Source organism: Nonomuraea pusilla, assembly GCF_900109355.1.
Lineage (GTDB): Bacteria > Actinomycetota > Actinomycetes > Streptosporangiales > Streptosporangiaceae > Nonomuraea > Nonomuraea pusilla.
The window spans coordinates 1-48525 of record NZ_FOBF01000036.1 but is presented as its reverse complement, the minus strand read 5'-3'; the positions used below and the strand labels follow the sequence as shown (position 1 = coordinate 48525).

General features: G+C 72.0%; 39 protein-coding genes and 2 pseudogenes. 22 read left to right on the top strand and 19 right to left on the bottom strand.

Features of this window, described 5'->3' with window-relative positions; genetic code table 11:
* From BMX74_RS43615 to BMX74_RS43605, 9 genes and pseudogenes are all read left to right on the top strand, one after another.
* On the top strand, nucleotides 1-1308 hold a 1308-nt coding region (locus tag BMX74_RS43615; RefSeq protein ID WP_218154245.1), incomplete at its 5' end, for a NucA/NucB deoxyribonuclease domain-containing protein.
* A gap of 93 nt (nucleotides 1309-1401) precedes the next feature.
* Complete coding sequence (locus BMX74_RS43610; RefSeq protein ID WP_143078953.1) at nucleotides 1402-1938, top strand: hypothetical protein; 537 nt, start codon at nucleotides 1402-1404, stop codon at nucleotides 1936-1938.
* A 386-nt stretch (nucleotides 1939-2324) separates the two neighbouring features.
* Nucleotides 2325-2681 (top strand): annotated as a pseudogene (locus BMX74_RS46210) (IS5/IS1182 family transposase); the annotation flags it as partial.
* A 484-nt stretch (nucleotides 2682-3165) separates the two neighbouring features.
* On the top strand, nucleotides 3166-4329 hold the full coding sequence (locus BMX74_RS41290; RefSeq protein WP_091105879.1) for a sensor histidine kinase: 1164 nt from the start codon (nucleotides 3166-3168) through the stop codon (nucleotides 4327-4329).
* A gap of 72 nt (nucleotides 4330-4401) precedes the next feature.
* Nucleotides 4402-5067 (top strand): response regulator, encoded by a 666-nt coding sequence (locus BMX74_RS41285; RefSeq protein WP_055506792.1) that lies wholly within the window; start codon nucleotides 4402-4404, stop codon nucleotides 5065-5067.
* Nucleotides 5068-5163: 96 nt separating this feature from the next.
* The gene (locus tag BMX74_RS41280) at nucleotides 5164-6600 is read left to right on the top strand and encodes an alpha/beta hydrolase (protein ID WP_143078952.1); all 1437 of its coding nucleotides are present in this window, start codon (nucleotides 5164-5166) and stop codon (nucleotides 6598-6600) included.
* Nucleotides 6601-6653: 53 nt separating this feature from the next.
* The gene (locus BMX74_RS41275; protein ID WP_091105876.1) at nucleotides 6654-7424 is read left to right on the top strand and encodes a DUF4386 family protein; all 771 of its coding nucleotides are present in this window, start codon (nucleotides 6654-6656) and stop codon (nucleotides 7422-7424) included.
* Between the two features lie 204 nt (nucleotides 7425-7628).
* Nucleotides 7629-7781, top strand: coding sequence for a hypothetical protein (locus BMX74_RS44685; RefSeq protein ID WP_177227714.1), 153 nt, complete (start codon nucleotides 7629-7631; stop codon nucleotides 7779-7781).
* 53 nt (nucleotides 7782-7834) lie between these two features.
* Nucleotides 7835-8380: a HEAT repeat domain-containing protein gene (locus BMX74_RS43605; protein ID WP_143078951.1), complete on the top strand. Its 546-nt coding sequence runs from the start codon at nucleotides 7835-7837 to the stop codon at nucleotides 8378-8380.
* 153 nt (nucleotides 8381-8533) lie between these two features.
* Here BMX74_RS43605 and BMX74_RS41265 read toward each other — a convergent pair whose 3' ends face one another.
* The 4 genes from BMX74_RS41265 to BMX74_RS41250 are packed head-to-tail and all read right to left on the bottom strand — an operon-like array spanning nucleotide 8534 to nucleotide 13251.
* The gene (locus BMX74_RS41265) at nucleotides 8534-9331 is read right to left on the bottom strand and encodes an ABC transporter permease (RefSeq protein ID WP_055506788.1); all 798 of its coding nucleotides are present in this window, start codon (nucleotides 9329-9331) and stop codon (nucleotides 8534-8536) included.
* Nucleotides 9324-10079 carry an ABC transporter permease gene (locus BMX74_RS41260; RefSeq protein ID WP_091105873.1) on the bottom strand — a complete coding sequence of 252 codons (756 nt, stop codon included), beginning with the start codon at nucleotides 10077-10079 and terminating at the stop codon, nucleotides 9324-9326. Before BMX74_RS41260 ends, BMX74_RS41265 begins: the two co-directional genes overlap by 8 nt.
* Nucleotides 10076-11014 carry an ABC transporter ATP-binding protein gene (locus tag BMX74_RS41255; protein WP_055506786.1) on the bottom strand — a complete coding sequence of 313 codons (939 nt, stop codon included), beginning with the start codon at nucleotides 11012-11014 and terminating at the stop codon, nucleotides 10076-10078. The genes BMX74_RS41260 and BMX74_RS41255 overlap by 4 nt, the downstream gene beginning before the upstream one ends.
* A 53-nt stretch (nucleotides 11015-11067) precedes the next feature.
* Nucleotides 11068-13251, bottom strand: coding sequence for a hypothetical protein (locus BMX74_RS41250; protein WP_091105871.1), 2184 nt, complete (start codon nucleotides 13249-13251; stop codon nucleotides 11068-11070).
* A gap of 227 nt (nucleotides 13252-13478) precedes the next feature.
* Between BMX74_RS41250 and BMX74_RS41245 the strand changes: the two genes are divergently transcribed.
* Both BMX74_RS41245 and BMX74_RS41240 read left to right on the top strand, forming a co-directional pair.
* Nucleotides 13479-14039, top strand: a complete 561-nt coding sequence (locus BMX74_RS41245; protein ID WP_091105869.1) for a hypothetical protein — start codon at nucleotides 13479-13481, stop codon at nucleotides 14037-14039.
* A 158-nt stretch (nucleotides 14040-14197) separates the two neighbouring features.
* Nucleotides 14198-15151 carry a helix-turn-helix domain-containing protein gene (locus BMX74_RS41240; RefSeq protein WP_091105868.1) on the top strand — a complete coding sequence of 318 codons (954 nt, stop codon included), beginning with the start codon at nucleotides 14198-14200 and terminating at the stop codon, nucleotides 15149-15151.
* 72 nt (nucleotides 15152-15223) lie between these two features.
* On the opposite strand, the gene BMX74_RS41235 is transcribed toward BMX74_RS41240, so the two are convergent.
* The 4 genes from BMX74_RS41235 to BMX74_RS41220 all read right to left on the bottom strand — a co-directional run bounded on the left by BMX74_RS41235 (nucleotide 15224) and on the right by BMX74_RS41220 (nucleotide 21253).
* Nucleotides 15224-18991 (bottom strand): S8 family serine peptidase, encoded by a 3768-nt coding sequence (locus BMX74_RS41235; protein ID WP_091105866.1) that lies wholly within the window; start codon nucleotides 18989-18991, stop codon nucleotides 15224-15226.
* 151 nt (nucleotides 18992-19142) lie between these two features.
* Nucleotides 19143-20192 (bottom strand): hypothetical protein, encoded by a 1050-nt coding sequence (locus tag BMX74_RS41230; RefSeq protein ID WP_091105864.1) that lies wholly within the window; start codon nucleotides 20190-20192, stop codon nucleotides 19143-19145.
* Nucleotides 20193-20248: 56 nt separating this feature from the next.
* A complete protein-coding gene (locus BMX74_RS41225) occupies nucleotides 20249-20617 on the bottom strand; it encodes a hypothetical protein (RefSeq protein ID WP_091105862.1) in 369 nt (122 codons plus the stop codon).
* A gap of 33 nt (nucleotides 20618-20650) precedes the next feature.
* A complete protein-coding gene (locus tag BMX74_RS41220; protein ID WP_091105860.1) occupies nucleotides 20651-21253 on the bottom strand; it encodes a TetR/AcrR family transcriptional regulator in 603 nt (200 codons plus the stop codon).
* Nucleotides 21254-21368: 115 nt separating this feature from the next.
* On the opposite strand from BMX74_RS41220, the gene BMX74_RS41215 reads away from it, so the two are divergent.
* The 4 genes from BMX74_RS41215 (at nucleotide 21369) to BMX74_RS41200 (ending at nucleotide 26285) form a co-directional block, all read left to right on the top strand.
* Complete coding sequence (locus BMX74_RS41215) at nucleotides 21369-22070, top strand: SDR family oxidoreductase (RefSeq protein ID WP_055506778.1); 702 nt, start codon at nucleotides 21369-21371, stop codon at nucleotides 22068-22070.
* 31 nt (nucleotides 22071-22101) lie between these two features.
* Nucleotides 22102-22524, top strand: a complete 423-nt coding sequence (locus tag BMX74_RS41210) for a tautomerase family protein (RefSeq protein ID WP_055506777.1) — start codon at nucleotides 22102-22104, stop codon at nucleotides 22522-22524.
* A gap of 140 nt (nucleotides 22525-22664) precedes the next feature.
* Entirely contained in the window at nucleotides 22665-24515 is a 1851-nt protein-coding gene (locus tag BMX74_RS41205; protein ID WP_091105859.1) for a serine hydrolase domain-containing protein, read from the top strand.
* 96 nt (nucleotides 24516-24611) lie between these two features.
* The gene (locus BMX74_RS41200; RefSeq protein WP_091105858.1) at nucleotides 24612-26285 is read left to right on the top strand and encodes an FAD-binding dehydrogenase; all 1674 of its coding nucleotides are present in this window, start codon (nucleotides 24612-24614) and stop codon (nucleotides 26283-26285) included.
* A gap of 18 nt (nucleotides 26286-26303) precedes the next feature.
* Here BMX74_RS41200 and BMX74_RS41195 read toward each other — a convergent pair whose 3' ends face one another.
* Complete coding sequence (locus BMX74_RS41195; protein WP_055506774.1) at nucleotides 26304-26897, bottom strand: ankyrin repeat domain-containing protein; 594 nt, start codon at nucleotides 26895-26897, stop codon at nucleotides 26304-26306.
* An 81-nt stretch (nucleotides 26898-26978) separates the two neighbouring features.
* A complete protein-coding gene (locus tag BMX74_RS41190) occupies nucleotides 26979-27527 on the bottom strand; it encodes a GlcG/HbpS family heme-binding protein (RefSeq protein WP_091105856.1) in 549 nt (182 codons plus the stop codon).
* 206 nt (nucleotides 27528-27733) lie between these two features.
* Between BMX74_RS41190 and BMX74_RS41185 the strand changes: the two genes are divergently transcribed.
* The 5 genes from BMX74_RS41185 (at nucleotide 27734) to BMX74_RS44680 (ending at nucleotide 33822) form a co-directional block, all read left to right on the top strand.
* Nucleotides 27734-28921 (top strand): sensor histidine kinase, encoded by a 1188-nt coding sequence (locus BMX74_RS41185; RefSeq protein WP_091105854.1) that lies wholly within the window; start codon nucleotides 27734-27736, stop codon nucleotides 28919-28921.
* Nucleotides 28918-29541, top strand: coding sequence for a response regulator (locus BMX74_RS41180; protein WP_091105853.1), 624 nt, complete (start codon nucleotides 28918-28920; stop codon nucleotides 29539-29541). The genes BMX74_RS41185 and BMX74_RS41180 overlap by 4 nt, the downstream gene beginning before the upstream one ends.
* A 66-nt stretch (nucleotides 29542-29607) precedes the next feature.
* A complete protein-coding gene (locus BMX74_RS41175) occupies nucleotides 29608-30147 on the top strand; it encodes a hypothetical protein (RefSeq protein WP_091105851.1) in 540 nt (179 codons plus the stop codon).
* An 85-nt stretch (nucleotides 30148-30232) separates the two neighbouring features.
* Complete coding sequence (locus BMX74_RS41170; protein ID WP_256257605.1) at nucleotides 30233-31849, top strand: MFS transporter; 1617 nt, start codon at nucleotides 30233-30235, stop codon at nucleotides 31847-31849.
* A 116-nt stretch (nucleotides 31850-31965) separates the two neighbouring features.
* The gene (locus BMX74_RS44680; protein ID WP_177227712.1) at nucleotides 31966-33822 is read left to right on the top strand and encodes a hypothetical protein; all 1857 of its coding nucleotides are present in this window, start codon (nucleotides 31966-31968) and stop codon (nucleotides 33820-33822) included.
* 153 nt (nucleotides 33823-33975) lie between these two features.
* Here the strand turns inward: BMX74_RS44680 and BMX74_RS41160 are convergent, their stop codons facing one another.
* From BMX74_RS41160 to BMX74_RS41135, 6 genes are all read right to left on the bottom strand, one after another.
* Entirely contained in the window at nucleotides 33976-34761 is a 786-nt protein-coding gene (locus tag BMX74_RS41160) for an alpha/beta fold hydrolase (RefSeq protein ID WP_063792261.1), read from the bottom strand.
* Between the two features lie 171 nt (nucleotides 34762-34932).
* Complete coding sequence (locus BMX74_RS41155) at nucleotides 34933-36447, bottom strand: Ig domain-containing protein (protein ID WP_091105848.1); 1515 nt, start codon at nucleotides 36445-36447, stop codon at nucleotides 34933-34935.
* Between the two features lie 6 nt (nucleotides 36448-36453).
* A complete protein-coding gene (locus BMX74_RS41150; protein ID WP_055506767.1) occupies nucleotides 36454-37350 on the bottom strand; it encodes a carbohydrate ABC transporter permease in 897 nt (298 codons plus the stop codon).
* Complete coding sequence (locus BMX74_RS41145) at nucleotides 37347-38246, bottom strand: carbohydrate ABC transporter permease (protein WP_055506766.1); 900 nt, start codon at nucleotides 38244-38246, stop codon at nucleotides 37347-37349. Before BMX74_RS41145 ends, BMX74_RS41150 begins: the two co-directional genes overlap by 4 nt.
* 4 nt (nucleotides 38247-38250) lie before the next feature.
* On the bottom strand, nucleotides 38251-39624 hold the full coding sequence (locus tag BMX74_RS41140) for an extracellular solute-binding protein (RefSeq protein ID WP_091105846.1): 1374 nt from the start codon (nucleotides 39622-39624) through the stop codon (nucleotides 38251-38253).
* A 12-nt stretch (nucleotides 39625-39636) separates the two neighbouring features.
* Nucleotides 39637-41421 carry a glycoside hydrolase family 127 protein gene (locus tag BMX74_RS41135; RefSeq protein WP_218154243.1) on the bottom strand — a complete coding sequence of 595 codons (1785 nt, stop codon included), beginning with the start codon at nucleotides 41419-41421 and terminating at the stop codon, nucleotides 39637-39639.
* A 222-nt stretch (nucleotides 41422-41643) separates the two neighbouring features.
* Between BMX74_RS41135 and BMX74_RS41130 the strand changes: the two genes are divergently transcribed.
* Complete coding sequence (locus BMX74_RS41130) at nucleotides 41644-42669, top strand: LacI family DNA-binding transcriptional regulator (protein WP_055506764.1); 1026 nt, start codon at nucleotides 41644-41646, stop codon at nucleotides 42667-42669.
* On the opposite strand, the gene BMX74_RS44675 is transcribed toward BMX74_RS41130, so the two are convergent.
* The 3 genes from BMX74_RS44675 to BMX74_RS41115 all read right to left on the bottom strand — a co-directional run bounded on the left by BMX74_RS44675 (nucleotide 42666) and on the right by BMX74_RS41115 (nucleotide 48150).
* Nucleotides 42666-43949, bottom strand: a complete 1284-nt coding sequence (locus BMX74_RS44675; protein ID WP_218154242.1) for a hypothetical protein — start codon at nucleotides 43947-43949, stop codon at nucleotides 42666-42668. The genes BMX74_RS41130 and BMX74_RS44675 overlap by 4 nt on opposite strands.
* Entirely contained in the window at nucleotides 43946-47440 is a 3495-nt protein-coding gene (locus BMX74_RS41120) for an outer membrane protein assembly factor BamB family protein (protein WP_218154241.1), read from the bottom strand. The genes BMX74_RS44675 and BMX74_RS41120 overlap by 4 nt, the downstream gene beginning before the upstream one ends.
* 311 nt (nucleotides 47441-47751) lie before the next feature.
* A complete protein-coding gene (locus tag BMX74_RS41115; protein WP_055506763.1) occupies nucleotides 47752-48150 on the bottom strand; it encodes a DUF6223 family protein in 399 nt (132 codons plus the stop codon).
* A 245-nt stretch (nucleotides 48151-48395) separates the two neighbouring features.
* On the opposite strand from BMX74_RS41115, the pseudogene BMX74_RS41110 reads away from it, so the two are divergent.
* Nucleotides 48396-48525, top strand: a pseudogene (locus tag BMX74_RS41110) (IS481 family transposase); the annotation flags it as partial.

Sequence of the window (48525 nt, the reverse complement as noted above, 5' to 3'; positions counted from 1 at the left end):
TTCTTCCACGGAACCATAGACGAAGTCCGCATCTACAATCTGGCCCAGACCGCCGACCAGATCAAGAACGACCTCAACACCCCCATCACAAACACCGCCACTCTGCAGCAGGTATTGCCGCTAACTACTCAGGGCGTCCAGACTGCGGGAACCAAATTTCCGTACGGCCGCTTTAAGCAGGTGGACTGCCAGGGGACCCGGCCACAGAGATATCCAACATGGCGATGGATCAAAAATTCATTCAATGTCTGCTATACGGGCAGAATTGGAGAAGAGCTGATTGTAAATAATGTACCTACGGGCCAGAAGTGGTCTGCTCGCATCAGCATAGTTGTGCACACGTACGTTGGACACGATAAAGGAAACACTGCAGCGCGAGGTGAGTCGAATACCGATAGCCGTCAGATCAAGGTCTGGATCAGAGTCGATTCCTTCAATCCAGGCCTTTTCGGCTCGGACGCATCCTCTCGCCCGGTATCGGTACACGTAAATAACTCCAACACCTGCATCTCGGACAAGCCAAACGGAATCGAAGACTCCATCTATCAGTGGACTGTAGGCGGCGACCGAGTAATAACGCTGACATCGCCAAAAACGAACTTTTCGGCTCCAGACTATTTCGGTTACTGCGGAATCCAGCCATCAGTCTTCTACCCCAAAACCACTGACCCGGAGAAGAGGATAGGCCGTCTAGACACCGAACGAGTGGAGTTTCGCTGCGATAGTTCACCAGACATCAAGTACTACTCCGGTGGATGCGTCGTTTGGAGTTCCCGGCCGACTTGGTCGCTCAACGGTAATGAACAGGAGTCGGAACAGACTGCAGCACACATCTGGACGGCTCTCTATGATTCACAGAACACCGATCCCAAGTTTCCTGGCCAAACCAAGAAGATCCCAGGCGTACTAAATCCTGCGGATCGAGGTTGCCAAAGCCGGACGGGATGCCTTACGAGAAGCATGAGTAACCGAAGAGTTAAGGATAGTGTCGCAAACCTTAACTATCGTGCAGCCGTCAGAGAATGCAAGAAGCTCAGCAAAGCTGGCTTCACTAAGCCTTCCTGCGATGAGTATCCATTTGCCTCAACGCATGAGGGATCCGCTTTTGCGGGTATCAATTTCTCCGTCGCAATTGTGGAGAAGGGGGACAACTGCAGCGGCGGGTCGAAGCTCAAGAACTGGTATCTGTATAATAGGATTCTCGAGAAAGATCCCTTCTGGGTGCACGTAACCAAGAAGGGGCAGAAACCCCCGGACGATATCACACTTCCTGACGAAACCGACCCCGCCACTGAGTGCGATATGTAAGACATGCCTCTGTGCCGTCCGCCGATCGGCTTGAGTTCGGCGGACGGCGCTTCAGAATACAAACGTCACGCAAAACAGAAAGAGTACGAAACGATGGCCGACGCGGAGTATCTTGCGTGGTTCAACGAGAAGTTCGACTATGCCGACACCCTCATCTGGTGTCCCGCGGCATCGCCAGACGACGTACTGGCAGCGTATGAGCTGGAGGCAAACCAGGCGCAGTTGGCTACAATCGACGAACTCGTCGACTTCCGCTTGGTGGTCGGACGCCTCGGTTCCGGAAGTTTCGTTATTCAGCCAAACGGATGCCCTGGCGACAGTACTTTGCTGGCTCTCGCTCAGCATGGCCCATGCCTGAGTGTTCAGTGGAGCGACACTGCACCACCGGGAATCGCCTACCTCTCAGACAGACGGCTTGTCGCGTCATTCGACCCATTCGAACCGGAGCTTGATCCTAAGCCAGATATCGACCATGTCGAAAGCTGGATTTCAGCTACTCCTGCTGGCAGCAAAATTTGGGAGGAAGACTGGGCCCTAGCGGTCCTCATAACTGCCGAGGCGCTCTCTAGTGAAGTCATTGACGAGGAATGGGTTCACGCGTCGCATTTCGGCGTTCTTGCATCGAGCTAAGATCAAGGCGAAGCTGTGCCAAGTCCTAAAGAGCTGCTTTCGTGATGGTCAGGGCAAGCGCACACCTGGCGGGACGACTATTAGCCAGGCTTGATGGCTGGGGTTACGGGGTCAAAAGTCCAGGCCCGTCTTGACGCGGAAGCCGGTGACGAGGGCGGGGCGGTAGTGTATCCGTTTGAGCAGCTCGACGGCCTCGGGCGGCGGTCCGGTTCTTCACCAAGGCAAGCAGCTGATCGACGGCGCGCATGGCACGGTTGGCCAGGCTCTTCTTCAAGTGGAGGTGTGGCTGTCGAGGTTGTCCCAGGCCACCACGATCTGGCCACCGCGCTGCTGGTGGGCGGCATCGAACAGCGCTCCGTAGTCGGCCTCGGCGTTCGCCCTTGCGCCTGCTGTCTCACCCTGCCGCGATTCCGCTGTCCGGCCGCACCCTTGCCCGACCGGCCGACCCGATCCGCGCTCACCGCGTCCGATGGCGCTCCCGCTGGCGACCTCTCGGCCCCCCGGGCACCAAGCCCTCCTGGTGCTGGCCCATCTGCGCAACGGTGACACCTACTCCCGGCCGGCGGGTTCGTCATCGGCACCCCACTGCAGGCGCTACGTGCGCGAGGCGATCGACCTGGTTGCCGCCCTGGTCGACGACGTGCACACCGCCGCTCGGGAAGGCCTCCCGCCTGGCCTATGTCGTCCTCGACGGCACGCTCGTCCCGATCGACAGGCTGGCCGACGATGCGTCGTACTACTCCGCAAACACCGCCACAAGGCACTTGATTGTGGACCCACGATGGACCAACACCCGGAATCGCATGCCTCTTAGAGGCATACGCGCAGGTCAGAGCGCCCTTGGATAAAGAATGTGCAGCCCTCTCCGGAGCCGGGCGCGCAGGTTCGAATCCTGCAGGGGGCACTCACGATCTACATCGGCATTTGCACCTGGACCTGCGGCAACGCAGGTCCTTCGCGTTTCCGGGTGTGCCACCGGATGCCACCCGAAGCAACGGTGTGCCCATGATCACGTACCACCCACGTACCGGTCTCCAAGGTTTCCGCGGCCGTCGATCGCCATCGGCTCACCCGGCTCATCAACCCAGCAGCAGCCCGAACCATGGGAACAACGGAGAAGGCTGCTCACCATGTCAACGCCCGGAGCGGCGGTGGCGAGGGCGTGGACGTTGGTGGGGTGTCGTCCGGGGGTAGAGGGGTGCGGGGTCGGGTGCGTACGGTGGGCGCATGGTCGAGGTGCGGCCCGCTGTGCGGCGCTGGGTGATCGACGCTGCCGTGGTGGTCGTGGTGCTGGCGGCGGCGGAGATCGCCATCGCCACCGGCAGGGAGGCGCACTCCGTTTCCCGCGACTGGTTGGCGTACGTGCTCGGGGTCGCGATGGCCGCGCCGTTGCTGCTGCGGCGGTGGAGTCCCGCTGCGGCGCTGTACGGCGTCTCGGCGGCGCTGCTGCTGTTCTACGCGCTGGGTTATCCGGGCTTCCCGCCGTCGGTGGTGCTGGCTGTGCCGCTGTACGACGCCGTGCTGGCGGGCCACCTGTGGCGGGCGCTGCCGGTGCCTGTCGCGTTTCTGTCCATGGGATACGTCGTGGCGGTGCGGGACGGCATGCCGCCGCTCGACGCGGTCGCGGTGTTCCTGCCGTCGATGGCGTTGGCGGTGGTCGCGATGCTGCTGGGCGCGCTCGTGCGCAGCCGGCGCGCGTACGCGGCGGAGGTGCGCGGGCGGCTTCGTCTGGCGGAGGAGCAGCGCCGGCGCGACGCCGAGCGCCGGGTGGCCGAGGAGCGGCTGCGCATCGCCAGGGAGTTGCATGACACGGTGGCGCACGCGATCGCCACCATCACGGTGCAGTCCGGCGCCGCGCTGCACCTGATCGACCAGGATCCGGAGCGGGTGCGGGACGCGCTGAGGGCCATCCGGCTGACCGGCAAGGCGGCGTTGGGTGAGATGCGCACGACGCTGGGCGTGTTGCGGGCCGACGGGGAGCCCGCCGTGGTGACCGGTGGCGATGTCGGCCTCGACCGGTTGCCGGATCTTCTGGCCGCCGTGCGGGCCGCGGGTCTGGAGGTGCGATTCGACGGCGACACGGCGGGCCGGCGGCTGGCAGGACCGGTCGATCGGGCGGCGTACCGGATCTTGCAGGAGTCGCTGACCAACGTGCTGCGCCATGCCGGGTCGGCGGCGCGCGCCCGGGTCTGTCTGGCGTGGGAGCCGGAGTGGATCGCGATCGAGGTGACCGACGACGGTGTGGGCCCCGAGGCGGAGACGTCGGGGGGCGGGCATGGTCTGGCGGGGATGCGGGAGCGCGCTGAAGGGCTGGGCGGGCGGTTCGAGGCGGGGCCGCTGCGCGGGCGCGGCTTCCGGGTGTCGGCACGGCTGCCGCTGGAGGCGGCGTGATCCGGGTGTCGGCACGGCTGCCGCTGGAGGCGGCGTGATCAGGGTGTGGGCACGGCTGCTGTTGGAGGCGGCGTGATCAGGGTGGTGCTGGCCGATGACCAGGCGCTGGTGCGGGCCGGCTTCCGTTCGCTGCTGGACAGCGCCGCCGACATCGAGGTGGTGGGCGAGGCGGCCAACGGTGGGCAGGCGATCGCGTTGGTGCGCGAGCTGCGGCCTGACGTCGTGCTGATGGACATCCGGATGCCGGAAGTGGACGGCGTGACCGCGACCCGGAGGATCACGGACGATCCGGGGCTGGGCGGCGTACGCGTGGTCGTGCTCACCACGTTCGCGGAGGAGGCGAATGTCTTCGCCGCGCTCCGTTCCGGCGCGAGCGGTTTCCTGGTGAAGGACATCGAGCCTGATGAGCTGCTGCACGCGGTGCGGATCGTGGCGCGCGGCGACGCGCTGCTGTCGCCCAGCGTGACGCGGGCGGTGATCGCCCGGTCTCTCGGCGCTGTCCAGGAGTCCAGGCCACGGCCGGAGCCGCCGGAGCTGGCCCTGCTGACCGGCCGGGAGCGCGAGGTGGTCAGGCTGGTGGCGGCCGGGCTGTCCAACGACGAGATCGCGGCGCACTTGGTGGTCAGCCCGTTGACCGCCAAGACGCATGTGTCACGAGCCATGATCAAGGTGGGCGCGAGGGACCGGGCCCAGCTCGTGGTGTTCGCTTACCGGACGGGGCTGGTCACGCCCGGTTGATACTCCCGCTGGAGTACGCCGGCGCAGTAGGCGGGGCTGGAAGGTGTCTGCGCACGGCGGACGCGCCGCCCGCTCGCGGTCGCGACCATTGCGGGCATGTCTGATGCCGCACTGTGCACCACCGGGGCGTTCCCCGGCCCGACGCGGAGCGCTGAGCCCACCGCCGTGAGGAGAGGGCCGCTGCTGATCACCGCGCTGTGGGCGGCCGCGGGAGGCGCTGCGATCTGTCTGGCTCCGCTCGCCGCGGTGTGGCGCATGTCCTGGCCGTACGGGCTGCTGTTCCTCGCACTCGGAGCGACGCAACTGGGCACCGGCGCCGCTGCGCTGGCGCGGCCGGCGCCGCGCCGGTTGCTGCTCGCCGCGACGGCCGCGCTGGTCGTGGTCACCTTCTGGGCGCTGACCCGGCTTGCCGGGGTCCTTCCCGGGCCGGATCCGTGGATGCCGGGAAACTCCGTGATCGGGTTCACCGACTACGTCTGCGCCGCGCTGGAGGGCATCGCGGCGGCCGGTCTCGCCGGGGCGGCGGTGCTCCGGCGGCGCCCCCGGCGGCGCGCGCGGAGGGCGATGGCCGCCGTCGCGATCGCGCCGCTGACGCTGGTCGTCCTGCTGGGCAGCTTCCTGGGAGTCGCCGCGGCCGGCGACGGACTGGCCGGCGCCGGGCTTCCCGCCGACGCGGCGAAGCCCTCGAACCTGCCCGCCGGGCGGCGCAGCACGGTGGAGTACTGCCGCCCCGACGGGGTGCCCCTGGCCATGGACCTCTACATGCCCTCCACGGCGGCGCGGACCGGCCGGCCGATGCCGGTGGCGCTGTACGTCCACGGTGGCGGGACCATCCTCGGCGACCGCAAGACCACCGGGCTCGGCGCGGCACTCGCCAATCACGAGGGCGCCCTGTTCACCCCGCTACGACACCGGTTGAACGCCCGCGGATTCGTGGTCGCCTCGATCGACTACCGGATGCCGCCCGGAGCTCCATGGCCCGCGTCGATCCAGGACGCCAAATGCGCCGTCCGTTTCCTGCGCGCCCATGCCGTCGCCCTGGGCATCGACGCCGGCAGGATCGGAGCCTGGGGCAGTAGCGGCGGAGGGCAGCTCGCGTCCCTGCTCGGACTCGCGGGGCCGGGAGCGGGGTTCGACGCCGGTCAGTACCTCGACGAGTCCAGCGCCGTCCAGGCCGTGGTGGACATGTTCGGCCCCGCCGACCTGAACGACTTCGACGACGCCCCGCCGTTCATCCGCTTGTGCCTGGCGATCGGCGTCGGCGACTCCGCCGGGACCCGCCGCGCCATGAGCCCCGACACGTACGTCAGCGCCGGCGCCCCGCCGTTCCTCGTGCTCCACGGCGACCGCGACGAGGACGTCTTCCCCCGCCACTCCTTCGGCCTCGTCGCGCGCCTGCGCGCAGCCGGCGTGCCCGCCACCCTGATCGAGGTCCACGGCACCGGGCACACGCTCGACACCCCCGGTCAGACACCGTCCCCCCGGCAACTCACCGACACGGTGACCGCCTTCTTCGTCAACGCACTGGGCTGAGCGGCCCGAGCCCGACCACATCGATCACGCGCATCCACCTGGGAGACCCCATCATGACGCTGCCTCACACGGCCGGACTCTCGGCCGGTCAGCCATCGGAAACCGCCCGCGACCTGAAGATCGGCGGTGTGTGCGCCGTCCTCGGCGCCGTCGTCTTCACCACGGCCCGTCTCCTGCACGGCGACACTCCCGCCGCCGACCCCCGTGCCGCACTGGACTTCGTCGCGTCACGACCGACCTACGCCGCGGTGCACCTGATCGCCGTGTTCGCCGCGTTGATCGCGATGGCCGGACTGATCTCGCTGATCAGGTCGCTCGCCCACCCCACGGCCCGGCTGCTGGGCCGGGCGGGGCTCGCGAGCCACGCCGTCGGACTCGCCGTGTTCAGCGTCGACAGCACCAGCGAGGGCCTGGCCCTGCCCGAGCTGGCCGAGGCGGCCGCGCACGCCGCTCCCGGCGAGCGGGCCGAACTGGTGCGTGCCGCGCACGCGGTGGCGATGACGACGCACGGCCCCTCCCTGGCCGCGATGGCGCTGCTGTACGGCGTGCCACTGCTGCTTCTCGGAGTCGCGACGGCCCTGGACGGCTACCCTGCCTGGCTCGGCTGGGCCGGGACCGTCGTCGGCGCCGCGACCCTGCTCGCCGCGACGGGCCTGTTCCTGTCGCCGCCCCTGTTCCCCGGCGCGCTGTTGTACGGCGTCCTCGGCTCCATGATCGTGCAGCTGTGGTTGGTCGCCGTGGGCGTGACGATGCTGCGCCGCGCGGCGGCCTCCGCCCGCGCCACCGCCGAACCCGACCCCGTCCAGCGCCGCCGCTCCTCCTGACGTCGACACAGCGATCGGTCGCTCACACCCCCTCCACCTACAGAAAGCGGCTGCCTGCGGTACGGCAATACGCGAGCGGGAAGCCGGTGGACCTGCAACCGACTCCTGCACGGCCGAGCACAATTGACTGCCGGAAATTCGCCGATGATCGCGCCCAGCATGGACTCCATGATCGATCGGCCGCCTTGCTGCTAGCGTGGCCGGATGAAGTTCAGTGAGCGAGTGGAGGGCGTGCTGCGGGCGGCCGGTTGGGAACAAAAGCGATCCGTCGATGTGCCGGAATGGCGGTCGCGCTTCGGGGAGGGCGATCCCATCTCAGGCAGTCATCCAGAAAGGCCGGACGCTTACACCGGTTGAATGACGGACCCTCGCCTGACGATCAGTGACTTCACGAGAGTGGATGATCGGCCGTGAATCCCGGCGCAGGAGACAGTGCCATCGACCGGGTCGACGCACTGATAGACGGCTACATCTCGCCGGAGCGTGCCCAGGAGATCTCGAAAAGATATCCAGCCGTCTCGAATGTCGTGGTGGGATGGATAAGAGAATCAGCGGCGCAGCGCAACTGGCGTCGTGTCGAAAGGTTCGCGAATCTCGCCGCCGCACTCAAGGTGGCCGGCCTCGGCGGCGTCGTCGTCGAACTCGTGGACTCAGATGTCGAGGGGCTCAACTACGAGGACCTCATAGACATTCTCGGGGAGATCAGGGAGGAGGCCGCGGCGAACAGCATGTTCCGGCTCGCGGAACGCTCACGCGAGCACGACGCGCCGGCGTTCTGGCTCTGCCAGAAAGTGATTCTCTCGCTCAGTGAACTGGACACGGACGAGGCGAGGGACAGATTGCGGATGATGACCACGGCAGCCTGGCCGTCAGCAGTTCGATGGCACGCCGCCGTTGCTCTCGGCATGGAGGAGCAGCTCGGCTTCGACGAGGATCACATGCTTGGACACTCGTAGAACCGTCCGAACAGGCTGAGCCGTTGGGACGGCGGTGGTCCACTCCTCGAGATCCCCCGGGTCCGGCCAAGGCCCCGGGGGATCTCGAGTTCTGACGCGGTGCGGCGGCGGTCAGCCCGCCGGCCCGCGCGGTCGTCGGTGAAGGGCACGGGGTCAGTGGCCGACGCTCTGGTAGTGGGCGAGTTGGCGGCGCCAGACGAGGTAGGCCAGTGAGATCAGGGCCACGCCCAGCAGCGGCGCGGCCGGCGCCCAGGGGCTGTCGAGCTTGCCCAGCACGACGCTCGAAGGCACGTACGCCACGAAGGCGACCGGCAGCACGAAGGTGAGCAGCCACTCCACCGTGCCGCCGAAGATCTTCATCGGGTACGAGCCGAACTTGCTGAAGACGTCGTCGATGAAGACCCGCAAGGCGAAGGTGTCGACCATGCGCAGCGACAGCGAGCAGAGCGCGAGGAAGAAGGCCGCCTCGATGAGGGCGCCCCCGACGATCGCGGCGGCGCAGAAGGCGACCAGCCAGACGTCCCACTGGACCTGCGCGTTCCGGCCGGCGACGGCGAGCAGCGCCACGCCCGCCAGCAGGTCGCCGAACTGGGCGATGCCCATCCTGTTGCCCATGAGCTGGACGAGGGGGTTCAGCGGACGCAGCAGGAACCGGTCGAACTCGCCGTTGCGTACGATCCACTGGACGTCGTTCACGCTCATCAGGGGGATCATCGCCAGGGCGTGAGCCGTCAGGCGCAGGCCGTACAGGAAGGCGATCTCCGCCAGCCCCCAGCCCGCGAGCGAGGGGAAGGTGTGCATCACCACCCAGACGAAGGCGAACCCGGTGCCCTGCCAGATGGCGCCGCTGATGACGCCGATGACGGTGTTCAGGCGGTACTGCATGGCGCCGCGGGCGGAGGCGCGCTGGAGCAGGAAGTACAGGCGCAGGGAGCGCAGGATCTCAGCCACCCTGGATCACGACCCTCCGACAGGCCCGCGACCACGTCAGCGCGAGCAGGCACCACAGCCCCGCGATCCAGGCGAGCTCGACCGTCACAGGCCCCGAGACATCGGAGATGTGCCCGACGTAGACCGCCGCGGGCACGTAGCCCGTGTACTGGAAGGGCAGGATCTCGGCCAGCGCGCCCAGGAACCCGGGGAAGAAGGCGAGCGGCACCATCGTCCCGGCGAAGAACTGGCTGACGAGCCGGTAGAGCAGGTGGATCGCCCCGGTCTCCATCAGCCAGAAGCCGATCAGGCTGATCAGCAGCGCCAGCTGCACGGCGATCACGTACCCGAGCACCAGGGTGATCACATAGCCGGGGCCGTTGACCGGCACGGTGATCGAGCCGACCAGCAGCACCACCGGGACGACCGGTGCGAGCAGCAGCAGCCCGCCCAGGGTGTTCCCGACCTGGAAGGCGGCCATCTGCCTCAGGTAGCCGACCGGCCTGGCCAGGTCGAAGAAGACCGTGCCGGTGCGGATGCGATGGTGGATGGTGCGGGAGACAAGGGTCTGGGTGGCGAACGACTGGAGGTTGGCCAGGGTGAGGTAGGCCAGCAGCGCGTCCAGCGTGAGGCCGGCCGCGGCGGGGCGCGAACCGTACACCGAGGTCCAGATCATGCGCAGCAGGAACACCTGGGCGACCAGCGACACGCAGGTCATGATGATGTCGCCGCGGTAGGCCAGGGCGAGGCGGAAGCCGATGCGCGTCACCGGGTGTAGATCCCTTTGATCACGCTCTCCAGGTCGGGTTCCTCGATCGACAGGTCCCGGATGGGGTGTTCGGCGGCGATCGAGGCGATCATGCCCGGCAGGTCGCCGTGGATGTCGAAGACGTAGCGCCCGTCGGCGTCGCGGCGCACCCCGCGCACGTCCTCGGGCTGGGACTCCAGCGTGACCACCAGCCGCCGGGGCTTGTCCACCAGGGCGTCGATCGCTCCGTCGAAGATGACCTTGCCACGGTCGATGAGGATGATCCGCTTGCAGAGGGCTTCGACGTCGGCCAGGTCGTGCGTCGTCAGGATGACGGTGGTGCGGCCGGCGCGGTTGGTCTCGACGATGAACTCGCGCACGGCCTCCTTGGCCAGCACGTCCAGCCCGACCGTGGGCTCGTCGAGGTAGAGGAGCGGTGGTTCGTACAGCACGGCGGCGGCCAGGTCGCCGCGCATTCGCTGCCCGAGGCTGAGCTGGCGTACCGGTGTGTCGAGGAAGTCGTCGAGCCCGAGCAGGTCACGCAGTTTCCTCAGGGACGTCTCGAAGCGCGCGGCGGGAACGTCGTAGAGGGAGCCGACCAGTCGTAACGACTCGATCAGCGGCAGGTCCCACCACAGTTGGCTGCGCTGACCGAAGACCACGCCGACATTGCGCGCGTTGGCGGAGCGGTCGCTCCAGGGAACCAGGCCGTTGACCTCCACGGTGCCGCTCGTCGGCGTGAGAATTCCGGTGAGGATTTTGATGGTGGTGGACTTTCCGGCGCCGTTCGGCCCGAGATAACCGATGACCTCGCCCTCACCGATCTCGAAACTCAGGTCGTCGACGGCGGTCCTCTCCTCGTACTGGCGCGTGACCAGCGTGCGTAACGCGCCGAAAGGGCCGGAGAAGGTCCGCGGCCGGCGGAACACTTTGGTCAACCCCTCGACCCGGATCATGCAGAAAGTCTTTCTGCGCGACATTCAGGGTGCAAGTTCTTTTCATGACGGATTCAGCCCGCCACGGCGTCGCGCCCGCCGATCGCGTTCAGCGCCGCGCGGCATCGGGCGAGCAGGTCCTCGTCGTCGGTGACCTGCGCCGTGCTGTACCCGTCCTCGCCGGCGTTGTGGCGGCGCACCCTGCCCAGTTCGGCGGTCAGCAGCCGGTACGAGTCCGCCGCGGCCGGGCCGAGCTCGGCCCAGAGCGACGCGACCTTGCGCCGGGCGTGGACGTTCGTCGTCCACACCCGTTCCAGCACCGGCAGCACGGCATCGGGGTCGCCGGTGATCCGCCACAGCGCGTGGGCGGCCGACAGCGACAGCCAGCCGTACCGGTCCTTGCGGCGCGCCAGGCGGCGCAGCCGCGCGATCTGGGGCCCGGTGGCCTGCCCCAGCCAGGCCAGTACGTCGGCGGCCTCGCGCCAGGCGTACTCGCTGTCGTCGTCGAGACACCGGCCGGCGACCGTGAGCGCCGCGTCGGCGTCCCTGGCGAGCTGCCACAGCGCTCGCGCGGCCGGCACCGCCAGCCGGCGGTCCTGCGCGGCGGCGACCCGGCGGAGGACGGGCAGGCAGTCCCCCGCGCCTGACCCGATCGCCGCGAGCGCCACCGGCACGGGCGGGGTCATGGGTCCGCCGAGCAGGTCAGGCAGGGCCGGGGCGGCGGCCGGGCCGATGGCGGCGAGCACGTGGATCACGCCGTCGCGGCGCTGGTCGCCGGCGGGCAGGCCGGGCAGGCGGCGGAGCAGCAGCGGCAGCAGCGGCGCGGCCCGCGGCCCGAACCGGATCACGCACGAGGCGGCGTCGTACGGCATCGGCTCACGGTCGAGCGCCCAGGCCAGCATCGGCAGCGCGCGTGCGTCGCCCGTGCCGCTGAGCGCCCGCAGCGCGGGAGAGACGGTCGGCGGTTCGTGAGACCGCTCGATCACCCACGGCAGGTGCCCGCCGTCCGCCTCGGTGTGCGGCAGAGCGCGCCCCGTCGTCGCCTCCAGTGCCGACGCCAGGGCGTCCGCGGCGGGAGCGGCCAGATCGCCCAGGTGCTCCAGGACGCCGGCGGCCCGCGAGCGCGTGAGCGGATGCCCGTCGCGGACCCGCTCGCCGACCAGGCCGATCAGGTCGCCGTGGTCGCCGCGCCAGCCGTCGACCAGGGCGCCCGCGGGCGTCAAGGCGTCCAGGCGACGCTCCGGGTCAGGCGATCGCAGCAGGCCCGTCAGCAGGCGTGTCCGCTCGTTCACCCGATCGCCGAAGGACGCGCTCAGGCCGCGCACGAGCGCGGCGGTTCCCGGCGAGCGCCGCCCTGCTTCGTCCTGTTCGCGTAACCGGCGGACGGCGCCGACGAGGGTGCCGGTCTCGAAACCAGCGGGCACGGCGAGGGTGCCGGTCTCGAAACCAGCGGGCACGGCGAGGGTGCCGGTCTCGAAACCAGCGGGCACGGCGAGGGTGTCCGTCTCACAACCGGCAGGCGCGGTGGCGGCCGTGGCCGGCTCGTAGGCGGCCGCCAGCATCTCCAGCGCGTCGTCGACGTCCGCCACCGGCGGCACGTCCGGCGCGCCGGGCAGCGAGGTCAGCTCGGTCAGCGCCACCAGCCGAAGTCGCGGGTCGGACTCCGTCGTGACGAGCCGCGCCAGCCAGTCGCGCGGCGCGGGGTCGTCGGCGTCCTCGCGCCGGGCCAGCGTGCCGACCGTACGCACGATCGCGCCGCGCGCGGCCTCGTCGTCCTCGCCCGCCAGGCGGCCGGTCAGGCATGCGAGCGCCGCGCGCCTCTGGCGCGCGCAGGCGGGCAGCACGCCGGCCACCGCCTCACGCACGCGCGGGTCCGCGTCCTCCAGCAGCCGTTCCCACAGCGGGTACGCGGCCGCGACCGCCTCGTTGGCCTTCCGGTACTGCCCGGACAGCGCCGTGGGATCCTCGGCGGAACCGATGCCGGCCAGCAGGCGCACGACCTCGGGACGGCCGGGCAGGTCCGGGCGCTCGGCGACGCGCAGCAGGTACGGGATCGCCGCGACGGTGCACGGATAGACGTCGCCCTGATGGTGCACGGCGGCGTACATGCCGTCGAGCGCGCTCTCGCGGACGGCGGGGTCGGGGTCGATCAAGCCGCGCAGCAGACCCGGGACGTCGGCGGCGGACCCGTAGGCGTGGCGCATGCGGGCCCAGCGGATCTCGTCCAGACCGGCGAACAGGTCCGCGTCGACTGCCATGAGCCGACATCTTGTCAGACGAACGCACCCGGGAGGGTCCGCGCCGGACGGGGCTTGGTCTTGGTGAATGACAACCGGTCAGGTTCGCCGTCTGGACGATTCGGTTGGTGGGGTGTATGCCTGAGTGGCAGAGCAGCGGCGCCACCGCCCTCTTGGCGAGCCGGTCCGCCGTTCTGTGTCATCGGGGGGCCCAGTGAAGGCGTAGTCCACAGACCGAGGTGCCCGCTGTGTTCACCGAGATCCTGGAAATAGTCAAGAGCGTCCGAGATTTCCTGGGTCAGCTCGTGAAGGGCATCAAGGAGAGCCCGAAATGGGTGCGCACCTCGCTCGTGCTCGTTCTCGCGCTTTCTCTCTTCGGGGGCGGCATCTTCTGGGGATTCAAGCTCGCCCACACCCCGGAGCGCGTCGGCGGGGTGGACGTGTCCGCGTTCTGCACCTTCTACAAGTACGGAACGCTGGAGCAGGAGACCTGCTCTTCCCCGCTGGACCTGAAGGACGCCTGCGAGTGGCAGTACCAGAGAAGCGGTCTCACCTACGAGTTCAGCTCTCCCAGCGCGTACAGCGCCACCTGCTACGCCCCCGGCCGCCAGCCGCTCGGCGGGATCAGTGACCTGCAGGGTTACTGCGGGTGGAAGTATCATTCCGCCTCCGCCGTCACCGCGAAGCTCGTGGGGAACGCCTGGACGTGCCGGGTGAAGATCGACATGCAGCTCGCCTGCCAGCTGGCGCACCAGCTCCCTGATGTGGAGGCCCGCAAGGAGGACGGCGAGTGGTCCTGCTACGCGTGACCTGACCCACGGCAAGAGGCCGTCCGGTTTCCCGCCGCCGCGTCCGCCCAGCGGGGTGGGCGCGGCGGCGGGTCTGTGTGCCGCGGCGTCGGGACGGGCACGATGCAGCTGTCAGAAGCGGGACGGAAGTTGCGAATGCGGTCGGAAAGTGATGAAGGATGCTGGATGGGCTGGGGATCAGCGAGCAGGAGGAGGCCGTCTACGTCGAGCTGCTGCGGCGCCGGCAGGTGACGGTCTCCGACGCGGCCGACGCGCTGGGCATGCCGGCGCCGGTCGCGGCGCTCGCCCTGGACCGGCTGGTCGCGCTCGGCCTGGCCACCCGGGACGACGGCGGAGCGCACACGGTCGTGCCGCCCGAGGTCGGGCTCGGCACGCTGATCGCGCACCGGCAGGCCACGTTGCAGCAGGTCCAGGGCAGGCTGGCGGAGCTGGTGGAGGTCTACAGGACGGGCGCCGCCGCCACCGCGGGCGAGATCGAGGCGCTCACCACGCCCGAGCAGCTCGCCACCTGGCTCGACAACATGGAGCGCGGCGCCAGGCAGGAGGTGCTGGCCTTCTTCAAGCCGCCGTACGTCCTGGACGTCAACCTGGACGACTCCACCAACGCGCGGGCCACCTACCGCTACGTGTACGAACGGGCCGCGCTCGACGGCCCGCGGGCGCCCGCCGAGATCGCCAGGTTCCTCAAGAGCGGGTACGAGATCAGGATCGCCGCCGAGCTGCCGAGCAAAATGATCATCGTGGACCGGGAGGCGGTGCTGCTGCCGGCGCTGCCCGACCAGGTGAGCGTCCATCCCGGGTTCCTCCTGGTACGGGGCAAGTCGCTGGTCCACCTGCTGGTGGCGCTGTTCGAGCGGGTCTGGCAGGCGGCGACCCCGCTGCGGCTCACCGCCACGAGCGTCACCGAGGGGGTCCCCGCCTGGGACGACGTGGACGTGACGCTGCTGACGTACCTGCTGTCCGGCATGCCGGACAAGACGGTGGCCAGCCGGCTCGGCACCAGCGAGCGCACGGTGCAGCGCAGGATCCGCCGGCTGATGAAGCTGGCCGGCACCGACAGCCGGATGCAGCTCGCCTGGTACGCCGCCCAGTCCGGCATGATCCCGCTGTGACGGAGCGCCGAGGGGGCGCCCCCGCCCGCCGCGCGGACGGAGACGCCCCTCGAACCCGCTGGGCCCGCCGGGTTACGGCCGCAGCTGGTAGGCGCGGGTCACGGTCTGCAGGACGGTGTTGCCGCCCGCGTCGGTGGCCTGCACCCGCAGGGAGACGAACCCGCCGGCCCGCGCCGACGCCGGGTTCTCGACGGCGCCGGTGAAGGCCGCGTCGCCGGCGGCGGTGAGCGGCACCGGCTGCCAGGTGGCGCCGTCGTCGTACGAGGCCCACAGCTTCGCCTCGGTGACGCGCGGCCCGGCCATGCCCTTCGGATAGCGCAGTCCGAGCCCGACGCGGAGCGCGGAGCCCACCGGGGCGCTGTTGGCCTGGTCGACGTCGAGGTCGTAGTCGACCGACAGGACCGGCAGCGGGGAGGTCCCCCCGGCTTGCTCGGAGTGGAACGTCCAGTCGGTGTTCACCTTGGTGGAGGTGGTCCACCAGGGCTGGTCGCGCCGCACGTCCATCACCACGCGGTACTCGGCGCGCTCCGGCACCACGGGGAAGGCGACGGCCGCCGAGGGCGCGGTGCCGAGCAGCTCGCCGTTCCTGTACACCGTGGCCTGTTCCTTGTCGGTGAACGCCCGGTTGGAATACCACTGGTGGGGCGCGGTGTCCGACAGCCCGGTGGCGTACACCACCCCGAGCCCGTCATGCCGGGCGGCCGACCCGTCCATCTCGGGGGCGAGCGCCGTGCGGACGACCGCCTTGTTCCACTCGCGGGTCACCCGCTCACCGGGCTTGAGCACCGCCGGCAAGGTCTGCTGCGTGGCCTGGCCGGCCTCCCAGACCGTGCCGACCTGCACGGCCTCCCAGGTCCGCACGCCGGCTGTGACGTACTCGGTGAGCGTCCTCGGCATGACGTTCCGGTCGGACATCATGAACGCCATGGTCTGCATCGGCGAGGTCATCAGCCGGAAGTACCCGCCCTCGGTGCGGGGAGCCGCCGCGTGGAACGCCATCTCGACGGTGGCGAGCTCGTCGGCCCGCACCCGGTACCGCTGGTCGGCGGGGACGCCGCCCTGGTGGTACTTGAGCAGTTCGTACGAGTACGGGCTCACCGCCGTGCCGTGGAACAGGACCTTGACCGGGCCGCGGCCGGCCAGCGCCGCCAGCCTGGCCCCCTGCTCGCCCGTCATGGTCATCGCCGGGATCGCGGTCTCCTCGGTGCTCCAGTTGTCGGCGCCCCAGTTCCCGGGGGTGTCGTTGTAGATGACGACGGCGTCCGCTCCGGCCTGCGCCGCGTTGCCGATCTGCTGCGAGGGCGTCAGGTCGGCGCTGCGCTTCACCAGGGCCAGCCGGCCCCGGACGGTCGTGCCCGCGTAGTCCTCGGCCCGGCCGGTGCCGGCGTCCACCACGCGCAGCACCTTGGTGCCGTCGATGCGGGCCGAGCCCGCCCTGCCCCGCACGTACACCGGCTCGATCGGCCCGCCGCCGGGGCCGGCGATCCGCGCCTCCAGTTCCGGCGCGCGCAGCGACCAGCCGACGCGCGACTCGAAGTGGCCGCTCGTCACCTGCGACGGGATGGAGTACACCTGGGTCTCGCCGCTCGCCCACTGCTCGATGCCGAAGCTGTTGGCGCCCGTCGAGTCCTGCATGGCCACACCGACGCGGGTCCTGATCGGCCGGCTCGGCTTCGGGGTCCTCACGGTGACCGGGCCGGCCTTGCTGCCGTCGAACGTGATCGTCCGGTCGGAGTCGATCATCGTGCCGGGCGCCGCGCCGTAGGTGTGCTCCCAGAGGCGGTTCCAGTCGGAGCTGTAGTGGAAGATCTGGGCCAGGAACGCGTGCTCGCCGCGGGGCAGCCGGGCCACCACGGTGCCGTCCTCGCCGGGGACGTACACCTCGGGCAGCGTCAGCTTCTGCAGGTCGACGTCCCAGACGGCGGTGACTCCGGTCGACGGCTTGCCGTCGCGGTCGAGCACCTTGAAGGTGACGTCGAAGCGCTCCACGTCCTTGACGAAGCCGACCGCCGTCGTCACCACCGTCTGGCCGTCGCCCGAGGCGGCGGTGACGTGCGCGCCGTGGCTCCCGGTGGCGGCGACGGCCGGGTCGAGGGTGACGGGCACGGCGGCGGTGCCGTGCGCGGGAACGGTCACGGTCTCGGCCCCGAGGGCCAGCATTCCGCCCGGCAGGTCCTCGCCCGCGCCCTTGACGGCCAGCGTGAGCGTGACCGGCTGGTCGCCGTCGTTGGCGTACTCGATCTCCTTGCGGACCGGGTGCCCGGCGGAGTCCCAGTCCATCAGGCCGAAGTCGAGCACGCCCGGCCCGGCGACCGGCTGCCGGACGGCGCGCGCCACGTCGACGCGTCCGGCGCCCTGGGCGTGCACCGGCGTGCCGGCCGTGGTCCTGGCCGTGCTGACGAGCTGGCTCTTCAGCCGCGCCGCGGTCCAGTCGGGGTGCTCCTGGGCGAGGATCGCGGCGGCGCCGGCCACGTGCGGCGTGGCCATGGAGGTGCCGCTCGCGGTGGTGTACCGCTCGTCCACCGGGGTGCCCATCCCGGTGCCCGCCTCGCGCGCGGCGACGATCTTGAAGCCGGGGGCGGTGATCTCCGGCTTGAGCGCGCCGTCGCCGCCGCGCGGGCCGCGGCTGGAGAAGTCGGTGACGGCGTCGGCGGAGTCCACGGCGCCGACGGTCAGCGCGGCGGAGGCGGCGCCGGGCGAGCCCACGGTGGTGGCCGCCGGCCCGCTGTTGCCCGCGGCGATGGTGAACAGCACGCCCGTCTCGGCGGTCAGCTCGTTGACCGCGGTGGACAGCGGATCGGTGCCGTCGCCGCCCTCCTGCCCGCCGATGCTCATCGAGACGACCCTCGCGCCCGAGTGGGCGGCCCAGTCCATCCCCTCGAGGATCCAGGACTCCATGCCGACGCCCTTGTCCGAGAGCACCTTGCCCACGAGGAGCCGGGCCCCGGGCGCCACGCCCTTGTACTTCCCGCCGGAGGCCGCGCCCGAGCCGGCGATCGTCGAGGCGACGTGGGTGCCGTGGCCGTGGCCGTCCGCCACCGTCTCCTGGGGGACGAAGCTCTGGCTCTGCACGATCCTGTCGGCCAGGTCGGGATGCTTCAGGTCCACGCCGGTGTCCAGCACGGCGACCTTGACGCCGGTGCCGTCGTACCCGGCGGCCCACGCCTCGGGCGCGCCGATCTGCGGCACGCTCCTGTCGAGCAGCGCCCGCGCCCTGCCGTCCAGCCAGAGCCGCTGGACGCCGCCCGACAGCCGGGCCTTGGAGGTTCCGGCCTTGGCGCTGTCGTCGTCCACGGCCTCCCAGAACGCGTCGCCCCGCTTCTTGTCCGCGGCGACGGCCGCTCCCCGGACACCGGGCAGGGCCCGCGTGACCCGGCCCCCTTCCGGCGCGATCGGCGTGGCGGCGCGCGCCGCGGCCTTGCCCGAGTAGCGGACGATGGTCGGGATCGAGTCGCTGTGCGCGTCGTCGTAGCCCTGGGCGATGAGCTGCGTGACGTTGAACAGCCGCCTGTCCACCTGGCCGGAGCCGACGAGCGCCGCGGCCTCCCTGGGCATGACGTACACGTCGGCGCCGACCGTGAAGGTCTGCAGGTCGGCGGCCGGTCGCCGGTAGGGGGTCACGTCGACCGAGACCGTCCTGCCCGCCTGGGTAGTGACGGCGACCTGGTCACCGGTGATCAGTGTGACCCGGGCGACGGTGGCCGGCGCGTCCGGCACGGCCTCGGTGACGGGTCCCGTGGCGGGAGCCGGTGACTCGCCGTACGCGGGGCCGGTGGCGGCCACGGCCAGCGTGGCGGCGAGGGCGATGCTGAGCAGCGCCGCACTACGTCTGATGGGCATGGGCGGTGGCTCTCCTTCTGCCGGCAGGGGGGTTCGGTGCCGGCAGAGCAAAGCTTCGCCAAGGAGAGCAACCGGACGCTACGACCGCGCCTGGCGGACAGTGGACATGTCAGGTCGCCGCCACCCTCGCCCGCCGTGCGGCTCCGTCGGCTCAGAAGTACGGGAGCCCGTAGCGGCGCTCCCGTACGAGGTCGTGGATCGCGCGCAGCCACGGCTCGCGGACCTCGGGGAGCCGCGCCAGCATGTGGAGGAAGACATCCACGTCGGGCCGGAACGGCCCGGTCGGCAGCAGCGGCGGCGGATCGTCGCGGCGGACCTCCTCCGGCATCCCCGCCGCCGCCGGGACGAGCCGCCGGTCGTCGGTGAAGGCCATGGACGCCCACACGCCAGCGGCCAGCGGCACCGCCGCCATACCCGACGGCCACACCTCACCGGTCTGGGGGTGCCGCGGCACCAGGGCGATGTCCCCGGCCACGGCGGGCAGGCCGGGCCCGGCCAGGACGAGCCTCAGCTCCGGCGGCCCCGGCGGGAGCAGCGCGTCGACGACGCCGCGGAACGCCTCGGCGACGGGTCCGTCGGGCACGGCCACCCGCCTGCCGCCCGACGCCGCCAGCAGGTGGGCCAGCGCCACGCCGACCGCCGCCGTCCACTGGGGGCTCCACCAGCCGAGCGGCTCCAGGGGAGGCGTCCGCCGGTGCTCCTCCCGCAGGCCGTCCCACTCGTCGGCCCGGCAGGCGGGACCCTCGACGGCGACCGGACGTACGGCCCGCGGGTCCAGCCACACCACTCCCCAGAGGGAGCAGTCGTCGACGCGGGTGGCCACCGGGCTCCGGCACTCCGCGCACGCCAGGTTGGGTCCGTCGCGGCCGTCGAGGCCGCAGCAGTAGCCGTCGCACCGGTCGCGGATGACGACGGTCCCGCGCACGTCGCCCGGCGCGAGGGCGATCTGGCCGGTGGGGCCGTAGGACAGGGAGTAGACGGGGGCGTACACGCCGCGGGCCTCCGCCTCCTCGGCGCCGACCTCGTCCCATCGCGGCCACGGCGGCCCGGACGGTTCGGGGTTCACCGCGTACGTCCCGGGCTCCAGGAGCACGGGCAGCAGGTCATGGCCGTGGCTCTGGTGGGCGTGGTCGGGAAGCGCGACCCGCGTCACCCGTGCGGTCAGCGGGACGCCGCACCCCGCGCAGACGAAAACGACCAACCGTCCTCCCGCGCCTCGACTACTGGATCATGGTGCCATCCCGCGGCGGGGCGGGGTCAGGAGACGGTGAAGCCGGCGGTCGCGGCGTGGCAGAAGTCGCGGAAGCGGGCCAGCCAGGAGGACGTCGCGGAGTAGTTGCGGCCGAGGTCGTCGCGGTGGAGTTCGAAGGTGTCGGGTTCGGTGGTGACGGATCCGTCGAGGAGCACGCGGCCGGTGTCCGGGACGCCGGCCAGGTAGGCGTCCAGGAAGGCGGCGATGCGCCGGGCCTGCTCGCCGGTGACGTCCGTCTCGATGTTGTGGCCGAGCAGCGCGGCCGTGTCGGGGTCGAGGAGGCCGTGGCGTTCCAGCAGTTCGAGGGTCGGCCGCCAGTTCCAGGCGTTGACGCGCAGCGAGTCGCCGGCGGGGGTGTCGAGCGTCCAGGACATCGCCCCAACCCTATCGGCGCCCTCCGGTCTCGGTCAGGCTCCGGCGCGGAGGTGCTCCTTGGCCGCCGCGAGGATCTCGTCCGACAGGTCGTCGCCGGCGCAGGCGCGGGCGAGCAGCAGGGCGCCGACCATCGTGGAGAGCTCGGCGAGGACGCGCCGCCCGCCGCCTTCCGCCGGGGAGCCGCCCTCCTCGCGGGGGTCGAGGTCGGCCAGCTTGCCGGCCATCTGGCGCAGGCCCTCGACGTAGGCGTGGCGCAGCGGCCCGTCGGGCTCGGCGCGGGCGACGTCGCCGGCGAGGGCCGCGATGGCGCAGCCCAGCCCCGGATCGTCGCGGTGGACGGTGGACAGGTAGTGCCCGAGGACGGCGTTCCAGGCGGACCGTCCCTCGGCGGACGCGGACGCGGCGACGGCGTCAAGGTCGGCCAGCCGTCCGGCGAGGGCGGCCGAGCACGCCTGGGCCACCAGGTCGTCCTTGGACGAGAAGCGCCGGTAGAACCCGCCGTGGGTCAGCCCGACGGCCGCCATGACCTCGGGGACGCTGACCCGGTCGGCCCCCTTCTCCCGCACGAGCTTGGACGCGGCCTCGATCACCTGCTGGTGGTGCAGCTCGGCCTGCGCCCTCGATGTACGCGGCATCGCTCCCGCCTCCTGCCTGGTCGTCCGGGGGCGTTGCGACCCCCTTTAGATGATGGTAGTAATCTATAACGAAATTTAGATGATGAGCATCATCTAAAGCGGAAGGAGAACGTCCATGACCGCCATCCAAGGCTCCGTCGCGCTCGTGACCGGCGGGCAGCGCGGCATCGGCAAGGCCCTCGTCGAGGAGCTGCTGCGGCGCGGCGCCGCCAAGGTGTACGCCACCGCCAGGCGGCCCGCCCCCAGCGCGGACCCCCGCGTCGAGGCGGTCGCGCTCGACGTCACCGACCCCGCGTCCGTCGAGGCGCTGGCCGCGCGGGCCGGCGACGTCACCCTCGTCGTCAACAACGCCGGCGTCCTGTACCCGTCGGGCCTGCTGACGGGCGACCTGGCCGACATCGTGGCGACCTTCGAGACCAACGTCTTCGGCGCGTTGCGCGTCGCCCGCGCGTTCGCCCCGATCCTGGCGGCCAACGGCGGCGGCGCGCTCGTGGACATGCACTCGCTGCTGTCGTGGGGCGCGGGAGCCGGGGCGTACGGCGCGTCCAAGGCGGCGCTGTGGTCGGTGACGAACTCGCTGCGCGTCGAACTCGCCCCCCAGGGGACGCAGGTCGTCGGCGTGCACCTCGGCTTCGCCGACACGGAGATGGTCGCCGCGATCCCCACCGGCAAGATCGCGCCCGCGCTCGTCGCCGCGGCCGTGGCGGACGGCGTCGAGAAGGGCGACAGCGAGGTGCTCGTGGACGAGGCGAGCAGGCGCATGAAGGCGGCCCTGGCCGGGCCCGTCGAGGGTCTCACCGTGGCCGTCGGCCGCTGACCCGGACAGAGCGGAAAGAGGAGGAGATCGCATGCCGCTGTGGCAGGTGTACCACCCGGTGGGCTCGTACACGCCGGAGGACAAGCAGCAGTTCGCGGCCGACGTCACGGGCTTCTACCAGCGGATCGGGCTGCCGAGGTTCTACGTCGTGACCCTGTTCCACGAGGTGGAGGGCGCGTCGTGCTTCGTCGGAGGGGAGCCGTCCGAGGGCACGGTGCGGGTCGTCATCGAGCACATCGCCCGGCACTCCCGGCACCCGGCCGAGCGCAGGCAGGCGAGTGAGGCCATCAGCCGGCTGGTGGCCCCGTACACGCGGGACCGGGGGCTGTACTGCGAGTTCCACGTCGACGAGACGCCGCAGGACCTGTGGATGACGGACGGCATCGCGCCCCCGCCGTCGGGCAGCGACGCCGAGCGGCTCTGGGTGCGGGAGAACCGTCCGGTGCCCTACTGACGTCGCGGCTCGACGCCCTGACGGACGGGTTTACAGGCCTGTGGTGATCTGTCTCACAGAGCGGCCGGTCCGGTGCTGCCGCCCGGCCGGGCGGCTCTAGGATCATCGGCGCCCCGAAACCCGTCCCGAGGAGTGACCGCATGGAACGCAGGCGTTTTCTCGCCCTGGCCGGAGCCGCGAGCGTGGGCGCCGGGCTCGCCGTCACCGGGGCCGGCACGCCGGCGTTCGCCGCCACGTACCCGTTCTACGACGGCGGCGTCCCCGCGGAGGCGCACACGAAGACGGCCGAGCTCGCGCCGTACGGCCTGACGGTGTTCGCGTTCACGCCGTCGGGCGGCTGGGTCGTCGTGACGCAGGACGGGCGCTACTTCGCCCGCGGCATCCCCGACGCCTGCTTCACCGAGCTGGGGGCCCTGGCCCGCGCCGGCAGGCGGATCCACTGCGTGGCCTTCCCGCCGGAGGGCGGCGACCGCTGGGTGATCACGACCGACAAGGGCATGTCGGCGCGCGGCATCCCCGAGGCGTGCCGGCAGCGGGTGGCGGCGTACTACTCGGCGGGCCAGCAGGTGGTGGACGTCGCCTTCCCGCCCGCGGGCGGCGACCGCTGGACGGTGGCCGCCACGGACGGCTTCCAGGCCAAGGGCGTGGACGACGAGTGCTTCCAGATGATGCGCAACCTGACGCAGGGCGGACGCCGCATCACCCGGGTCGCCTTCCCCAAGGCCGGCGGCTGGGCGGTCGTGGCGCAGGACGAGTTCCACGCGCGGGGCGTCCCCGACGACTGCTTCCAGCGGATGAACACCCTGTCCGCCGACGGCTGGCAGCTGCACAACGTGGCGTTCTCGCCGGGCGGCGGCTGGTCGCTGTCCACCCGCGGCAAGGTGCCCGCCCTCCCCGCCGACCGGGTGCGCCAGGTCGAGAACGCGGTGGGCGGCTCGACCATCTGGCAGCGGATGAGCGCCTGGAAGACGCCGGGCGTGGCGGTCGCGGTGGTGACCGGCAACAAGATCGCCTGGTCCACCGGCTACGGCTGGCTGGAGGCGGGCAGCGGGGCGGCCGCCCACCCGGAGACCGCCTTCCAGGCCGCCTCCATCAGCAAGGCCGTCGCCTCCGTCGGGGTGCTGCGGCTGCTGCAGACGCGCGGGCTCTCCCTGTCCGCCGACGTCCGGCCGTACCTCGGCTGGACGCTGCCGCGCCGCGACTGCGTGCCGGAGACGGCGGCGCCGACGATCGACCGGCTGCTGACCCACCGCGGCGGCGTCGTCGGCCGCGGGTCCACCACTCCGGCCGACGCCTGCTCGGGCTTCGACGCCGGGGGCGGCGGCTTCGCCGGGTACGGCCCGACGGCCACCGTTCCGACGCTGCTGCAGGTGATGAACGGCGAGGGCAACTCGCCGAAGATCGAGCTGACGACGACGCCCGGGGCCGAGTACCACTACTCGGGCGCCGGCTTCGTGCTGCTGCAGCGCATGGTGGAGCAGCAGACCGGCCTGTCCCTCGCCCGCTACATGGACGACGAGGTGTTCACGCCCCTCGGCATGACGTCCAGCTCGTACGACCTGGCGCCCGCCTTCGAGCTGGCCGCCGGGCACACCACGACCGGCGCCGTGATCCCGGGCAGGCGCAACCGCTACCCCGAGTCGGCCGCCGCGGGGCTGTACACGAACGTGCTCGACCTGTGCCGCCTGGTGTCGTACCTCAACCGGGCCTGGTCCGCCTCGTCCGACATCGCGGGCCCGCTCAGCAGGGCGTCGGTGCGGACGCTGCTCACCCCCGGCCCGCAGCCCGACATGGGGCGCGGCCTGTTCGTGTCGGGCGCGGGCACGGACGGCTTCTCCTACACCCACGACGGGTCGAACTACGGCTTCAGGTCGGTGTTCAAGGGGTACCCGAAGCTCGGCGCGGGCTACGCCGTCCTCGCCAACGGCAGCAACGCGGCCCTGGTCACGGAGGTCGCGGCGGCCGTCAGGAAGGTCTACGGCTGGCCCTGATCCCAGGGGCCGCGCCCTTGCGCGGGTCACCCCGGGCCCACACCATGGGACGGACGCCGGCCCGGTGCCCGGCCCTACCCGAGGAGTGACAGACCCATGGACGCCGACGTCATCGTGGTCGGAGCCGGTCTCGCCGGACTGGTCGCCGCCCACGAGCTCACCAGCAGGGGCAGGAAGGTGGCGCTGGTCGACCAGGAGAACGCCGCCAACCTCGGCGGGCAGGCCTTCTGGTCGTTCGGCGGGCTGTTCCTGGTGGACTCCCCCGAGCAGCGGCGGCTCGGCGTGAAGGACCACGTCGAGCTGGCCTGGAGCGACTGGCGGGGCAGCGCCGGCTTCGATCGGCTCGACGACGAGGACGCCTGGGCGGTCAGGTGGGCGCGGGCGTACGTGGAGTTCGCCGCCGGGGAGAAGCGTTCCTGGCTGCGCTCCCACGGCATCTCGTTCCTGCCGACGGTGGGGTGGGCCGAGCGCGGGAGCCTGCGCGCGGGCGGCCACGGCAACTCGGTGCCGCGCTTCCACGTCGCCTGGGGCACCGGAACCGGCGTGGTCGCGCCGTTCGCGGCCTCCGCGCGGCGCGCCGCCGCGGCCGGCCTGCTCTCCTTCCACCACCGTCACCGCGTGGACGAGCTGGTGGTCACCGGCGGCACCGTGACGGGGGTGCGGGGCACGGTCCTCGCCGACGACCGGTCGCCGCGGGGCGTGGCCTCCAACCGCGACGCGGCAGGCGAGTTCGAGCTCGCCGCGCAGGCCGTCGTCGTCACGACCGGCGGCATCGGCGGCGACCACGACCTGGTGCGCCGCCACTGGCCGGAACGCCTCGGCACCCCGCCCGCGAACATGATCACCGGCGTGCCCGCGTACGTGGACGGGCGCATGCTCGACATCAGCGCCGCCGCCGGCGCCCGCCTGGTCAACAGGGACCGGATGTGGCACTACACCGAGGGCGTGCGCAACTGGGACCCGGTCTGGCCGGGCCACGCCATCCGCATCCTGCCGGGCCCGTCCTCGATGTGGTTCGACGCCCTCGGGCGGCGCCTGCCCGAGCCGTGCCTGCCGGGCTACGACACGCTGGGCACGCTCAGGTACCTGCGCACCACCCCCGACCTCGCGCCGTACGACCACTCGTGGTTCATCCTCACCCAGCGGATCATCGAGAAGGAGTTCGCGCTGTCGGGCTCCGAGCAGAACCCCGACATCACCGCCCGCGACCGGCGGGCGTTCATGCGGGAGCGGCTGCTGAGCAAGGGCGCCCCCGCGCCGGTCGAGGCGTTCAAGCGGAACGGGGCCGACTTCGTCGTGGCCGCCGACCTGGAGGAGCTCGTCGCCCGCATGAACAAGCTCACCGACGAGCCGCTGCTGGACGCCGCCGCCGTGCGCGCCCAGATCCGGGCCCGCGACCTGCAGCTCGCCAACCCGTACAGCAAGGACGCGCAGATCCAGGGCATCCACAACGCGCGCCGCTACCTGGGCGACCGGCTCGGCCGGGTCGCCACCCCGCACCGCATCCTCGACCCCTTGAACGGCCCGCTCATCGGCGTCAAGCTGCACGTCCTCACGCGCAAGACCCTCGGCGGCATCCAGACGGACTTGCGGTCGCGGGCGCTCGGCCCCGACGGCGAGCCGGTCGGCGGCCTGTACGCCGCCGGCGAGGTGGCGGGCTTCGGCGGCGGAGGCGTCCACGGGTACAACGCGCTGGAGGGCACGTTCCTGGGCGGCTGCCTGTTCTCCGGCCGCGCGGCGGGCCGCGACCTGGCCCAGGCGCTGGGCTGAGGGTGGACCCGGTGCGGGTCAGCGGGCTCCGGCGGCGCGGAGCAGGGCGGCCACCCGCGTCTGGCCCTTCGCCACCGCGTGGGCGAGCGGGGTGACGCCCTCGCGGTCGGCCAGGTTCACGTCGGCGCCCGCCTCCACGAGCAGGCGGACGATCTCCTGGTACGGAGCGCCGCCGTCGCCGAGGATGACCGCCTCCAGCAGGCCGGTCCAGCCGAGGTCGTTGACGTGGTCGACGTCGATGCCGGTCTTCAGCACCTCGCGGACGTAGTCCACGTGCCCGCGCTCGCAGGCGGGGATGAGGGACACGCCGCCGTAGCGGTTGCGCAGCGTCAGGTCGGGGCCTGCGGGGAGGAGCGTCCTCAGCATGGCGACGCTGCCCGTCACGCCGGTGACCAGCCAGGGCGAGTCGCGCCTGGCGTCCTGCGCGTCCGGGTCGGCGCCGGCCGCCACCAGCATCTCGGCCACCTCCACGTGGTCGCCGGCGACGGCGAGCAGCAGGGCCGTGCGGCCGGTGGCGTCGCGGGCCTCGACGTCGGCGCCGGCCGCGAGCAGGTCGCGGACCCCGGCGACGTCGCCGCGGGCGGCGCGGGCGAGCAACTGGTCATCGAGCATGCCTCCCCCTTCCCAGGTCACCTGATATCACACCAGACCAGCACAGACCCCACCGAAGCGGCCCCAGCTTGCCAGGCCGTCTCAGCCGAGCTGCCCGGCGACCGCCTTGAGCCCCGCCTGCGCGATGGCCTCGTCGATGTCGCCGCTGGGCGCCCCGCCCACGCCGATGCCCGCGACCGGAGCGCCGCCCGACACGACGGGGACGCCGCCCGCGAGGAACAGGGTGCCGGGGATGTCGGCGATCGACGGACCCGTACCGGTGAGGCCCTTGCCCAGCTCGCCGGTCGTCCTGCCGAAGGAGACCGCCGTGAACGCCTTCCGCCTGGCCGACTCCTCCGTCTGCGGGCCCGCGCCGTCGCCCTTCAGCACCAGCCGGGTCGCACCCGACCTGTCGACGACCACGACGGTGACCCGCTGCTTCTGCTTGACGGCCTCCTTCATGGCGGCGTCGGCGATCTTCAGGGCGGCGTCGGCGGAGAGCGCGGAGGTCTGCACGACGGCCTGCGCGGCGGGCTCCTTCCTGTCCGGCGCGGCCTGGGCGGCGGGCGCGGCGACGGCGAACGTCCCGGCCAGGAGGGCGAACCCGGCGACAGGGCCGGCGAACAGGCGGGCGCGAGCGGTACCGATCATGGTTTCTCCAGTTCAGCGTGGGGTCGAACCGTGCACGTCCAGCGTGGCGCGGGCGCCGTCCCCTGCCATCGGGAGCGCGGGCGATCCGCCGCCGCCGAGCGGTCGAGCCAGGGGTCAACCGATCGGTTGATGCGCCGCCCCGGGCGTCCGGGCCAGGCTCGACCAGCCGGTACGGTCGGGGAGCAGGTCCGCTGGGGAGGAGGGCGATGAGGGAGCGCGTCTGGCTCAACTGGGCCATGCATGCCGGGTTCTACCTGCTGCTCCTGGCCTCCGCCCTGCGGCTGGTGTCGCGGCACGACCTGGTCCCGCGCACCGTCGCGGCGCTCGCGGTCGCCGGGCTGCTCGCCCTGGCCTACGCGGCCGGCATCGCCCTCTGGAGCCGTCTCGGGCTCCGGCGGCTCGTCTGGCTGGGCGGGGTCTCCGCGGTGTGGCTGGCGCTGGTGGTCCTCGCGCCGTCGTTCAGCTGGTGCGCCGTCCCCCTGCTGTTCGTGTGCCTGCGGCTGCTGAACGCGCGCGGGTTCGCCGTCGCCGCGGCGGCGCTCACGCTCGTGGTGATCGCGGCGCAGTTGGAGATCGCGCGGGAGGTGGACGTCAGCCTGATCCTCGCACCCATCGGCGTGGCCACCATGACCGCGGTCGTGTTCTGGGAGCTCCAGCGCGAGAGCTCGGCCCGGCAGCTCCTCATCGACGACCTCGTCCGCACGCGCGGCACGCTGGCCGGCTCCAGGCACCGTACCGGAGTGCTGGAGGAGCGCGAGCGGCTCGCCAGGGAGATCCACGACACGCTGGCGCAGGGGCTGACCAGCATGGGCATCCTCCTCCAGGCCGCCGACCGCATGTGGGCGTCCGACCCCGAGCTCGCCCGCGCGCACGTACGCCGCGCCGCCGCGGCCGCCGCGGAGAACCTCGACGAGGCCCGGCGGTTCGTCCGCGACCTCCAGCCGCCCGGCCTGGTGGACGGCTCGCTGCCCGAGGCGCTGGCCCGGCTGTGCGCGCACTCCGCCGACGCCTCCGGTCCGGACTCCGGGCCCCTGGTGCGCTTCCGTCAGGAGGGCGAGGCCTACCCGCTGGCACCCGACGTGCAGGCGGCGCTGCTGCGGGTGGCCCAAGGGGCGCTGGCCAACGTCCGCGACCACGCGGGCGCGCGCGCCGCCACGGTGACGCTGTCCTACCTGGACGGCGAGGTGACGCTGGACGTGTTCGACGACGGCGCCGGTTTCGCCGAACCCGCGCCGGCGCCCGGACGCGGGTTCGGACTGCGGGCGATGCGCGCCCGGCTGGCCGAGGTCGACGGCACGCTGGCCGTCGAAAGCGTCCCCGGCGAGGGCACGGCCGTGGCCGCCAGGGTGGCCACGGCCGTGCCCGCCGGGTGGGGCCGGGAGGAGGCGCGATGAGGCTGTTCCTGGTGGACGACCACCCCGTGGTCCGCGCCGGGCTGGTGGCGCTGCTCGGCGGCGAGACCGACATGGAGGTCGTCGGCGAGGCCGCCGGCGGCGAGGAGGCGCTGCGCGGGATCGCCGCCCGCGAGCCGGACGTCGTGCTCATGGACCTCCAGCTCGGCGACGGCATCGACGGCGTGGAGACGACCAGGCGGGTCCGCGCGCTGCCGTCGCCGCCGCAGGTCCTCGTGCTGACGACGTACGAGACCGACGCCGACCTCATGCGGGCCGTCGACGCGGGGGCGACCGGCTACCTGCTCAAGGCCTGCCCGCCGGAGGAGCTGTTCCAGGGCATCCGCGCCGCCGCCAGGGGCGAGACCGTGCTGTCGGCCAGGGTGGCGACCCGGATGATGCGGCGGATGCGGGAGCCCGGCACGGCGCTCAGCGCGCGCGAGGTCGAGATCCTGGAGCTGCTGGCGAGCGGCGCGGGCAACAGGGAGATCGCCAGGCGCCTGTTCATCACGGAGGCGACGGTCAAGACGCACCTGGTGCACATCTACGGCAAGCTCGGCGTCGAGACCCGCACGGCCGCCGTGACCGCCGCCGTCGAACGCCGCCTCATCCGCCTCCCCTGACCCGGCTCGCGCCCGCGAGGCACAGGCGATACTGGCGGCAGGGTGATCGACGGTGCGGGAGGCAGAGTGCGGCACAAGGAGACGGCGGCGCTGACGTTCGGGCTGACGTTCGCGCTGGTGGCGGGCTGCGGCACCGCGGGCGCCCTCAGCCAGGACGTCATCGACCAGGCGCTGCGGCAGGGCGCGGCGCCCGACCTGATGTACGTGGTGGAGCTCCCCGGGTACGAGCTGGCCGAGCAGTCGGTGGGCGGCATCAACGAAGAGGGGTTCGGCGCGTTCTACACCTCCCCCGACGGCAGGCGGGTGGAGATGCGGGTCGATCGCGGGCCGTACCGGTGCTCGGGCACCTGCGAGCGCGACGGCACCGGCTGGTTCACCGTCGACGGCGGGCGGCAGGAGTACGCGGCCGTCCGCGAGGACCATCACCTGCGGCTGATCTGCGACGTCGGCCAGGTCGAGCGGGGCGTGCTGAAGCAGGCGGCCGAGTCGGCGCGTCCGGCGGTCGGCACGGGCACGCCCTCTCCCCCGCACTCCCCGGTGGAGCGCGGCGACCTTCCTGAGCACGGCGACATGGCGCCGCTCAACCCCACAGGACCCGGCGGCTGACCGTCCGCGCCCGCGCCGCGCGTCCCGGTGGCGCGGCGCAAGGATGTTCAAGACCGGCGGCGCCAGGTGCGGCACGGTGGCGGGCGTGTCGCATCCTCCCGCCCAGCAGGCCCCCGGACGTCCGGGCGCCCTGCTCGCCGTCCTGCTCACCGGTCAGGCCATGGCCTCCATGGACGGCTCCATCGTCAACGTCGCCCTGCCCGCGATCCAGCGCGACCTCGGCGCGTCCGGCGTCGCCCTGCAACTCGTCGTGTCGGCGTACCTGCTCGCCATGGGCGTGCTCATCGTCACCGGCGCGCGGCTCGGCGACCTGCTCGGCCACCGGCGGGCGTTCCTGGCGGGCCTGGCCGGGTTCACCTGCGCGTCGCTGCTGTGCGGCCTCGCCCCGGACGCGCCGCTGCTGGTGGCCGCCCGGGTGGCGCAGGCCGCCGGGGCGGCGCTGATGATCCCGCAGGTGTTCTCGCTCATCCGGCTGCGGCGGTCGGGGGCGGCGCTGCGGCGGGCCGTCGGGCTGTACTCGATGGTGCTGGCGCTCGGCGTGGCGGCCGGGCAGGTCGCGGGCGGGCTGGTGGTGGGGGCCGACCTGCTGGGGCTGTCCTGGCGGCCGGTCTTCCTGGTGAACGTGCCCGTGGGCGTGGTGCTCGTCCTCGCCGGGGCGCGGCTGCTGCCCCGGGCGGAGCGCACGGCCGCCAGGCTCGACCTGGCGGGCGTGGCGCTGCTGACCGCCGCCATGACCGCCGTGCTGGTGCCGCTGGTCCTCGGCCGGGAGCACGGCTGGCCGCTCTGGACGTGGCTCTGCCTGCCCGCCGGAGGGGTGCTGTTCGCGGGGTTCGCGGCGGCCGAGACGCGGCTGGCCGCGCGCGGCGGGCTGCCGCTGCTGGACCTCGGCGTGCTGCGGCTGCGCGGCGCAGGACCCGGCCTGCTGGCGTGCGTGCTGGTGATGGCGTGCTACACGGCGTTCCTGTTCGCGCTCACGCTGCACCTGCAGGAGGAGCTGGGCTTCGGGCCGCTCGCGGCGGGGCTGGCGTTCGTCCCGTACGCGTGCGGGTTCGCGGCGCTGAGCCTGACGTGGGCGCACCTGCCGGCCAGGGCGCGGGCGGCGCTGCCGGTGGCGGGGCCGCTCGTGTTCGCGGCGGTGGCGGTGGCCCTCGCCGTCCTGACCGGCCTGCCAGGGGCGGACGGGCTGCCAGGGGCGGGCGGGCTGCCAGAGGCCGGCGGGCTGCCAGAGGCCGGCGGGCTGTCAGAGGCGGGCGGGGTCGCCGGGGCGGTGGGCCTGTCCCCTTCGGTGGGATCGCCCGCTCTCGCCGGGGCGTGGCCCGCGGCGGTGACGGCGCCTCTGCTGTTCGCGGCGGGTGCGGGGCACGCCGCGGCCTACAGCCCGCTGATCGCGCAGGTGTCGGCGGTGGCGGGAGCGGCGCGGGCGTCGGCGGTGTCCGCGATCAACTCGACCGGGCCGATGCTCGCCTCCGTGCTCGCGGTGGCCGGGCTGGGCGGCGTCTACCTCTCGTACGGGCTCGCGGGGACCCTGGCGCTGGTGGCCGCGTTCCTGGTGGCCGGGGCCGTGTCGGCGGCGGTCGCCCGGCGCGGCCTCGCTCCGGAGGGCGCCTCCACGGCGCCCGCCCCGGGCCCCGCGTCCTCCCCCGGCTCAGGCGAGCGGCCGGTGCGACGCCTCGGGGGCGAGCGGCGGGTGCGACGCCCCTGACGCGGGGTGCATAACCTCCGTATAACCACATCAGGTGACATGGGGGTTATCGGGCTTCTGTTGGACTCCCTCTCCCGGTGCCGGGATCGTCCCGGCACCGGTCAGGGGGAGGGAAGATGTCGATCGCGTCCATCGCCCGCGCGCCGGCCAGGCCGTCCGCTCCGGTGGCGGGGGCACGGCCGCGGCGCGGGTGGCGCCTGCTGCTGCTCGGCGGGTGGCTGGCGCAGGTGCTGCTGCGGCTGTGGCTGTTCCGCGACCACACCGGCCCGGTGGCGAACCCGGACGAGACGGGCTACCTCGTCGCGGCCCGATGGCTGGCGGGTGGCGTCGGCGGCGACCTCAGCGGCTCGACGTTCTACCAGGGCGGGTACGCGCTGCTGCTCGTCCCGGTGTTCTGGGTGACCGACGACCCGGTGACGGCGTACCGGCTGGTCGTCGTGATCGGGTCGGCCGTGGCGGCGGGGGCGTTCCTGCCGGCGTACCTGCTGCTGCGACGGCTGGAGGTGGGGCGCCGGTTCGCGGCGGTCGCGGCGTTCACGGCGACGCTGTCGCCGTCGCTGCTGCTGTTCTCGGGGCTGGCGCTGGCCGACGCGGTGCTGCCCACCCTGGTGCTGGGCTGGCTGGTCGCCGTGCACGACCTCGTCAGGACGGGCTCGGTCAGGGCGGGCGCGGCGGCGGGCGCGCTGGCCGGGTACGCCATGGCGGTGCACCTGCGCGGGACGGTGCTGCTGACGGTGCTGCTGGCGGTGTGCCTGCTGACGGCGGCGCGCCTGCTGCTCACCCGGCGCCGGACCCCGGCTCGGGCGACCCCGGCTCCGACCCCGACTCCGGCGACCCCGACTCCGGCTCCGGCAACCCCGGTTCCGGCGACCCCGGCTCCGGTTCCGGCTCCGACCCCGGCTCCGGCGACCCCGGCGACGTGGCGGGGGGCGGGGGTGGCGGCCGGGGCGGCGGTGCTGGTGGCGGGCGCGGGGATGCTGCTGAACCGGGCGCTGTCGGCCGGCCTGTACCCGGACGGCCCGCGCGATCTGTCGGGCCTGCTCGTCTCCCGCCTCACCACCCTGGACGGCCAGGCGTGGGCGGTGTCGGGGGCGCTCGGCCAGCTCTGGTACCTGATCGCCGGCACCTGGGGCCTGGCCGGCGTGGGCCTGGCGGGCGCGGTGACGCTGGTGGCGCGCCGGTCCGGCCCGCCCGCCCACCGCGTGGCCGCCGCCGCGCTGCTCGCCCTGACCCTGGGCGTCGCGTACGCCTCCTCGGCCGCCCTGCCGGACGAGCACCGGGTGGGCAACTACGCCTACGGCCGGTACCTCGCCTGCGTCGCGACGGCCTGGGTGCTGGCCGGGCTGCTGGTGCTCGTACGGGCCCGGCGCGGGGCCGTGGTGGCGCACGCCGTGGCGGGCGCGGCGCTCATGGCGGCGGCGGGCGGCCTGGCCGCCTGGTACGCGGGCGACCGCCTGCACCGGTACGCCTTCATCGCCTTCGACTTCCCGGAGGTGATGTTCCTCAACGGGGTGCGTGACAGGCTGGACCTCGCAGGGGCGTCATGGGCGGCGCTCGCCCTGCTGGCCTGCCTGACGGCGGCGGCCGTGGCCGCTCCCGGGCCGCGGCTCGCGACGGCCGTGCTGGCGGTGGTCAACGTGGCGTTCGTGGTGCACCTGGCCCCGGCCGCGGCGCCCCCGCCCGGCAGGGACTGGCTGCCCGCGCCCGGTCCCGGCCGGGTGGCGCTGGACACGCGGGTGCGGTGGAACGTGTGGGTGCCGCTGACGTACCGGGTGTGGTGGACGGAGCTGGAGCGCTTCGACGGCCGCCGCGGGGCTCCCCCGGCGGGCGCGTGCGGCGCGGTGGTGCCGTGGGACGCGGGCGCTCCCCCGTCCCCGTGGACGGTGGCGGCACCGGGTGGCAGGGACGGCGGCTGGACCCTCTGGACGAACGCCGGGAACCCGTCCTGCCGGGCGGGCGCGGGCGGAAGGTGACCTTCGACCCTGTCGCTCGGGGGCGGAGCCGGGCATGCTCGGTCACGTACCGCCCTGCCGGACACTCGGGGGGACGGCGCGCCGGGCGAAGGCGGCCATCCGTGCTCACGCACGTCCTTCCAGGCGGCGCGCCGGCTCCCCGAACCCGGTCGCCTAGGACAGGAACTCGACGATCCTCGGCTGCCAGCTCACCAGGTCGGTGGCCTGCCGCGACACGTGGAGGGTGCTGCCGGGCAGCAGCTCGCGCAGCCGCTCCGCGGTCGAGACGGGGTGGGCGGGGTCGGTGTCCCAGGCGAGGATCAGCACGGGCAGGGTCAGCGCGGCCAGGTCGGCGGGCGCGGGCAGGTCGCCGCGGGCCGCGCCGCGCAGCAGGGACGGCAGGAGGTCCTCGGCGACGTCGGGCAGGGTCGGGGGGACGTTCAGGTCGCGGAAGATCTCGGGGATCTCGGCCCCCTCGGCGGCCTTGGCGAGGCCCTCGGCCACGCCGTGCTGCTCGATCACGTCGGCGAGCCGCCGGTACTCCTCGGCCTTGGCGGGGCGGGTCTCCCAGGCCGTCGGCGGGATCGTCAGCACCAGCCGGTCGAACCGGCCCGGCGCCTTGAGCGCGGCGTGCAGCAGGGTGGCCGTGCCCATGGACGCGCCGACGCCGGCGGCGGGCGCGCCGTCGCCGACCTCGTCGAGGAGGGCGAGCAGGTCGTCGGCGAGGGCGGGGAAGAGGTAGTCGGCGGGCTCCGCGCGCCCGGTGGACTCGCCGTGGCCGCGGGCGTCGTACGCGACGACCCTGCGGGCGGTGCGCTCGGCCACGGACGGCCAGTTCAGCAGCCCCGTCCTGGCGTCGGACGCCCTGCTGCCCAGCATGCCGTGGGCGTACACGGCGAGCGGGCCGTCACCGTGCTCCTCGTACGTCAGCACGGCACCCGGACGCGAAATCTGTCCCATTCTGGCCCCCTTTATAGGCATGTGCACCCTCAGCATGGCACACCGCGATCATCCGGGAGGAAACACCGATCGGGCCGCGCCCGTCCGCCCGAGATGTCTCGTGCCGAGGGCCGGCCGGGCACCGCTCCGGGGCGCCCGGCCGGCCCTCCTCCTCACGTCACAGCCGGCGGCTCACCCCACCGTCAGCGTGTACGCCTTGGTCACCGGCGTGCTGAGCCGGTCGTAGTCACGCAGCCGCACGGTGAACGTGGCCGACCCGGCGGCGGCCGGCCTGCCGCTGATCTCGCCGGTGAACCTGTCGAGCGTCAGCCCCTCCGGCAGCGCCCCGTCCACCACCTGCCAGTCGTAGAACGGCACGCCGCCCTTCGCCTTCAGCCTGCCCGAGTAGGCCGCGCCCGCCCTGGCGGCGGGGAGCGACGCGGTCTCGATCGACGGCTTGAGGAACGGGGTGAGCTTCCTGTTCAGCTTCCACCCCGCGTTCTCGGCGATGAGGAGGCTGAGCTTGGTCAGCTCCCACCGGCGGGTGGGGAAGAAGTGGTGCCAGCCTCCGCTCTGCCCGCTCAGCCGGTCCCAGTACGGCTCGTTGCCCGGCACGTGGTAGCTGGTGTCGAGCGGCACCGGGTAGCCCTGGTAGCCGATGACCTCCCGGTCGTCCTCGCCCTTGCTCGCGACGTAGTCCGCCATGCCCTTCCACCAGTCGTGGAAGGCGACGGCGTGGCCGAACTCGTGCATGACCAGGCCGTGCACGTCGATGACCTGGCCGAGGTCGGTCTTGTACCAGTCCTCGTCGGCCAGCGACGTGAACAGCTTCATCAGCTCCTCGTCGTACTCCAGGATCATCGAGTACGACCGGTGGTACGGCGTCGGCTTGCCGTCCACGGTGTGGAACTTCCCGTTGTTGGCCGGATAGCCGGTGGAGTAGGGCCGCTGGATGCCGCGGAAGAACACGTAGACGCCGTTGTACGGCTTGGCGTTGCTCGTCTGGACCTCGTTCTGCCAGTCGTCGCCCGGCAGGTGGCTGACCTCGTCGCCGGCGGGCACGGTGTCGAACGGCTTGAGGTCGAAGAAGGCGAACCAGTTGCGCACGGCCGTCTCGGCGGCCTGGCGGACGCCGGGGTCGGAGAAGTAGCCGGTGACGGTGTCGTAGCGGTAGTCGAAGTCGATGGGGATCGTGGGTTCGAGCTTCTTCTTCTCGTCCTGCTGAACCATGATCGGCATGGTCTGGGTGACGGCGGCGCCGGTGGCGTCGGTCGTCCTCATGATCCAGCGGTGCCGTTCGTCCTGGCCGGGCCCCTGCTTGGAGTGGATGGCGAGCCGGACGACCTCGCGGTCGGCCGGGCCGGTGAGCGTGAACGACTTGGTGGCGCCGGTCGCGGTGAGCTCGCTCGGCAGGTTGAACATCAGCCGCGAGGTGCCCTCGGCCTTCAGCTCGACCTTCAGCGGGTAGGCGACGCCGGGCGTCTTCGGCGCGCGCACGGTGAGCTCGACGTACGGGTTGGCCAGGTAGCCCTCCCAGTCCACGAGCTGCACGCCGTAGTCGTTGACCTTGCGGTAGAAGATGTCGTACACGTCGAGCGGTGGGGCGGCGCGCCGCTCGGCGAGCCCGGGGCTGGGCGCCGACAGGGTGGCGGCCAGCGCGAGGGTGACCGCGGCCGGGAGCAGGCGCACGGCGGCTGATCGTTTCATGACACCTCAGTTCTTGATGCCGGTGAGGGTGACCCCCTCGATGAAGTAGCGCTGGAGGAAGAAGAACAGCGCGATGATGGGCGCGATGACCGCGGCCGAGGCGGCCATCAGGTAGCCCCACTGGGTGATGTAGATGCTCTGGAACGAGGCCAGGCCGAGCGAGAGCGTGTAGTTCTCCTCGCTGTTCAGGTAGAGCAGCGGGCCGAGGAAGTCGTTCCAGGTGCCGATGAAGGTGAAGATGGTGACCACGATGATCGCGGGCTTGGACAGCGGCATGACGATCGTCCAGTAGACCCGCCAGGGCGAGGCCCCGTCGATGTAGGCGGCCTCGTCCAGCTCGAACGGGATGGTCAGGAAGAACTGCCTGAGCAGGAACACGTTGAACACGCCGCCGCCCGCGCCGGCGAACCAGCTCGGCACCGTCAGCGGCAGGATCGTGTCGAGCGCGCCCAGCTCCTGCCACATGACGAAGGTCGGGATGAGCGTCACCGCGTACGGCAGCATGACGCCGCTCAGCAGCAGCGCGAACACCACGTTCCTGCCCCGCCAGCGCAGCCGGGAGAAGCTGAACGCGGCGATCGAGCAGGTCAGCACGGTGCCGACGACGCTGACGACGGCGATGACGACGGTGTTGACGAAGTAGCGGCCGAACGGCTGCGCGGTGAGCGCCTCGGTGAAGTTCGACCACTGGAACGGGTCGGGGATCCACTGCGGCGGCGCGATGAACATCTGGCTGTCCTGCATGAGGGCGCTGCGCAGCAGCCAGACGAACGGCAGCAGCGTGGGGATCGCCCCCGCCGTCAGCGCGACGTAGGTAAGGGCCTTGCCGTACTTCCTCGGCCCGCGCCGCGCCGGGACGGGCGCGACGCTCTTGGGCCGCGGCGGGGCGGTCAGGGTGGTCATCGGGCTCCCGCCATCTCGTAGTACACCCAGCGGCGGGCGTTGCGGAACATGAGGAAGGTGACCACCATGATGATCATGAAGAGCACCCAGGCGAGCGCGCTGGCGTACCCCATCTCGCTCTCCCTGAACGCCTTGCGGAACAGGTAGTAGACGTAGAAGAGGGTGGCGTTGTTGGGACCGCCCTCGGTCATCACGTACGCCTGGTTGAACACCTGGAAGGTGCCGATCACGCCGACCACCAGGTTGTAGAAGATGGTCGGGGTCATCATGGGCAGCGTGACGTGCCAGAAGCGGTGCCAGGGCCCGCCGCCGTCGATGGAGACGGCCTCGTACAGGTGCCTGGGCACGCCCTGGAGACCCGCCAGGAAGATCACCATGGTGTTGCCGAAGCCCCAGGTGCTCATGATGATGAGCGAGGGGATGGCGGTGGACTCGCCGTAGATCCACATCCCGCCGGGCAGCCCGCCCTGCCTGAGCAGGGAGTTGAGCAGCCCGAAGTCGGGATTGAAGATCCAGATCCAGAGCACCACGTTCGCGATGGCGGGGACCAGCGTCGGCAGGTAGAAGACGGTCCGCCAGACCGCCAGGCCGCGTACCTTCTGGTTGAGCAGCATGGCGACCGCGAAGCTGACGATCATGACGAGCGGCACGGCGCCGAGCGTGTAGTAGGTGGTAGAGCCGAGCGACTGCCAGAACAGGTCGTCGCCGCCGAGCCTGGCGTAGTTGTCGAGGCCCGCGTACTCCAGCGAGCCGCCCACCTTCCAGTCGCTCAGGCTGAACACGAGGGAGGCCACCATCGGCCCCGCCGTGAAGATCACGAACCCCAGGATCGCGGGCAGGGCCATGAGCAGGCCCCAGCGGCGCTCCAGGCGCCGCTGGCCGGACAGCGCGGCCATCCCGTCACAGCTCCTGCGTGTGGTGCCAGCCCTGGAGCTGCGCCGTGATCTTCGGCGCGACCTCCTTGAGCACCTCCGCCGCGGACCGCTTGCCGGTCTCCAGCTCCTGCAGGGCCGGAGTGAGCAGGTCGCTGGAGATCGCCGACAGGTTCTTCAGCCGGTTGCGGAAGTCGGGCACACCGTGGTCGCGGGCGTAGTCCACCACCGCGGTGCGGAACTCCTGCGGGTGCGCGGCGTTCTTCGTCCAGGAGTCGATGGCCGCCTGGTCCTCGTAGTACTTCTTCTCCTGCGGCATCCACAGGCCCTGCTGGTACAGGTCCACGTAGCGCGGGTCGATGTGGAAGGCGAACAGCTCCACCGCCTCCTCCACGTGCTTGGTGCCCGCGAACACCGCCGACGCGCCCGCCACCTGGCTGGCCGTGAACGGCTCCCCGTACTTCGGCAGCACGCCGATGCCGTAGTCCACCTTGCTCTCGTTCATGTCGAGCAGGCTCCAGTGGCCGTCCACGACCATGGCGACGCGCTTGGTCTTCAGCAGGATGTTCGTGCCGGGCACGTCGTCGCCGGTCGCCGCGAGCTGGCCGGGGCCCGGCGCGACCCGGTGCTTGTACACGAGGTCCTGGAGGTTCTGGAACACCTCGATCGCCTCCGGCGCGTCCAAGAGGCACTTCCTGCCCTGCTCGTCGGCGATGTCGCCGCCGTTGCCGCGCAGGAAGCCGTACCAGGCGGCGCCGTACGTGATGCTGCTGGAGATGCCGAACTGCCTGACCTGCTTCGGGTCGAAGCCGGACTCGTCCGGGTGCCTGCCGTTCTGGTCGACGGTCAGCTTGTACGCGTTCTCGACGAGCTGGTCCCACGTCCACGCGTTCGCCGCGTCGGCGGGCGGCGGCGCGATGCCCGCCTCGGCGACCGCCGACTTGCTGTACCACAGCAGCTCGATCTCGTTCGCCGTGGCGACGCCGTGCAGGTTGTCCTGCCCGGACCACAGGTAGGCGTCCGGCAGGTAGCCGGCGAGCTGCGGGTACTTCTTCAGGTAGGGGAAGAGGTTGACGAGCTTGCCCTGCTCGCCGAGTCGGAACGACATCGCCATCGGCACGTAGCCGACGTCCGGCACCCTGCCGCCGGCCACCAGCGTGTTGAGCTTCACGTCGTACTCGTCCGGTGTGAACAGCGGCTTGACCTTCCGGCCCGGCTTGCTCCGCTCGAACGCCTGGAGCATCTTGTTCACGGCCTTCTGCTCGAACGTCGAGCCCCAGTACATGAACTGCAGCTCGACGGCCCCCGGCGCGCCCGCGCCGCCACCGCCACCGCCGCACGCGGCGGCCGCCGCGCCGAGGGCGGTCAGGCCGCCCATCCTGAACAGATCACGTCTTCTCATGAGCTTTCGTCCTTACGCGAGGGGGATCCACACCCGCATGGGGCCGCCGTCGCGGTTGTCCCACTGGTGATAGGGGATCGCGGTGGCGGTCACGCCGGTGGTGGTCGCGACATGGTGGGTGCGGTACGGCAGGCCGCCTTCCGGCTCGGTCACGGCCAGCGCGTCCGTCTGGATGAGGACGGTCCTGCCGACGCCGGGCAGGTCGTCCACGGGGGTGACGCGCAGCGGCGCGCCGGGGACGAGGGCGAGGTCGTCCACGGCGGCCTCCTGGTCCGCCTGCTCGAAGCAGTAGACGAGCGGCCCGCGCTCGACGGCGGCGCAGCCGCGCAGCGCGTCGACGCGGCGGTGCGCCCGCACCAGGCGCGGCGTCATGTCGAGCTCCAGCTCGACGGTGTCGCCCGGCTTCCAGGCCCGGCGGATCACGGCGTAGCCGTCCTCGCCGGGAGTGAGCGAGCTGGAGGCGCTCCAGGCGGGCACGCGCAGGCGCAGCGACCACTCGGTGCCGGGGGCGCGCTCCACGGTGACGGCGATCCTGCCGTCCCACGGGTAGTCGGTCTCGACGCGTAGGGCGACGTCGCCGGAGACGATGCGGCCCTCGGCGTACTGGTGGACGGCGAGGCCGTCCGGCTCGGCCGTGGCCAGGTAGTGGCCGAGCGACGACACCAGGCGCATGATGTTCGGCGGACAGCAGGCGCAGGCGAACCACTCCCTGCGCCGGCCGAGGTAGGCGTCCTCGACCAGGTCGCTCCTGCGCTGCAGCGGGTTGACGTAGAAGAAGCGCACCCCGTCGGCCGAGGTGGACGCGGCGAACGCGTTGTAGAGGGTGCGCTCGATCAGGTCGGCGTAGCGGCCGTGGCCGGTGGCGAGCAGCAGCCGCCAGTTCCAGTGGATGCTCGCGATGGCGGCGCAGCTCTCGTTGTAGGCGCGGTCCGGCGGCAGCTCGTAGCGCTCGCCGAACGCCTCGCCGTCGTGGCGCGAGCCGTGGCCGCCGGTGATGGAGGTCTTGGTGGCGACCAGGTCCTCCCAGCGTCGCACCGAGCACTCCAGCAGCGACTCGTCGCCCGTCTCCAGGTAGAGGTCCACGACGCCGGCCTCCAGGTAGAGCTGGCGGACGGCGTGCCCGACGGCGGTGTCCGCCTCCCTGACCGGCAGGTGGTCCTGGGCGTACAGCATGCCCATGCCGCTGTCCTTGATCAGGCCCTTGCCGCGGTTGTCCACCAGCTTGCCCGCGAGCTCCAGGTACGGCCGGTGCCCGGTCAGCCGGTACAGCTCGACCAGCGCGGTCTCGACCTCGGCGTGGCCGTCGATGCCGTCGTCGCCGCCGGTCAGGAACACCTCGACGAGGTGGTCGGCGAAGCGCCGCGCCACGTCGAGCAGCCGGCCGTCGGTGCCCGCGCGGGCCCCGGCCACGGCCGCCTGGAACAGGTGGCCGGCGCAGTACATCTCGTGGCTGTACTCCAGCTCCGCGTAGATCTTGCCGGGCTTGACCACCTGGTAGTGGGAGTTCAGGTAGCCGTCGGGGCGCTGGGCCCTGGCCAGCAGCGCGGCCGACTCCGCGACGAACTCCTCGTACTCGGGGGCGGGCTGCCTGGCGTGCTCCCAGGCGACCGCTTCGAGCTGCTTGTACAGGTCGGAGTCCTGGAAGCGGTAGCCCTTGAACTCCCCTTCCGCCTCGCCCGCGGCCAGCCTGAGGTTGGGCACGGCCCCAGACCGCTCCATCTGCCGCAGCCCGAGCGGGATGCTCGCCTCGCGGTTGGTCCGCTGCCAGCGGGCCAGCGGGCCACCGGTGATCCGCACGTCCCGCACGCTCAACGGCCGGCGGGCGCCTTCCCTCGGCACGGCGGGGCCACAGATCTGTTCGGGGACGGTCTGTTCGGGGACGGCCATCATGCTCCCAACGAGAAAAAGTGGGAATAGGTTTTCTCGATGGGAGAGTAGAATGTCACACAGGACGGGTCAAGGGGTCTTGCGATCACGTATTCGGGGGCTAACATGCTGTCGGGTCAAGGAGGAAAACGGTTGTCCAACTCGGCGCACGAGACCGGCAGGACGGTGACCATCAGAGACGTCGCCGCCGCCGCGGGAGTCTCCATCGGCACCGCGTCCAAGGCGCTCAACGGCGTGGGCAGGATGCGGGAGGAGACGAGGGCCCGCGTCATGGCCGCCGCCGAGGAGCTCGAGTTCCGTCCCAACCCGCTCGCCCAGGGGCTGCTCGCCGGGCGCACGTACACCGTGGGGCTCGTCACCTGCGACAGCTTCGGCCGCTTCAGCATCCCCGTCATGCTCGGCGCCGAGGACGCCCTGGGCGCCGGGCAGGTCTCCGTGTTCATGTGCGACACCCGCGACGACCCGATCAGAGAGCACCACTACGTCGAACGCCTGCTCGCCCGGCGCGTCGAGGGCATCATCGTCACCGGCAGGCGCACCGAGCCCCGGCCCAGCATCGGCCGCGACCTGCCCGTCCCCGTCGTCTACGCCATGACGCAGTCGCAGGACGAGTCAGACCTGTCGATCATCCCCGACGACGAGGGCGGCGGCGCGCTCGCCGCCCGCCACCTGCTCGCCACCGGCCGCACCCGCGTCGGCCACGTCACCGGCCCGCAGGGCTTCCAGGCCGCGCGCCGCCGCGCCGCCGGGCTGACCGGCGTCCTCTCCGAGGCCGGGCTGCGGGTCGCCGGAGACGTCCTCCACGGCGACTGGAGCGAGGAGTGGGGCCGCCAGGGCGCCGACATCCTGCTGCACGCCGCACCCGACGTCGACGCCATCTTCTGCGGCAGCGACCAGATCGCCCGCGGCGTCGCCGAGACGCTGCGCGAGCGCGGCAGGCGCGTGCCCGAGGACGTCGCGCTCGTCGGCTTCGACAACTGGGAGCCGATGGCGCTCGGCTGCCGCACGCCGCTCACCACCGTGGACATGAACCTCGGCGAGATCGGCAGGGCCGCCGCCGCCCACCTGCTCGACGCCATCGCGGGCGAGCCGACCCGCTCCGGCGTCCTGACCGTCCCCGCCACCCTGGTCCTCCGCGAGTCCACCAGGCGCGGCTAACCCGTCAGGGCCGCGACCGCCATCGCCGAGGCGGCCAGGCCGCCCGCCGCGACCAGGGCGGCGGCGATCAGCGGCAGGCGGCCGATCCACTGCCGCAGCCGCGCTGATCTCGCCCTGCTCATCAGCGCGTTCCCGCCTCGCAGGACGGCGATGCCGACTCCCGCCAGGGTGACCGCCATCCCCACGCCGAAGGCCGCGACCATGGCGAGGGCGAACCCCGCCCTTCCGGTGAGCAGGCCGGTGAGCAGCAGCAGAAAGGCCGAGGGTGAGGGCAGCAACCCACCGGAGGCGCCCATCGTCACGATGCCACGCCAGGTCAGCAGCGACTCCGCGTGGCCGTGCCCATGACCAAGCCCGTGCCCGTGCCCGTGCCCGTGCCCGTGCCCGTGCCCGTGGCCGTGGCCGTGGCCGTGGCCGTGACCGTGACCGTGGGTCGGGCGGAGACGGAGGTGGCGGCGCAGGAGACCGACGCCGACGCCGAGCACGACCAGCGCTCCTGCCAGCTGCAACCACCGCGTCACCGCTCCCAGGGAGGGCGCGCTGTCCGTCATGAGCCACCAGCCGACCGCCAGCACGGCCACGGACACGGTGTGCATGGCCGCCACGACCACCCCGAGCAGCACCGCGTCCCGCGTCCTGCCGTTGCCGCCCACCAGGTAACCCGCCGTCAGCGTCTTCCCGTGCCCCGGCGCGCACGCGTGCACCGCGCCGGCCACCAGGGCGACCAGCAGCGCCAGCGGCAGCACCACGTCGCTGCCCACCAGGGAGGACAGCTCGGCCGTCCACACGGCAGAGGCAACCGGCGGGGCGAGCGTGCTCCCCGTGCCGTCGAAACGCAGCACGTGCGCGGGAGAGTCCGCCGTGTGCAGGGCGCCCCCGCCACCCGGCGTCGTCGACACCGTCCGATAGGCCGGGTCCAGGTCGGTGAGGGTGGTGATGGTGAGCGTGACGGCGCGGACGGCGGCCGGGCAGCGGAAGCGGAGCACCGCGCCGGAGGCGGGCAGGTCACGCACCGCCTCCAGCCGACAGGCTCTCCCTTCCTGCGACACCGCGATGTGCTCACGCAGGTAGCCGCCCACCGGCGGGGCGAGCCGCGCCAGGTCGTCGGCGGCGGCCGACCAGGTCACCTCGACCGTGTCGCCGCTCGCCGTCGCCTTCGCCGCGAGCGGCGGGCCGAAGGGGTGTGCCCACCCCGGGCCCGCCGCTCCCAGCAGGTACAGCGCCACCACGCCCGCAGCCGCGAGCAGGCGGGCCAGACCCCGTGCCGTGGTCCCGATCACTGACCGCGGACCCTCGTGGCCGCGAACGCGTGGATCGAGCCGTCGTCGGTCAGCGCGTAGAGCATGTTCCCGCTCACCGACAGCGCGGACGCCACGCCCGCACCCAGGTTGTACTCGGCCAGCCTGCGGCCGCTCGCCCGGTCGAGCGCCACCACGCGTCCGTCCCAGGTCGTGGCATAGACCACGGTCTCGGTCGCCAGCGTGTGCATCGCCGGAGACCCGGGACCCGCCGCCGTGCATCCGGCCGCGACCCGCCACTTGTCGTCCATCGGGCTCTCACCCGGCAGGTAGCCCAGCGGCGTCTCCCAGACCGGCTCGGCGGGAGTCGCCGAGGCGGTGTCGTAGGCCCTGACCACACCGTCCACGCTCGCCACGTACGCCATCGCGCCCCTGGTCGCCGGGCTGGTCACCGGAGGCGGCCCGGGCTCGCAGGTGCTGCCCGTGCCGAGCTTGGCCTGCCAGAGCACCTTCGCGCCCGCCCCCAGGTCGTGACCGCGTACCCCGGAGGAGGTCGCGGTCACCAGCTGGGTATCGGTGAAGGCGGGCGAGGACTGGGTGAACAGGTCGCCGCCGGTGTCCACCGAGGACAGTCGCCCGCAGGTGGCCAGGTCCATCGCGACCAGTGACTGGCTGGACCCCGAGTGCAGGTAGGCGGTGGTGGCGCCGGGCCTGCGCACGGCGACGCTGTGGAACTCGCCCCAGCCGGCGGGCGCGGCGAAGCCGCCCGGGAGCCTCGCGCCGGTCCTGGCGTCGCGGCACACCACGGTGTCCCACGCCTGGTAGACCGCCACGGAGCGACCCGGCAGGTCGAAGACGCTCACCGGTCCGCCCGCCCGACCGTAGCGGCGTACGGTCTTGCCGGCGACGTGCTCGTCGTCGATCGTCTCCCACACCACCTTGCCGGTGCCCGCGTCGAGGGCGTAGACACGGCCGACGCCGGTGGTGAGGTAGACCTTGCCGTCGTGCACCGCCGGGAAGGACTCGGCGTCGCCGTCCAGGTAGGTCCGCCACGCCTCCGCGCCGGTCAGCCCGTCGTAGGCCAGCATCATGCTGTACGGCGAGTCGAACGCCTGCGAGGCGACGATCACCTTGCCGTCCCACACGGCCGCGCCGTTCAGGTGGAACTGCTCGCCGGTGCTGGCCGCCCAGCGCAGGTCGAGCCTGGCGCCCGGGTCGTCCTCCGCCGACGAGCGTGACTCCTCGTCACCGCCCTGCCTGGCCCAGTCCTGACCGAGCCGGGGCTGGTCGAGGCGGCCATCCGCGAGCACCTGGAACGTGGTCCTGACCGTCGGCCAGGTCTTCCCGGCGGTGTCGACCGCGACCATCTCCGCCGTGTACGTGCCCGGGTGCAGGCCGGTGATCCGGGAGCTGACCCTGGTCCACGAGACGTGCGCCGTGGGGCACGGCTCCGCCGTACCGCCCGGCGGGGTGTAGCAGTTGACCCGGCCGGCGGGCTTGACCTCGCGCCCGAACTGCAGGCGACGGTCGTGCCACGCCACCTTGCCGTTCTTGAAGCGGACGGTGAGGTCGGCCGTGGCCGGGGTGCGGCCGTCGTCCTCGGCGTACAGCTCGACCGGCACTCCGGCCTTCGCGCCGTGGACGCTGCCCTCAGCCGGGCTCACCAGCGCGACGTCGTCGTCGACGTCGAACTGGCGATGGGTGCCCGCGACGTAGCCGGTGTCCTCGTTCTCCTCGGTGGCCGGGTCGTCGGTGATGCCGCCGAAGTCGAGGATCTTGTAGTCGGGCCTGGCGGAGTCGATGCCGTACACGCCCATGTTGTTGACCTCGACCGACCTGGCGAACGCGCCGCGCCGAAACTCGGCCTGCTGGTTGTGGCCGGCCGCGAACATCCGCACGTCGTACTTCGCCAGCTCGTCCACGGTCGGTTGCATGCCCGCGCCGGGGCCCCAGCGGGTGAACAGCGACCGGTGCGCGAAGACCAGCACCTGCTTGCCGACCGCGTGCCTGCGCAGATCCTCGCGCAGCCACGCCAGCTGGGGAGCCAGGCCGCTGGAGTCGTAGTTGTCCTCCAGCACCACGACGTGGCGGCCGCCACGATCGAAGCTGTACCACTCGGGGCCCATGTTCCTGCGCCAGTACTCCAGGCTGCCACCGTAGCCGGTGGAGGTGGCGGTGCCGCCGATGTCATGGTTGCCGACGACCGGATAGTACGGGTGTCCGAGCCTGCCCTTGCGCAGGCCCTCGCGCAGGATGTCGTAACCGCCCTGGCGGCGAGGCTCGGCCGCGTAGTCGGTCACCGTGAGGTCGCCGGTGGTCATGGTCAGCGTGGCGCCGTGCACCTCGGACATCGCCTCGACCTGCCCCTGCCAGCGCGGCAGCGTGTTCCTGGCCTCGGCGTCGGAGCGGTTGCCCACCTCGACGTCGGAGACCATCAGCCACTTCTCCTTGGGGTCGGCGGCGTCGTCGTCGGGGACCAGCGCGAAGTCCAGGCCCTTCAGCGGCCCCTGCCCGCCGGGCACCTCGCGGAAGAACGCCGGCACGTAGTCGTCGCGCAGCGCCGGCGTGTAACCGTTCGGCGAGACGACGCTGACCAGGTCGGTCTCCCTGCGGTTGCGGTCGAGGGTCATCGAGTAGCCGCCGTCGGCGCCGGTGGTCGCCCACACCGCGCCGTCGGTGACGGACACGCCCGGCAGGCCCTTCTCCCTGGCGTCCTTGACGCCGTCGCCGTCCTGGTCGGCGAAGACCGTCCCTTCCACGGTCACGCCGGCGGCGCCCCGGCCGGCGAGCGTGAACGTGACCGGCTGGCTCAGCGGGGCGTAGCCGTCGTCGGCCAGGAAGTACGCCTTCCAGGTCCCCTCTGCGAGGGCGCCGCTGCTCAACGTGACGGTGCCGGCGGCGAGCGGCGCGTACGCCCAGGCCTTGGAGCCGACGTCACCGGGCTTGTCGTCCGGGCCGTACAGGCCCACCCAGTTGCGGGCGGCCGACCTGTCGGTGGCGTAGCGGAAGGTGAGCGCGTCACCGGCTTTCGGGTTGACGGTGGTGAGTTCCAGCGTGCCGCCGGTGGCAGCCGCGCTCGGCGACGTGGCGCCCGCAGGGGTGTCGGCGGCGGCCTGCGCGGCGCTCGGCGCGAGCACCGCGATCACGACCCCCGCCGCCACGACGCCCTGCCATCCGGTACGGCGCCGCAGCCAGAGCAGCGCGGTGACGGCCAGGACGGAGCCGAGCAGGAGCGCCGGCAGGGGCAGCGACGGCCACGGCGAGCGCGGCGCGTGCGAGCCGGTCGCGTCGACGAGCGGAAGCGAGGCCGTCACGTTCGACGTGACGCCGTCGAACTCGGCCACGATCTGCGACAGCCCGCCCGCACGCAGCAGCCCGCCCAGATCCAGGCTGTCGACGGCGCACGACCACGCGAGTTCGATGACCACACCGCCGGGGAGGCCGCCGCTGTCGCCGGAGACCCCGTGCGCGCTGACCGGGCAGCCGCCGCCCAGCAACTCGCCCGCCCAAGATCCGGCGCGTTCCGGGGACACGACGTCACGGTGCACAACCAAGCGACCGCTTGTCACTCCGGCGGTCGTACTGACGACCAACTCGGCATGGCTACGAGTCAGATGGGCGGAGGCAGGACCAGTGGAGATACCGAGCGTGACGGCCAGCGTCGCCACGAACACCCCGAGGATCCGCACAGTACGTAAGACATGAAAGGGGGCAGTTGACACGCGACAAAACTAGACAAGTTTGGATTTCCAGCCGAGATGTCGGGAGGGATGTTCATCCCGTTCGTCCCAACAGTTCACCCATGCCTCTCACAAGGAAAGGGCGGCCTCGGCGCGGGCGGCGGTCAGCCGTTCGGCTCGGCGCGGCGGGAGCGGGCCAGAGCCAGCCCGCCGAGCACCGCGCCGACCAGCCCGAGCACCAGGGCCACGCTCCCCCCGAACACCCCGTTGCCGGTGCCGAGACCGCCGTCGGCGACGGCCAGATTCACCGCCCCGTTGAGCCCGCCGGCCAGCCCCAGCACCAGGGCCACGACGGCCCCCCTCCTCCCGCCGCCGGCACGACGGGCGGAACGCAGCGCCGGCCAGCCGACGGCCACGCCGCCCAACGCCACCAGCGCGGCGACGCTGGCCCAGACCCGCCGAGAGGTCCCGAGGAAGGTGTCCACCCCCTGGCCCGCGCATTCCGCCGCCGACGTGCAGACCGGCGAGACCCCCTGGGCGGCGAGCATGGACAGGACGGACATGAGGCTCTCCTCCGTTTCGACTGGATGACAGAACCATGTCCGCTGAACCCACAGCCGGTCATCCCTCCGGCGGAGACACCTCTCGCTGCCGCGGACGCAGCACGAGATCTACCGCGCCCGCGGTAGACGCGGCGCTAGCTGTACTTGGCCAAGATCTTGGTGACACGTGGCCTGAGATAATTGATCATGAAGAAGACCTCCGGGCGTAGTGGAGTTGCCGACTTCACCACCGCACGGAGGTCTTGATGGGTCACGCTAACGCTCGACTGACGTTTCATGGCAGATGCCTGCTGGTTCGTCGTGTCGTGTTCGACGGACGCCCGGTCGCGCACGTCGCCGCCGAACTGGGCATCTCCCGTCAGTGCGGGCACCGCT

What these genes read in the sequence shown, in the direction of transcription:
- BMX74_RS43610 (WP_143078953.1), top strand. Translation starts at nt 1,402, where the DNA reads ATGGCCGACGCGGAGTATCTTGCGTGGTTCAACGAGAAGTTCGACTAT.
- BMX74_RS41290 (WP_091105879.1), top strand. Translation starts at nt 3,166, where the DNA reads ATGGTCGAGGTGCGGCCCGCTGTGCGGCGCTGGGTGATCGACGCTGCC.
- BMX74_RS41280 (WP_143078952.1), top strand. Translation starts at nt 5,164, where the DNA reads ATGTCTGATGCCGCACTGTGCACCACCGGGGCGTTCCCCGGCCCGACG.
- BMX74_RS41275 (WP_091105876.1), top strand. Translation starts at nt 6,654, where the DNA reads ATGACGCTGCCTCACACGGCCGGACTCTCGGCCGGTCAGCCATCGGAA.
- BMX74_RS44685 (WP_177227714.1), top strand. Translation starts at nt 7,629, where the DNA reads ATGAAGTTCAGTGAGCGAGTGGAGGGCGTGCTGCGGGCGGCCGGTTGG.
- BMX74_RS41255 (WP_055506786.1), bottom strand. Translation starts at nt 11,014, where the DNA reads ATGATCCGGGTCGAGGGGTTGACCAAAGTGTTCCGCCGGCCGCGGACC.
- BMX74_RS41250 (WP_091105871.1), bottom strand. Translation starts at nt 13,251, where the DNA reads ATGGCAGTCGACGCGGACCTGTTCGCCGGTCTGGACGAGATCCGCTGG.
- BMX74_RS41240 (WP_091105868.1), top strand. Translation starts at nt 14,198, where the DNA reads ATGCTGGATGGGCTGGGGATCAGCGAGCAGGAGGAGGCCGTCTACGTC.
- BMX74_RS41235 (WP_091105866.1), bottom strand. Translation starts at nt 18,991, where the DNA reads ATGCCCATCAGACGTAGTGCGGCGCTGCTCAGCATCGCCCTCGCCGCC.
- BMX74_RS41225 (WP_091105862.1), bottom strand. Translation starts at nt 20,617, where the DNA reads ATGTCCTGGACGCTCGACACCCCCGCCGGCGACTCGCTGCGCGTCAAC.
- BMX74_RS41220 (WP_091105860.1), bottom strand. Translation starts at nt 21,253, where the DNA reads ATGCCGCGTACATCGAGGGCGCAGGCCGAGCTGCACCACCAGCAGGTG.
- BMX74_RS41215 (WP_055506778.1), top strand. Translation starts at nt 21,369, where the DNA reads ATGACCGCCATCCAAGGCTCCGTCGCGCTCGTGACCGGCGGGCAGCGC.
- BMX74_RS41210 (WP_055506777.1), top strand. Translation starts at nt 22,102, where the DNA reads ATGCCGCTGTGGCAGGTGTACCACCCGGTGGGCTCGTACACGCCGGAG.
- BMX74_RS41205 (WP_091105859.1), top strand. Translation starts at nt 22,665, where the DNA reads ATGGAACGCAGGCGTTTTCTCGCCCTGGCCGGAGCCGCGAGCGTGGGC.
- BMX74_RS41200 (WP_091105858.1), top strand. Translation starts at nt 24,612, where the DNA reads ATGGACGCCGACGTCATCGTGGTCGGAGCCGGTCTCGCCGGACTGGTC.
- BMX74_RS41195 (WP_055506774.1), bottom strand. Translation starts at nt 26,897, where the DNA reads ATGCTCGATGACCAGTTGCTCGCCCGCGCCGCCCGCGGCGACGTCGCC.
- BMX74_RS41190 (WP_091105856.1), bottom strand. Translation starts at nt 27,527, where the DNA reads ATGATCGGTACCGCTCGCGCCCGCCTGTTCGCCGGCCCTGTCGCCGGG.
- BMX74_RS41185 (WP_091105854.1), top strand. Translation starts at nt 27,734, where the DNA reads ATGAGGGAGCGCGTCTGGCTCAACTGGGCCATGCATGCCGGGTTCTAC.
- BMX74_RS41180 (WP_091105853.1), top strand. Translation starts at nt 28,918, where the DNA reads ATGAGGCTGTTCCTGGTGGACGACCACCCCGTGGTCCGCGCCGGGCTG.
- BMX74_RS44680 (WP_177227712.1), top strand. Translation starts at nt 31,966, where the DNA reads ATGTCGATCGCGTCCATCGCCCGCGCGCCGGCCAGGCCGTCCGCTCCG.
- BMX74_RS41160 (WP_063792261.1), bottom strand. Translation starts at nt 34,761, where the DNA reads ATGGGACAGATTTCGCGTCCGGGTGCCGTGCTGACGTACGAGGAGCAC.
- BMX74_RS41155 (WP_091105848.1), bottom strand. Translation starts at nt 36,447, where the DNA reads ATGAAACGATCAGCCGCCGTGCGCCTGCTCCCGGCCGCGGTCACCCTC.
- BMX74_RS41150 (WP_055506767.1), bottom strand. Translation starts at nt 37,350, where the DNA reads ATGACCACCCTGACCGCCCCGCCGCGGCCCAAGAGCGTCGCGCCCGTC.
- BMX74_RS41145 (WP_055506766.1), bottom strand. Translation starts at nt 38,246, where the DNA reads ATGGCCGCGCTGTCCGGCCAGCGGCGCCTGGAGCGCCGCTGGGGCCTG.
- BMX74_RS41140 (WP_091105846.1), bottom strand. Translation starts at nt 39,624, where the DNA reads ATGAGAAGACGTGATCTGTTCAGGATGGGCGGCCTGACCGCCCTCGGC.
- BMX74_RS41115 (WP_055506763.1), bottom strand. Translation starts at nt 48,150, where the DNA reads ATGTCCGTCCTGTCCATGCTCGCCGCCCAGGGGGTCTCGCCGGTCTGC.